At 44.0% G+C, this 57671-nt stretch carries 51 protein-coding genes and 2 riboswitches (2 of these 53 running past the window's edge); of the genes, 41 read left to right on the top strand and 10 right to left on the bottom strand.

The annotated features are described in order from the left end of the window. From AC27IJ_RS07580 to AC27IJ_RS07480, 21 genes are all read left to right on the top strand, one after another. Window positions 1-707, top strand: partial view of an NADP-dependent glyceraldehyde-3-phosphate dehydrogenase gene (locus AC27IJ_RS07580; RefSeq protein ID WP_312443074.1) — the end only. The gene continues 748 nt to the left of window position 1, outside the view; only the last 707 of its 1455 coding nucleotides appear in the window; its start codon lies beyond the left edge, outside the window; the stop codon is at window positions 705-707. 420 nt (window positions 708-1127) lie between these two features. After that, window positions 1128-1209: riboswitch (glycine riboswitch) on the top strand. After that, window positions 1210-1275: riboswitch (glycine riboswitch) on the top strand. Window positions 1276-1373: 98 nt separating this feature from the next. Further along, window positions 1374-2456 carry a glycine cleavage system aminomethyltransferase GcvT gene (gene gcvT, locus AC27IJ_RS07575; protein ID WP_487148239.1) on the top strand — a complete coding sequence of 361 codons (1083 nt, stop codon included), beginning with the start codon at window positions 1374-1376 and terminating at the stop codon, window positions 2454-2456. 78 nt (window positions 2457-2534) lie between these two features. Beyond that, on the top strand, window positions 2535-2918 hold the full coding sequence (gene gcvH / locus AC27IJ_RS07570; protein WP_312443076.1) for a glycine cleavage system protein GcvH: 384 nt from the start codon (window positions 2535-2537) through the stop codon (window positions 2916-2918). 13 nt (window positions 2919-2931) lie between these two features. Beyond that, window positions 2932-4251 (top strand): aminomethyl-transferring glycine dehydrogenase subunit GcvPA, encoded by a 1320-nt coding sequence (gene gcvPA, locus AC27IJ_RS07565; protein ID WP_312443077.1) that lies wholly within the window; start codon window positions 2932-2934, stop codon window positions 4249-4251. A gap of 4 nt (window positions 4252-4255) precedes the next feature. Next, the gene (gcvPB, locus tag AC27IJ_RS07560; RefSeq protein WP_312443078.1) at window positions 4256-5716 is read left to right on the top strand and encodes an aminomethyl-transferring glycine dehydrogenase subunit GcvPB; all 1461 of its coding nucleotides are present in this window, start codon (window positions 4256-4258) and stop codon (window positions 5714-5716) included. After that, window positions 5700-6698: a lipoate--protein ligase gene (lplA, locus tag AC27IJ_RS07555; RefSeq protein ID WP_312443079.1), complete on the top strand. Its 999-nt coding sequence runs from the start codon at window positions 5700-5702 to the stop codon at window positions 6696-6698. The genes gcvPB and lplA overlap by 17 nt, the downstream gene beginning before the upstream one ends. Window positions 6699-6716: 18 nt before the next feature. Continuing rightward, window positions 6717-8129 carry a dihydrolipoyl dehydrogenase gene (gene lpdA, locus AC27IJ_RS07550; protein WP_312443081.1) on the top strand — a complete coding sequence of 471 codons (1413 nt, stop codon included), beginning with the start codon at window positions 6717-6719 and terminating at the stop codon, window positions 8127-8129. A 530-nt stretch (window positions 8130-8659) separates the two neighbouring features. Continuing rightward, on the top strand, window positions 8660-9676 hold the full coding sequence (locus AC27IJ_RS07545; protein ID WP_312443083.1) for a LacI family DNA-binding transcriptional regulator: 1017 nt from the start codon (window positions 8660-8662) through the stop codon (window positions 9674-9676). 57 nt (window positions 9677-9733) lie between these two features. Beyond that, entirely contained in the window at window positions 9734-11317 is a 1584-nt protein-coding gene (locus AC27IJ_RS07540) for a glycoside hydrolase family 43 protein (RefSeq protein ID WP_312501293.1), read from the top strand. A gap of 18 nt (window positions 11318-11335) precedes the next feature. Then, a complete protein-coding gene (locus tag AC27IJ_RS07535; protein WP_312443085.1) occupies window positions 11336-12238 on the top strand; it encodes an ABC transporter permease in 903 nt (300 codons plus the stop codon). 31 nt (window positions 12239-12269) lie between these two features. Beyond that, window positions 12270-13160 carry a carbohydrate ABC transporter permease gene (locus tag AC27IJ_RS07530; protein ID WP_312443086.1) on the top strand — a complete coding sequence of 297 codons (891 nt, stop codon included), beginning with the start codon at window positions 12270-12272 and terminating at the stop codon, window positions 13158-13160. A 51-nt stretch (window positions 13161-13211) separates the two neighbouring features. Beyond that, a complete protein-coding gene (locus AC27IJ_RS07525) occupies window positions 13212-14822 on the top strand; it encodes an extracellular solute-binding protein (RefSeq protein ID WP_312501292.1) in 1611 nt (536 codons plus the stop codon). Between the two features lie 80 nt (window positions 14823-14902). Further along, window positions 14903-16078 carry a Gfo/Idh/MocA family protein gene (locus tag AC27IJ_RS07520; RefSeq protein ID WP_312501290.1) on the top strand — a complete coding sequence of 392 codons (1176 nt, stop codon included), beginning with the start codon at window positions 14903-14905 and terminating at the stop codon, window positions 16076-16078. Continuing rightward, the gene (locus tag AC27IJ_RS07515) at window positions 16078-17163 is read left to right on the top strand and encodes a Gfo/Idh/MocA family protein (RefSeq protein ID WP_312501287.1); all 1086 of its coding nucleotides are present in this window, start codon (window positions 16078-16080) and stop codon (window positions 17161-17163) included. Before AC27IJ_RS07520 ends, AC27IJ_RS07515 begins: the two co-directional genes overlap by 1 nt. A 15-nt stretch (window positions 17164-17178) precedes the next feature. Further along, window positions 17179-18174 (top strand): Gfo/Idh/MocA family protein, encoded by a 996-nt coding sequence (locus tag AC27IJ_RS07510; protein ID WP_487148233.1) that lies wholly within the window; start codon window positions 17179-17181, stop codon window positions 18172-18174. A gap of 10 nt (window positions 18175-18184) precedes the next feature. Continuing rightward, window positions 18185-19903 carry a dihydroxy-acid dehydratase gene (gene ilvD, locus AC27IJ_RS07505; protein ID WP_487148231.1) on the top strand — a complete coding sequence of 573 codons (1719 nt, stop codon included), beginning with the start codon at window positions 18185-18187 and terminating at the stop codon, window positions 19901-19903. Window positions 19904-19915: 12 nt separating this feature from the next. After that, window positions 19916-20833, top strand: coding sequence for a dihydrodipicolinate synthase family protein (locus tag AC27IJ_RS07500; RefSeq protein ID WP_312443095.1), 918 nt, complete (start codon window positions 19916-19918; stop codon window positions 20831-20833). Between the two features lie 64 nt (window positions 20834-20897). Then, window positions 20898-21740, top strand: a complete 843-nt coding sequence (locus AC27IJ_RS07495; RefSeq protein WP_487148229.1) for a sialate O-acetylesterase — start codon at window positions 20898-20900, stop codon at window positions 21738-21740. A 244-nt stretch (window positions 21741-21984) separates the two neighbouring features. Continuing rightward, a complete protein-coding gene (locus AC27IJ_RS07490) occupies window positions 21985-22215 on the top strand; it encodes a hypothetical protein (RefSeq protein WP_313260344.1) in 231 nt (76 codons plus the stop codon). A 337-nt stretch (window positions 22216-22552) separates the two neighbouring features. Continuing rightward, entirely contained in the window at window positions 22553-24640 is a 2088-nt protein-coding gene (locus AC27IJ_RS07485) for a sodium-translocating pyrophosphatase (RefSeq protein ID WP_312501282.1), read from the top strand. A gap of 639 nt (window positions 24641-25279) precedes the next feature. Beyond that, on the top strand, window positions 25280-26038 hold the full coding sequence (locus AC27IJ_RS07480) for a MurR/RpiR family transcriptional regulator (protein WP_312501280.1): 759 nt from the start codon (window positions 25280-25282) through the stop codon (window positions 26036-26038). A gap of 132 nt (window positions 26039-26170) precedes the next feature. On the opposite strand, the gene AC27IJ_RS07475 is transcribed toward AC27IJ_RS07480, so the two are convergent. Both AC27IJ_RS07475 and tnpA read right to left on the bottom strand, forming a co-directional pair. Further along, on the bottom strand, window positions 26171-27271 hold the full coding sequence (locus AC27IJ_RS07475; protein WP_312501279.1) for an RNA-guided endonuclease TnpB family protein: 1101 nt from the start codon (window positions 27269-27271) through the stop codon (window positions 26171-26173). Next, window positions 27268-27672, bottom strand: a complete 405-nt coding sequence (gene tnpA, locus AC27IJ_RS07470) for an IS200/IS605 family transposase (protein WP_312443104.1) — start codon at window positions 27670-27672, stop codon at window positions 27268-27270. Before tnpA ends, AC27IJ_RS07475 begins: the two co-directional genes overlap by 4 nt. A 407-nt stretch (window positions 27673-28079) precedes the next feature. Here tnpA and AC27IJ_RS07465 point away from each other — a divergent pair, with 407 nt between their 5' ends. From AC27IJ_RS07465 to AC27IJ_RS07455, 3 genes are all read left to right on the top strand, one after another. Continuing rightward, complete coding sequence (locus AC27IJ_RS07465) at window positions 28080-29441, top strand: family 4 glycosyl hydrolase (protein ID WP_312501277.1); 1362 nt, start codon at window positions 28080-28082, stop codon at window positions 29439-29441. A gap of 18 nt (window positions 29442-29459) precedes the next feature. Then, window positions 29460-31559, top strand: coding sequence for an alpha-glucoside-specific PTS transporter subunit IIBC (locus AC27IJ_RS07460; protein WP_331662588.1), 2100 nt, complete (start codon window positions 29460-29462; stop codon window positions 31557-31559). Window positions 31560-31752: 193 nt separating this feature from the next. Then, window positions 31753-32679: an AEC family transporter gene (locus AC27IJ_RS07455; RefSeq protein ID WP_487148224.1), complete on the top strand. Its 927-nt coding sequence runs from the start codon at window positions 31753-31755 to the stop codon at window positions 32677-32679. 131 nt (window positions 32680-32810) lie between these two features. Here the strand turns inward: AC27IJ_RS07455 and AC27IJ_RS07450 are convergent, their stop codons facing one another. Then, window positions 32811-33284: a pyridoxamine 5'-phosphate oxidase family protein gene (locus AC27IJ_RS07450; RefSeq protein ID WP_312443110.1), complete on the bottom strand. Its 474-nt coding sequence runs from the start codon at window positions 33282-33284 to the stop codon at window positions 32811-32813. A gap of 161 nt (window positions 33285-33445) precedes the next feature. Between AC27IJ_RS07450 and pdxR the strand changes: the two genes are divergently transcribed. From pdxR to AC27IJ_RS07410, 8 genes are all read left to right on the top strand, one after another. Beyond that, window positions 33446-34864 (top strand): MocR-like pyridoxine biosynthesis transcription factor PdxR, encoded by a 1419-nt coding sequence (gene pdxR, locus AC27IJ_RS07445; RefSeq protein ID WP_312501273.1) that lies wholly within the window; start codon window positions 33446-33448, stop codon window positions 34862-34864. Window positions 34865-34968: 104 nt separating this feature from the next. Further along, window positions 34969-35346 carry a BlaI/MecI/CopY family transcriptional regulator gene (locus AC27IJ_RS07440; RefSeq protein ID WP_312443112.1) on the top strand — a complete coding sequence of 126 codons (378 nt, stop codon included), beginning with the start codon at window positions 34969-34971 and terminating at the stop codon, window positions 35344-35346. A gap of 9 nt (window positions 35347-35355) precedes the next feature. Beyond that, the gene (locus AC27IJ_RS07435; RefSeq protein WP_487148221.1) at window positions 35356-36843 is read left to right on the top strand and encodes a M56 family metallopeptidase; all 1488 of its coding nucleotides are present in this window, start codon (window positions 35356-35358) and stop codon (window positions 36841-36843) included. A gap of 111 nt (window positions 36844-36954) precedes the next feature. Further along, entirely contained in the window at window positions 36955-37488 is a 534-nt protein-coding gene (locus AC27IJ_RS07430; RefSeq protein WP_312443116.1) for a nitroreductase family protein, read from the top strand. Window positions 37489-37890: 402 nt separating this feature from the next. After that, the gene (locus AC27IJ_RS07425; RefSeq protein WP_312501270.1) at window positions 37891-39036 is read left to right on the top strand and encodes a sodium ion-translocating decarboxylase subunit beta; all 1146 of its coding nucleotides are present in this window, start codon (window positions 37891-37893) and stop codon (window positions 39034-39036) included. A gap of 116 nt (window positions 39037-39152) precedes the next feature. Further along, a complete protein-coding gene (locus AC27IJ_RS07420; protein WP_487148218.1) occupies window positions 39153-40652 on the top strand; it encodes a sensor histidine kinase in 1500 nt (499 codons plus the stop codon). Between the two features lie 57 nt (window positions 40653-40709). Next, complete coding sequence (locus AC27IJ_RS07415; protein ID WP_312443121.1) at window positions 40710-41411, top strand: response regulator; 702 nt, start codon at window positions 40710-40712, stop codon at window positions 41409-41411. Window positions 41412-41595: 184 nt separating this feature from the next. Continuing rightward, a complete protein-coding gene (locus tag AC27IJ_RS07410) occupies window positions 41596-41811 on the top strand; it encodes a hypothetical protein (RefSeq protein ID WP_024296069.1) in 216 nt (71 codons plus the stop codon). A gap of 73 nt (window positions 41812-41884) precedes the next feature. On the opposite strand, the gene AC27IJ_RS07405 is transcribed toward AC27IJ_RS07410, so the two are convergent. From AC27IJ_RS07405 to AC27IJ_RS07395, 3 genes are all read right to left on the bottom strand, one after another. Continuing rightward, a complete protein-coding gene (locus tag AC27IJ_RS07405) occupies window positions 41885-42766 on the bottom strand; it encodes an EFR1 family ferrodoxin (RefSeq protein ID WP_313260617.1) in 882 nt (293 codons plus the stop codon). A gap of 97 nt (window positions 42767-42863) precedes the next feature. Beyond that, window positions 42864-43520, bottom strand: coding sequence for a GNAT family N-acetyltransferase (locus AC27IJ_RS07400; protein WP_313260619.1), 657 nt, complete (start codon window positions 43518-43520; stop codon window positions 42864-42866). Between the two features lie 196 nt (window positions 43521-43716). Continuing rightward, window positions 43717-45087: an APC family permease gene (locus tag AC27IJ_RS07395; RefSeq protein WP_312443124.1), complete on the bottom strand. Its 1371-nt coding sequence runs from the start codon at window positions 45085-45087 to the stop codon at window positions 43717-43719. 433 nt (window positions 45088-45520) lie between these two features. Between AC27IJ_RS07395 and AC27IJ_RS07390 the strand changes: the two genes are divergently transcribed. From AC27IJ_RS07390 to AC27IJ_RS07370, 5 genes are all read left to right on the top strand, one after another. Continuing rightward, window positions 45521-46441, top strand: a complete 921-nt coding sequence (locus AC27IJ_RS07390) for an ArsR/SmtB family transcription factor (RefSeq protein ID WP_312501263.1) — start codon at window positions 45521-45523, stop codon at window positions 46439-46441. Window positions 46442-46788: 347 nt separating this feature from the next. After that, complete coding sequence (locus tag AC27IJ_RS07385) at window positions 46789-48204, top strand: extracellular solute-binding protein (protein ID WP_312501262.1); 1416 nt, start codon at window positions 46789-46791, stop codon at window positions 48202-48204. 75 nt (window positions 48205-48279) lie between these two features. Further along, window positions 48280-49179 carry a carbohydrate ABC transporter permease gene (locus AC27IJ_RS07380; RefSeq protein WP_312443127.1) on the top strand — a complete coding sequence of 300 codons (900 nt, stop codon included), beginning with the start codon at window positions 48280-48282 and terminating at the stop codon, window positions 49177-49179. Continuing rightward, window positions 49169-49999, top strand: coding sequence for a carbohydrate ABC transporter permease (locus tag AC27IJ_RS07375; RefSeq protein WP_312443128.1), 831 nt, complete (start codon window positions 49169-49171; stop codon window positions 49997-49999). Before AC27IJ_RS07380 ends, AC27IJ_RS07375 begins: the two co-directional genes overlap by 11 nt. Before the next feature lie 75 nt (window positions 50000-50074). Further along, window positions 50075-51874, top strand: coding sequence for a glycoside hydrolase family 2 protein (locus tag AC27IJ_RS07370; RefSeq protein ID WP_487148214.1), 1800 nt, complete (start codon window positions 50075-50077; stop codon window positions 51872-51874). A 93-nt stretch (window positions 51875-51967) separates the two neighbouring features. On the opposite strand, the gene AC27IJ_RS07365 is transcribed toward AC27IJ_RS07370, so the two are convergent. The 4 genes from AC27IJ_RS07365 to AC27IJ_RS07350 all read right to left on the bottom strand — a co-directional run bounded on the left by AC27IJ_RS07365 (window position 51968) and on the right by AC27IJ_RS07350 (window position 53630). Next, window positions 51968-52156, bottom strand: coding sequence for a hypothetical protein (locus AC27IJ_RS07365; protein WP_312501260.1), 189 nt, complete (start codon window positions 52154-52156; stop codon window positions 51968-51970). A 12-nt stretch (window positions 52157-52168) separates the two neighbouring features. Further along, on the bottom strand, window positions 52169-52354 hold the full coding sequence (locus AC27IJ_RS07360) for an alpha/beta-type small acid-soluble spore protein (protein ID WP_312443131.1): 186 nt from the start codon (window positions 52352-52354) through the stop codon (window positions 52169-52171). A gap of 262 nt (window positions 52355-52616) precedes the next feature. After that, window positions 52617-53204, bottom strand: coding sequence for a DUF2238 domain-containing protein (locus AC27IJ_RS07355; RefSeq protein WP_487148211.1), 588 nt, complete (start codon window positions 53202-53204; stop codon window positions 52617-52619). 93 nt (window positions 53205-53297) lie between these two features. Continuing rightward, on the bottom strand, window positions 53298-53630 hold the full coding sequence (locus AC27IJ_RS07350; RefSeq protein ID WP_312443133.1) for a winged helix-turn-helix domain-containing protein: 333 nt from the start codon (window positions 53628-53630) through the stop codon (window positions 53298-53300). Between the two features lie 252 nt (window positions 53631-53882). Between AC27IJ_RS07350 and AC27IJ_RS07345 the strand changes: the two genes are divergently transcribed. The 4 genes in view from AC27IJ_RS07345 to AC27IJ_RS07330 are tightly spaced (at most 14 nt apart) and all read left to right on the top strand, a layout consistent with a single transcriptional unit that may run on beyond the window. Next, window positions 53883-55052 carry an ABC transporter substrate-binding protein gene (locus AC27IJ_RS07345; protein ID WP_487148209.1) on the top strand — a complete coding sequence of 390 codons (1170 nt, stop codon included), beginning with the start codon at window positions 53883-53885 and terminating at the stop codon, window positions 55050-55052. Window positions 55053-55060: 8 nt separating this feature from the next. After that, window positions 55061-56077, top strand: a complete 1017-nt coding sequence (locus AC27IJ_RS07340; protein WP_312443135.1) for an ATP-binding cassette domain-containing protein — start codon at window positions 55061-55063, stop codon at window positions 56075-56077. 14 nt (window positions 56078-56091) lie between these two features. Next, entirely contained in the window at window positions 56092-57321 is a 1230-nt protein-coding gene (locus AC27IJ_RS07335; protein ID WP_312443136.1) for an ABC transporter substrate-binding protein, read from the top strand. Next, window positions 57312-57671 carry the 5' portion of a GTP-binding protein gene (locus AC27IJ_RS07330; protein ID WP_331655676.1) on the top strand. It continues 333 nt past the right edge of the window, so only the first 360 of its 693 coding nucleotides appear in the window; it begins with the start codon at window positions 57312-57314; its stop codon lies off the right edge, out of view. Before AC27IJ_RS07335 ends, AC27IJ_RS07330 begins: the two co-directional genes overlap by 10 nt.

Below are 57671 nucleotides of genomic sequence, written 5' to 3'. Positions count from 1 at the left end.
CCTGTATGACCCCTTTATTACTGGAACTTGGCGGTAAGGATGCGGCCCTTGTACTGGAAGATGCTGATCTGGAATACGCGGCAAAAAATATTGTAGAGGGTGCATTTTCTTATTCCGGACAGCGTTGCACGGCTGTGAAGCGTATTATTACTACTGATAAAGTAGCAGACCAGCTGGTAGACAAACTGAAAACGGGAATTGAAAAATTATCTGTGGGAGATCCCCGGGATAGTGTAGTAGTCACTCCTTTGATTGATCAGAAAGCTGCTGATTTTGCCGAATTCTTAATTCAGGATGCCATTGAAAAGGGTGCAGAACTTATTGTCGGAAATAAGAGAGAAGGTAATTTAGTCTATCCTACTTTGCTGGATAAAGTAACCGTGGATATGGAGATTGCATGGAAAGAACCGTTTTCACCAATTCTTCCTATTATCCGGGTGAAAAATATGGATGAAGCGGTAGAGATAGCTAACCGCTCAGAATATGGCTTACAGTCTTCCGTATTTACCAATGATATTAACAAGGCTTTTCGAATTGCTGAAAAATTAGAAGTTGGAACCGTACAGATTAATAACAAAACGGAAAGAGGCCCGGACCATTTTCCGTTTTTGGGAGTAAAAGCCTCCGGTATGGGTACCCAGGGTGTAAAGTACTCCATAGAAGCAATGACAAGACCAAAAGCTATCACCATAAATTTGATAGAATAAAAGGAATCTCAAACAAAAACTGCCATGCAAACCCATGATTACGTATGCTTCATCCATTGATTTTAATTATTAAACGATAAAATGCCCGTGGAAATGGGAAATGCAGCCTGCTTTTCCCTTAAAACAATATTAGAATCACACATTATACATTCAATTTTAGCTTTATATATATATTTAAAAGTTAGTTTCGAAATGATACCGCTTATTTAATGCTTCATCTTGTTATTCTTATATAGAATCACCTAATTGCATTTGATTACAAAAAAAGTCATATAAATAGGAAACGGAAATGTTATGTTTGACACATCAGTCCTAATACACCTGGGGTTCTCTGCTCGTTGTCAGAATCATTTCAAAAGGTTGTGCAAAAAATCATTGACAGTGCAAAAATACTCTGATAATATCAATTATAAATAACGGATGATGAATACGAGAGAGAGCACAATCTGTGCCGCCGAAGGGGAATGCAGAAACTCTCAGGCAAAAGGATCGGATTCGGACGTAACTCTGGAGAACATTTATGTACCGAAGAAGTCAATCTTTCAGGTAAAAGGACAGAGGCAGACAGGAATATTTCATACGAATATTTCTTTCTGCCTTTTTTTGTGCATATAAACGGATGATGTTCCTATATTATCATATAAATTATCTAAGGAGGATTAAGACATGGAGCTAAAAACACCGCTTTATGAGATGCATCTGAAGTATCACGGCAAAATAGTCCCTTTTGCCGGGTATCTGCTTCCCATCCAATATGAAGAGGGGATCATAAAAGAGCATATGGCAGTAAGAACAAGGGCAGGGCTTTTTGATGTTTCCCATATGGGGGAAATAATCTGTAAGGGAAAAGACGCACTTGATAATCTGCACCGGCTGCTGACCAATGATTTCACTGATATGGAGGTCGGACAGGCAAGATACAGCCCCATGTGCAATGAGCACGGGGGAACGGTGGACGATCTGATTGTTTATAAGAAAAAAGAAGAGGAGTACTTTATCGTTGTTAATGCTTCCAATAAAGAAAAGGATTACCAATGGATGCTGGAACATAAATTAGGAGAAGTGGTGTTTGAAGACATTTCTGATAAAATCACGCAAATCGCCCTGCAGGGTCCCAGATCACAGGAAATACTTATGAAACTTACCACAGATATTCCTGAAAAATACTATCATGCAGTTTTTGATGGAAAAGTGGCCGGAATCACATGTATGGTATCCAGAACCGGTTATACAGGGGAAGATGGTTTTGAGCTTTATCTAGACAATGCACATGCTGAGACAATGTGGGAAACGCTCATGGAGGCAGGCAGGGAATATGGACTGATCCCCTGCGGGCTGGGGGCCAGAGACACTCTGAGGCTGGAGGCCGGCATGCCGCTGTACGGACATGAAATGAACGATGATATAAATCCAGTGGAAATCGGTCTTGGGTTTGCTGTTAAAATGCAGAAGGAGGATTTTATCGGTAAAAGCTATTTGCCGGATAAGGATTCCCTCATAAGAAAACGTGTAGGCTTAAGAGTAACAGGGCGGGGAATCATACGGGAACAGGAAGATGTACTTGTAAACGGGAAGAAAGCAGGCTTTACAACATCGGGAACCCATTGCCCCTATTTAGGTTACCCTGCAGCCATGGCTATTTTGGAAAAGGAATATACGAAAGCAGGTACAAAAGTATCGGTAATCGTCCGGGGAAGAGAAGTAGAAGCAGAAGTGGTAGCCCTGCCATTTTATAAAAAATCAAAATAAACCATTAAGGTAACACCCTTTGGGTGCATCTGCATGCCCGGATAACGTGGGCAATAACAAGGAAAAGGAGAAGGAAATATGAAGGTATTAGAAAATCTGGTTTACACAAAAACACATGAATGGGTGAGGTTTGAGGATGAAACAACCGCTTTGGTCGGACTTACGGATCACGCCCAGCAGTCATTGGGAGAGCTTGTTTTCGTCAATCTTCCGGAAGAAGGTGACGAGACGACAGCCGGTGAAGTTTTTGCCGATGTGGAATCCGTAAAAGCTGTTTCGGATGTATATTGCCCGGTAACCGGAGTTGTATCAGAAGTCAATGAAGAACTTCTGGACGCACCGGAAAAGATCAATGAGGCTCCTTATGAGGCCTGGTTTGTGAAGATAACTGATATTACGGATAAAGAAGAATTCTTAAGTCCTGAGGAATACGGAGAATTTGTAAAAAAAGAAATGGAATAAAGGAGATCTGCATATGGGTTCATTTGTACCGGCAACCGACCATGACAGAAAAGAAATGCTGTCAGCGATCGGAATTGAGAGCATAGAAGACCTTTTTGGGCAGCTTCCCCAGGAAGTTTTATTAAAGGAAGGATTGAATCTTCCCAGCGGAATGTCTGAAATGGAAGTAAGTATTAAGATGGAAGGCATTGCAGCAAAAAATACGGTGTTTCCGGTCATATTCAGAGGAGCAGGTGCTTACAGGCATTACATTCCATCCATTGTGAAAAGTGTGTTATCCAAGGAAACTCTGTACACTGCCTATACCCCGTATCAGGCGGAAATCAGCCAGGGAATCTTACAATCCATATATGAATACCAGACAATGATCTGTGAAATTACAGGAATGGATACGGCCAATGCCTCCGTATATGACGGTGCGGCTGCAGCGGCAGAAGCGGTAGCTATGTGCCGGGACAGAAAGAAAAACAGGGCATTTGTTTCCGCAGCGGTTCATCCTCAGGCAATGGAGACCATAAAGACTTATTGTTTTGGAAATGGGATGGAACTGACAGTTATTCCTGAGAAAGACGGTGTAACGGATTTAGATTTTCTGAAAGAACATCTGGATAGTCAGGCCGCATGTGTTTATATTCAGAATCCCAATTATTACGGAAGTCTGGAACCGGCTGATGAAATCGGATACATAGCAAAGGAAACCGGTGCACGGTATATTATGGGCGTGAATCCCATTTCCCTGGGGATCATAAAGACGCCGGCAGAATACGGCGCTGATATTGCAGTGGGAGAGGGACAGCCTCTTGGACTACCCCTGTCATTCGGCGGACCATATATCGGCTTTATGGCATGTACGAAAGAACTGATCAGAAAGCTGCCGGGAAGGATCGTCGGAGAAACCGTTGATTCCAACGGAAAAACAGGATACGTCCTGACCCTTCAGGCAAGGGAACAGCATATCCGGAGAGAAAAGGCGTTAAGCAACATCTGCTCAAACCAGGCGCTTTGTGCATTGGCAGTGTCAGTTTATTTATCGGCAATGGGGGCTGAAGGACTAAAGCAAACAGCCATACAGTGTATGTCAAAGGCCCATTATATGGCGGAGCAATTGGAAGCAATCGGGTATTCAGTTGTAAACCGCGGGGAATTCTTCCACGAATTTGTGACCATTTCAAAAATCCCGGCTGAACAGGTGATGGGGATACTGGAGGAACATGGAATTCTTGGCGGCTATCCCTTAACCGGTGAAAGAGCCGGACAGATCTTGTGGTGCTGTACGGAAATGAATGCAAAGGATGACATAGACCGTGTCATTCGCATTCTGAAGGAGGTGTAAGGTTATGCTGATATTTGAAAAGGGACAGGAAGGAAGAAAGATGAGCATTCTGCCGGAATGTGATGTGCCGGTGAGCCTGCCGGAAGAAGGCAGCTTAAGAAAAAAGAGCCTGCACCTTCCCCAAATGTCTGAAAATGATATAAGCAGGCATTATACAGAAGCAGCGAAAAAAGCATATGGTGTCAATGACGGCTTTTATCCTTTGGGTTCCTGTACCATGAAATATAATCCCAAGATCAATGAAGACATAGCGGGTCTTCCTGGCTTTAAGCAGATTCATCCGCTGCAGCCGGAGCATACGGTACAGGGCTGTATGGAGGTATTGAAAACAGCAGAGCAATACTTATGTGAGATCACTGGAATGAACCGGATGACCTTCCAGCCGGCAGCAGGAGCCCACGGTGAATTTACCGGACTTTTGCTGATAAAGGCTTATCATGAGAGCCGCGGTGACAAAAAAAGAACAAAGATCATAGTACCGGATTCCGCCCATGGTACCAATCCTGCAAGTGCGACAATGGTGGGATTTTCGGTAATCAGTATCCCGTCTGCAGAAGACGGCGGAGTGGATTTGGAGGAACTAAGAAAAGCGGTCGGGGAAGATACGGCAGGACTGATGCTGACCAATCCCAATACATTAGGACTTTTTGATAAAAACATACTGGAGATTACAAAAATCGTTCATGAAGCCGGAGGACTGAATTACTATGATGGGGCGAATTTAAACGCCGTTATGGGAATGATAAGACCGGGTGACATGGGATTTGATGTGGTCCATTTAAATCTCCATAAGACATTTTCTACTCCTCACGGAGGCGGAGGCCCGGGCAGCGGACCAGTGGGCTGCAAGGATCTCCTGGCTGAATTTTTACCGGGCAGCATGGTGGAGGAAGATAAGGGATATACGTTTCATCGTCCTGCCAGTACCATCGGACAGGTGAAAAGCTTTTATGGTAACTTTTTAATTGTGGTCAGAGCCATGACGTATTTATTTATGCTTGGAAAGGAAGGCGTTCCGGAAGCCTCAAAGCATGCCGTATTAAACGCCAATTATATGATGGCGCAATTAAAGGATGTATATGATATGGCATACCAGGGACCCTGCATGCACGAATTTGTCATGAGCCTGGCAAGGCTTAAAAAAGAAACTGGTGTATCAGCCATGGACATAGCAAAAGGACTTTTGGACCATGGAATCCATCCGCCGACCATGTATTTTCCGCTGATCGTACCAGAAGCCTTAATGGCAGAACCTACGGAAACGGAGTCAAAAGAAACTTTGGATGAAGTGATTTCTGTATTGCGCAGCCTCCATGAAACAGCAATGTCACATCCGGAAGCTCTTCATCACGCACCCATCCATACACCAGTCACAAGACTTGATGAAGTAAGGGCAGCCAGAAATCCAAAGTTAAAGTACGACTTCTTAAATAAGGAAACAGATAAAGATGATACAGGAAATTAAATATATAGACGGAAGCAGCCATGACCCGTATCTGAATCTTGCGATTGAGGAGTATTTATTGGAAACAGCAGGGCGGGATACTTCTATCCTATACCTTTGGCAGAATGAAAATACTGTTGTGATCGGTAAAAACCAGAATCCATGGAAGGAATGCAGGATCCGGGAACTGGAGCAGGATGGCGGCCACCTGGTGAGAAGGCTTTCAGGAGGCGGCGCCGTATTCCATGACCTTGGCAATTTAAATTTTACGTTTCTTGTTAACAAGAATCATTATGATCTGGATAAACAGCTTGAGGTCATTTTAAGCGGGGTCAAAAAACTGGGAATTCATGCAGAAAAATCCGGACGAAATGATATCACCGTATCGGACAGGAAGTTTTCCGGCAATGCCTTTTATAACAGAGGGGAGAAATGCTATCATCATGGGACCCTGCTGGTTCATGCAGATATGGAGAAGCTTTCTAAATACCTGCAGGTTTCAAAGGATAAACTGGCATTAAAAGGAGTGGACTCCGTTAAATCCAGGGTAACCAATCTTTCGGAATACCGGGCTGGTTTAACCATTGATATGCTAAAGGAAAAACTTCTTGAGGCATTTGAAGAAACTTATGGACGTAAGGCGGTTTTCTGCAGGCAGGAGGATTTAGACCAGGAAGCATTGTCAGAGGGAAGGAAGAAATTTTCTTCCTGGGATTGGCTGTACGGGCGTAACATGGATTTTCAGTACGAACTGTCAAAGCGCTTTGTTTGGGGAAATGTAATCTGGCAGTTTCAGGTGAACAGCGGGATCATACAGGATCTGCAATTGTATTCCGATTCCATGGAACCGGATCTTATGGACCGGATCCCCGGGCATATAAAGGGAAGCAGATATGAGAATGAAGATATCTGCAATAAGCTGGATCAGGTGCCTGCAGATACCCAGGCCCAGTCGGCCATGATAAAAGACTTAAAAGAGTTTTTTGCTGCTGCAGAATTATAGAGACCAGGGAGGGATAGGATGGAAGAACGATATGATCTGCTTGTTATTGGTGCAGGCCCCGGAGGATATGTAGCAGCGATTAAGGCTGCAAAGCTGGGAATGAAGACGGCTGTGATCGAAAACCGGGAAGCAGGAGGTACCTGCTTAAACCGTGGCTGCGTTCCTGCAAAGGCCATGCTGCATGCAGCCAAATTATATCAGGAGGTCCTGACAGGAGAGAGATTCGGAATCATCTCAAAAGAGGTGAGCTGTGATTATGGAAAAGTGATGTCCTATAAAAATGAAACATCCGAAAGTCTCAGACTGGGTGTGGAACAGCTTCTTAAGGGAAATAAAATTGATCGGATACACGGAACTGGGATGCTGACCAAGGATGGAACGGTCAGGGTCAAGACAGAGGAAGGGGAAGAACTCCTTCAGGCGAAACATATCCTGCTGGCAACAGGATCAAAGCCAGCCATTTTGCCCATAGAAGGTATCCGTCTTTCCGGAGTCATGACCAGCGATGAGTTGTTTCAGCTTGATCATATACCGGAAAGCCTGATTATTATAGGCGGAGGAGTCATTGGGGTGGAGTTTGCCACCGTATTCGCTTCCTTTGGCTCCAAGGTCACCTTACTGGAGGCGGAAGAAAGACTTTTACCCGGTCTGGATAAAGAAATCTCACAGAATTTAAAGCTGATTTTGAAAAAGAAAGGCGTTGACATTCATACCAAAGCATTTGTCCGGAAAATTGAAAAACAGGGCAGTGATTTTATCTGTACCTATGGGGAGATGGCAAAAGACAAAGAAAAGATTGAAGTCTTAAAGACGCCATACCTGCTTTCCGCCACCGGACGTATACCCAATACGGACGGATTGCTGGAGGAAGAGAAATTACTTGAAATGGACCGGGGCAGGATTGTGGTGAAGGAAAACTTTGAAACAAGTATGCCGGGCGTGTTTGCGATCGGAGATGTGATCGGAGGCATCCAGCTGGCCCATGCTGCAAGCTCTCAGGGCATCTGTGCTGTGGAACTTATGAACGGGAGAGAGCCGTCCATCGATTTATCAGTAATTCCGTCATGTGTTTATACGGATCCTGAAATTGCATGTGTCGGAATAACAGAAGAGGAAGCAAAAGGGAAAGGGATTGAGACCGTTATCGGGAAAACCTTAACCCATGCCAACTGTAAATCATTTATAACAAAGGAAGAGAGAGGCTTTGTTAAAGTTGTAACAGATAAGGAAACGGGCGCATTGCTGGGAGCGCAGATGATGTGCGCCAGAGCTACGGACATGATTGGAGAGATGGGAACAGCCATCACCAATAAACTTACTGCAGAACAGCTTTTAAAAGCCATGCGGGCTCATCCTACCTATAATGAATCTGTAGCGGAAGCGTTGGAGGATTGTATTGGCGGAGCGATTCATACCCTGCCCCGCAGATAACCGCGATATCACGCTTGAATGTTATTTAAGAGGTTAGGGGTTCAACTCCCGTTTCTCCATATCACAATAAGCTGCAGGCATAAAAGCCTGCGGCTTTAATTTTGTTGATAGGGTTGGAATACTTGATAAAATTAAGGATAGGTAATGAATGGTACATCTTCAACTAAGAGGATGTACTTTTTTTGATGATATAGTTCGGTCTCTTTTTATTAACAGGCTGGCGCTGCGGATACAAGTCTAATCGGTAATTTCTGTGACGTTAGCTTGTTCGAAAAAGGAAGGAAATTGTTCGAAACATGTTTCTTAAAAGTAAATTATTGTAAGTATTGTCAATAGCAGAAAATGAACTGGACATATTAGAATAGTTATATATTATAGAAAGCGCTTTCTTAATTAAAAATACATGAAAAAGCAGGAGGATAAGAAACGAAATATATTAAAAATAAATCAATAATATCAAAATAAAGGCATATATTTCACTGCATTTTACTGCGTAAAGAAAGCGCTGTAAATGAAGGAGTAATTGAAATATGGCTACAATATACGATGTTTCAAGAGAATCTGGGTTTTCCGTTTCTACGGTTTCCAAAGTAATAAACAATTACAGTGGCGTCAATAAGGAAACCAGTGCGCTTGTGAAACAAAAGATAAAGGAACTGGGATTTGTGCCAAATAATACGGCAAGAACACTGGCGACTCAGAAATCCTGGCTGATAGGGATCGTTTTTGCAGAGGAACAGGGGATGGGGATCATGCATCCGCATTACAGCGGCATTCTGCAGGGATTTAAAAAGGTGGCCGGAGGTTATGGCTACGACATTGTTTTTATCAACAATTTCCTGGGAGAAAAAAAGATATCCTTTCTGGAACACTGCAAATACCGGAATGTGGACGGAGTCTTGCTGGCGTTAAATAACAGTTTCCTGGAGCAGTTTAAGGATTTACTTGATGCTCCCCTGCCAAAAGTATCGGTGGAGGGAATATTTGCAGGGGTTCCGTCAGTCATTTCCGATAATGCCATGGCCGCAAATCAGAGCTTAAAGCACCTTTATATGCTAGGTCACAGGAAAATAGCGATTCTGGCTGGTCCTCAGGACACAGTTTCCGGCAGCGTAAGGTTTAAGGAATACAGGCGGTTCATAAAAGAGAATAATCTGGAATGGAATCCAAAGTACTGTGTGGAAGCATCCAAATATTCAAGAGAAGCCGGATTGGAAGCTGTGAATATTCTTTTTCAGCAATGCTGGGATGAATTTCCTACTGCCATTTATGCCACTTATGATGAATATGCCAGTGCGGCCATAGAGATCTTGAGGAAGAGAGGCTTTCGGATTCCGGAAGATGTATCTGTAATCGGAAATGATGATTTGCCTGTAGCTTCCTATGTCACACCGGGAATTACGACGATTCGCCAGGACCGGGAGCAGATCGGAGCACAGGCAGCAAAGCTGCTGGTGGAAATAATGGAAAAGAAAACAGAGAGTACGGAAACAATAAGAATTCCCACAAAGCTGATTGTAAGGGAAAGCACTTTCCGGATGCCGTAAAAGTACTGAGAAAGGCGGCTTCAAAATGAAACAGAAAAATGATAGGAACAAACGACTATGACTTTAATTCATAATCCTATTTTAAGAGGATTTAATCCCGACCCTTCGATCCTGAGAGTCGGACAGAATTATTACATTGCTACTTCGACTTTTGAGTGGTTTCCGGGAATAAGACTTTATCATTCCACTGATCTGGTGAACTGGGATCTCATCGGTTATCCGCTTGATTCAACAGATAAAATCAATATGCTGGGAGAAGATAATTCCTGCGGAGTATGGGCTCCGTGTCTGTCCTGCAGTGAAGGGATCTTTTATCTGGTATATACCGATGTGAAGTCCTTTCGGGGCAGTTTTAAGGATACTCATAATTATCTGATTACGGCAGAAAACATCTGCGGACCGTGGAGCGAACCGGTTTATTTAAACTCCAGCGGATTTGATCCGTCCCTGTTCCATGACGAAAACGGAAAAAAATACTTTTTAAACATGCAGATGGATTACCGTTCGTATCATTCCAAATTCGGCGGAATTGTTCTTCAGGAATACGATTGCCGTAAGAAAAAGCTGGTTGGAGAGCAGAAGCTGATTTTTAAGGGCTCCCACATCGGGTATACGGAAGGACCCCATCTGTACCAAAGGAACGGGTACTATTATCTGGTCACTGCAGAAGGTATGACAGGCTTTGAGCATGCCGTTACAGTGGCCAGGAGCCGGACACTTTTTGGGCCTTATGAGACGGCGCCTAATACGCCGCTTCTTACGGCACACCATCTGCCGGAATGCGGACTTCAAAAAGCAGGACATGCCAGTATTGTAAGTACGCCGGATGGGGAATGGTATCTGGCACACTTATGCAGCAGACCGGTTGGCGAAGACAGAAGGTGCATACTGGGAAGAGAAACTGGACTGCAGCGGGTTATATGGCGTAATGACTGGCTGTATATGGAGAACGGAACCATAGGGCCGGATATGGTGCTCCAGGTAGGAATGGGAGAAAAGGAGATTCCGGTTAACCCTGTGAAGCTGTTTGAGGATTTTAACGGCAGAACATGGGACAAGAATCTGCAGACACTGAGGCTCCCCCTTGGTGAAAGAGGGGATTTAAAGGCAAGAGAAGGCTGGCTGAGGCTGTATGGGGCAGAATCCTTAAATTCAAAATACAGGCAGTCTCTGCTGGCACACCGGCAGCAGGAATTTTATGTGGAAGCAGTTACGAAGATTGATTTTGAACCTCAAAGCTTCCAGCAGATGGCCGGACTGACGTATTTTTATAATACGGACTGTTACTATTACCTGTATCTTTCAAGAGACGAATATGAGGGAAAGACACTTTCCATTCTTCAATGTGATTTGGGGAAAGGGAGCCATCCCATAGGCATGGGAGTTTCCATCCCAGAGCATAGGGAGCTGTTTCTCCGGCTGAAGACGTCAAAGGAAAAAGCACAGTTTTCCTATTCCCTCGATGGGGAGACTTATTTAAATATCGGAGATGCCATGGATGCGACTAAGCTTTCCGATGATTATTTCCAAAAAACCGGTCATGTTATGTTTACAGGAGCTTTTATTGGCATATGCTGTCAGGATTTATCCGGTGTGGGAGGGTATGCGGATTTTGATTTCTTTTCCTATAAGGAAGAGTAGGTTTTGGGAGGGATATTAATGAAGGGTTTCGAGTATGTCTGGAAAAAGAAGTGGTCTTATCTGATGCTTCTTTTTCCTGTGCTGTATTATATCATTTTTAAGTACATTCCCATGGGAGGCCTGGTAATGGCTTTTCAGGACTACAATATCTTCCGTGGAGTGTTTGATAGCAAATTTGTAGGATTTTCGGTATTTGAAAAAATTTTTAGAGATAAACAGTTTTGGAATGTTGTCAGAAACACTCTTATGCTGAACCTGCTTACCCTGGTAATGAATTTTCCTCTTACTATCGGTTTGGCGCTGCTGCTCAATGAGGTTACCAATGCGCGTTTCAAAAAGCTGTCACAGTCTCTGCTGTATTTGCCTCACTTTATCTCCTGGGTGGTTGTAGCAGGAATCGCGATGAACCTTTTTTCAGTTACATCAGGAACTTTTAATCATATGATCAAAGCAGCAGGAGGAGATCCTATTCCGTTTTTAAGCAGCAACGGCTGGTGGATATTTACCTATGTGGTCTGTAATGTGTGGAAAGAGATCGGCTGGGGTACGGTGATTTATTTAGCAGCACTGACCGGAGTGGATGAAAGCCTTTATGAGGCTGCTTATCTGGACGGAGCTTCCAAGATAAAACGGATTATACATATTACCATTCCCATGATTAAGCCTGTGATCATCACCATGCTGATTCTATCAGTCAGCAAAATGATGTCCATTGGACTGGATGCGCCTCTTCTTCTCGGCAATACAAAGGTCATGGGGGTATCTGAAGTGATCAGTACTTATATCTACAGGATCGGTATTGAAAAAGCACAGTATTCCCAGTCAACAGCGGTCGGACTGTTCCAGTCAGTTGTCAATATCATCGTTTTGCTTGCGGCTGATAAGTTTGCAAAGAAGATCGGGGAAGAAGGGATCATATAGCCGAATGAAAAGAACAGGAGGATATGTAAATATGAAGGGGGATACCTACGGGAAAAAGAAAGGGATAAAAATCGGAGCAGTGGCGCTCTACGGGGTACTGACAGTTACAGTGATCGCCTGCATCTATCCTTTTTTAAATGTATTGGCTTACTCTTTAAGCGGAAATGCGCCTGTACTGTCAGGAAGAGTCACATTCTATCCCATAGATTTTACTTTAAATGCCTATAAAGAAATTCTGGTAAAGCAGACGCAGATCTGGAGTGCGATGTATATTTCCGTCATCGTAACCATCCTAGGAGCCGGACTTGGGCTGTTTCTAACCGTTGCGGCAGCCTATGCATTGTCTGATCCCACCTTAAAGGGAGGGAAATACTTAACTGGAATCATCCTTTTTACCATGTATTTTAACGGAGGAATCATACCTACCTTTTTGATCGTGAAGGGAATTGGACTTTATGACAGTATCGCCGGTCTGGTGATCCCGTCCGCCATGAATGTATTTAATTTTATTGTCATGAGAACCTTTTTCCGGGGAATGTCCAAGGAATTAAAGGAAGCGGCCTATATTGACGGCGCAAGTGAGATGCAGGTATTGTTTCGGATTGTCCTGCCTTTATCCGCCCCCATTATTGCGACCATCGGATTGTTTTATGCAGTTTCCTACTGGAATGATTATTTCAGTGCCCTGCTGTATATTCAGACACCGAATAAATATACGTTGCAGCTGCGGCTCAGACAGCTTTTGTTTGCAGGACAGTTGAGCCAGGTATCCGCTTCATCCGACAATCTTGGAACTGCCGTTATGCCGGAGTCCTTAAAAATGGCCAGTGTCATAGTTTCAACCATCCCGATCATTCTGGTATATCCATGGCTGCAGAAATATTTTGTAAAGGGTGTCATGGTAGGTTCGGTTAAGGGATAATTCGTTTCAAAATCATTAAATAAATAAACTATAAAATGGGAGGAAATGCAAATGAAAGGAAGAACAGCAATTTGCCTGGCAGCTATCATGCTGCTGAGCGGCTGCAATGGAACTGCAGGCAGCAGTAAGCCGGGACAGGCAGCAGCAGAATCCGTTGCATCAGAAAACGGTTATGTTACCACCTATGGAGAGAAAACATTTGATAATGTGACGATTACGGTGGAGCTTTTTGACCGGAGTACGGCACCAGCCGGTTCTACGATTACGGAAAACCGATGGACCAATTACATAAAAGAGGAAATGAATAAGGTCGGCATTAACGTAGAGTTTATCGCTGTTCCGAGAAATGAAGAAACGACAAAGATTCAGACCATGATGGCCAGTGGCACGGCGCCGGACGTGATCATGACCTATGACCCCACCCTGGCAGAAAGCTATTACGTTCAGGGAGGCACCTTTGATTTAAGCCCTTATATTGACGGAGACAATCAGGCGAAAAATTTAAAGGCATATGTGACGGATCAGGTGCTTGATCTGGGAAGAAATACAGAAGGCGAATTATGGGCGATTCCTGCCAGACGCTCGATTACGGCACGACAGAATGTATTTATCCGGAAAGACTGGCTGGACAAGCTGGGAATGGAGATTCCTACCACAACAGATGAACTGTACAACGTATTAAAAGCTTTCAAAAACAATAATCCGGATGGAAGGACGGATGTAGTTCCGTTTTATTCCACCTACATGAAGTCGGACTGGACGACATGGCTGTCGTCGGCGTTCATGCAGACACTGGGGGATGGGGCCAAAGCAGGCGTTTCCTATAAGATGTCGGCCTACTTAGATCCGGGATATAAGGACTATCTGCAGTATATGAACAAATTATATAACGAAGACCTTCTGGATCCTGAATTTTATACCAGTACCGACCAGGATGGGACTCTTAAGGAAAAATTCGTAAATGGACAGCTTGGAGTCGGAGAATACAGTGCAAACGGAAATGTGGATGCTTTAAGAGGAGGGCTTTTACAGAATCTAAGAGCCCTGGAGCCAGAGGCCGAAATGGTTTCCATTCCACCTTTAAAGAATGTGAAGGACGGCAAACAATATAATCCTCAGTATTCCCTGTGCGGAGCTTATAACATTGTTCCGAAAACCTGCAAAAATCCGGAAGCCGTAGTGACTTATCTGGATTGGCTGAGTACCAGGGAAGGCGGTTTTGCCATTTTCCATGGATTTGAGGGAGAGCATTACAACCTGGCAGACGGGGTTCCTGTGGTCATCAATTCGGATTTTAATGCCAAGGATAAGGACTGGATCCGTCATGACCTGTTCCTTGTGGGAAATCAGGGATATTATGCTACGGAAGAAGATTTTATGAAGGCTACTTCAAAAGAGATCCCCGGTTATGAGGAGTATGTCATGGACAATTACGAGAATGCCATTGCAGGAGAGCTTGTGTATGATCCCGCGTATACTTCCCCTACGCAATCGGAAAACAGTGCAAAGATCCTGCTTGCAGATGACGAGTATCTTGTGAAATGTATGACTTGTGCTCCTGAAGACTTTGACAAAATCTATGATGAATATATGGAAGCACTGAAGGAAGCCGGAGCGGAAGAAGTCAAAACGGAAAGAGAAGAATATTTCCGGAATAAGTGATGCGGCGCATGGGTTTGGTTTTGGGGCGGATTGTTTTCCGTCTCAAGACCATGAGCTGATGGAAAGGAAGATGATAGAATATGATTCAAGTAGCGGTCGTAGGTTTGGGAAATATATCGGGCAGCCATTTGAAAGGGCTTCTGGCCTTTCAGGAACGGTGCAGGATCGTCGCCCTTTGCGATATTTATCCGGAAAAGGCACAGGCGGCAAAAGAGCGCTTCGGCCTTACAGAGGCAAGGATTTTTGCCGATCATAAGGAGATGCTGGACTCCGGACTGGAAATTGATTTAGTCCATGTGTGTACCCCCCCGTCCAGCCATGGGGAAATTGCCATAAACTGCATGAATGCCGGAAAAAACGTATTGGTAGAAAAGCCGATGGCACCCAGCCTGAAGGAATGCGATGAAATGATCGAGGCGGAAAGGAAAAATGGAGTGGTCATGGCCTGCATTGCACAGAACCGCTTCCGGAATATCATCTGGAAGCTGAAAAAGCTGGCGGACAGCGGTTTGGCGGGAAAGATCCGCTGTGCCCATATTGATTCCCTCTGGTGGAGAGGGCATTGCTATTATGATTTGTGGTGGCGGGGAACCTGGGAAAAAGAAGGCGGCGGTCCTACCCTCAATCATGCGGTGCATCAGATCGACATGCTGAACTGGATTAAAGGGTCTCTGCCGGCAGAAGTATCTTCCTTGCTTGCCAATGTGATGCATGATAATTCAGAGGTAGAGGATCTGTCCTTTGCGGCGCTTCGATATGAAGATGGTTCTGTGGCAGAGGTGACAAGCTCCGTCGTGCATCACGGTGGTGAGCAGGGAATTACGCTTCAGTGCGAGTATGCAAAAATAGCCGCCCCCTGGTCCTGTGCGGCTGAAATTACACAGGAAAACGGATTTCCGGTACCGGAAAAGAATACGGAACTTATGGGGAAACTGGAACAGGCATATAAAGACATGGAAGATCTGGAATATGAAGGCCACACCGGAGAGATCGATGATGTTCTTTGCGCCCTCGAGTGTGGGACCAGGCCATTGATTACAGGGCTTGATGGAAGGAAGACCGTGGAACTGATTACGGCAATCTATAAGGCTGGATTTGAGAAACGGACCGTGTCCCTCCCGATTAGGCCGGATGATGAGTACTATATGGCAGATGGAATCGGCAGGCATGCCATCCGGTTCTATGAAAAGGCTGCGAGCATAGAAAATTTTGTGGCGGCGGATATATCCGTCGGAAATTATGGGGAGAAAAAGTAATGAAGGTAAATCAAAAAGACGGGATGAATTATGCCCCCAAAGGAAAACCGGATCCGGTTGTAAAGAAAGGGGAATTTATCATAGCAGCCATGGGGCTGGACCACGGGCATATTTATGGAATGACCAACGGACTGTTGGAAGCCGGAGCTACATTAAAATGGGTGTATGATCCGGACCCGGAAAAGGTAGAAAAATTTTTGTATGCCTACCGGGAAGATGGAGTTATGGCAGCAGAAAGTGAAAACCAGATACTTTCAGACCCGGAGATAAGCCTGGTAGCGTCGGCGTGCATCACCTCAGAGCGTGCGGCACTGGGGGTAAGAGTCATGGAAGCCGGTAAGGACTGCTTTGTGGATAAAGCACCCCTGACCACTCTGGAGCAGCTGGAGATGATAAAGGCCGCAGTAAAGAGGACCGGCAGAAAATATATGGTAAGCTACAGTGAAAGGCTGCATGTGGAAAGTGCAGTGTATGCAGGGGAACTGATCCGTGAAGGAGCAATCGGAAAGGTTATTCAGGTACTGGGGCTTGGCCCGCACAGATTAAATCCCACTTCCAGGCCGGATTGGTTTTTTGAAAAAGAAAAATATGGGGGCATCCTGTGCGACATCGGAAGCCATCAGATTGAACAGTTTTTGTATTATACTGGTGCGAAAGACGCAACGGTGGTAAACAGTGAGATCGGAAATTACAATCACCCGGAATACCCGGAGCTTGATGATTTCGGTGACGCCACCCTGGTAGGTGACAACGGAGCCATGGGATACTTCCGGGTGGATTGGTTTACGCCTGACGGCTTGTCTGTCTGGGGAGACGGAAGGACCTTTATCCTGGGAACGGAAGGTTATATTGAGCTTAGGAAATATGTAGATATCGACAGGGAAGGTGCGGGTGATTTTGTGCTCTGGGCGGATAAGGCCGGAGAGTATTCCGTCAATGTCCGGGGCCGTGTAGGTTTTCCGTTTTTTGGACAATTGATCCTGGACTGTATCAACCGTACCGAACATGCCATGACCCAGGAACATGCCTTAAAAGCGGCGGAGTTGTGCGTAAAGGCGCAGATGCTGGCCAGAAAAGTAAAATGAGAGGATGAAAAGCATATGCTTAGAATCGGGATTGCAGGACTTGGTGTTATATCGGAAATTCACAGGAAAGTTATTGGCTCTCTCCAGGGGGAAGCAAAAGTAACTGCAGTTTGCGACTGTGATATCCGGAAAAAAGAGAAAGCCCTGGATGCTGTATTTTATACGGACCTGGCACAGATGCTTAAAATTGAAAAGCTGGACTGCCTGCATATCTGCCTGCCCCATCATCTGCATGTGCCTGCGGCAAAGCTGGCAGCTTCTATGGGAGTTTCTGTTTTTATGGAAAAACCGGCTGGACTGAATACAGAGGACATTGACTCCCTGCTTCCGTTTGAGGAGGCCGGCCGCATTCATCTGGGTGTATGCCTCCAGCACCGTTATGATGCTTCTGTCCGGAAGATGCTTAAGATTCTGGAGGAAGGAAGCTATGGGAAACTGAAAGGCTGTAAAGCTGTGGTCACATGGAACCGAACCGGGGATTATTATAACAGAGATTCCTGGCGCGGTAAAACAGCGGAGGCCGGCGGCGGTGTGATGTTAAGCCAGGCAATTCATATCATGGATTTAATGGAGTTGTTTTGCGGAAAGCCTGTTTGGACAAAAGGAATGACAGGGAATCTTTTTTTGGAGGACATAGAGGTAGAAGATACGGCATGCAGCTTTACGATGTTTGAACATGATGTCCATGGAGTATTCTACGGTACGGTTACCCATTGCAGGAATTCCAGTACCGAACTTGAGATCACAACGGAAAAAGGAATCTTTTTTCTGAGGAACGACAAATTGACTGTTTTAGAGGATGGTCAGGAAACCGTCTTAGCAGAGGAACGTGAAGAAAGCAAGGGAAAGGATTATTACGGTTACAGCCATTCCCGCGCTATCCGGGAATTTTATCATATGCTGGCTGGCAACGGAGGATCTTTTATCAGTCTTGAGGAAGCAAGAAAAGTCAGCGTTCTGATTGATAAGATTTGGGAATCAGCGGAAACTGGAAAACGGGTATATTGGTGAGGCTTTGATTATGAGACAAAAAAGTGAAAGAGAACGCAGGCTTTGGGCTCAGTTTGATGCCCTGCAGCTGGGAAGCGGATGGGCAGAGGAAGATATCGAAAAGCCCCAGATCCTGATTGAAGATGTATATGGAGATTCCCATCCGGGAAGTGTTCATTTAGACCGGCTGTCAGATCAGGTTAAATGGGGGGTACTTTCCGCCGGCGGATATGGCGCACAGTATCATGTGACAGATATCTGTGACGGCTGTGCACAGGGACATGATGGAATGAATCTGGTATTGGCATCAAGAGAAGCCATCTGCGATATGGTGGAAGTTCATGCCGGTGCAGTGCCTTGGGATGGGATGGTTCTTTCAAGCTCCTGTGATAAATCGGTTCCGGCCCATTTAAAAGCAGCAGCGAGGATGGATATTCCAACGGTTTTTCTACCGGGAGGAAGCATGAGGCCGGGGCCTGACATGACTACTTCCCTGGTGGCAGGAGATATATCCTTAAGGGAAAAAAGGAAGAATGAAATAACAAAGGAGGAGATCCGGGAATACAAATTGACCGGCTGTCCTTCTGTGGGGGCATGTACCTTTTTGGGAACGGCCTCTACCATGCAGTGTATGGCAGAAGCTTTGGGAATGGCTCTTCCGGGCAGTGCCCTGGTGCCGGCCACCATGCGCGATCTTTTGGAGTATGCAAGGCGGGCGGGAAAGGCGGTCATGAATCTGGCCCGGAATGATTTAAAGCCTTCCGGGATCATGACTAAGGAGGCGTTTCAAAATGCAATCATCATACATAGTGCCATCGGCGGTTCTACCAATGCCACCCTGCATTTGCCATCCATTGCATCGGAACTAGGAATTGAACTGCCTATGGAATGGTTTGATGAAATCAATCATGAAATCCCTCATTTATGCAATCTTACACCCAGTGGAACCCAATTGACGGAAAGCTTCTGGTTTGCAGGCGGAATCCCTATGGTTCAGATGCTGTTAAAGAATTATTTAAACCTGGATGTTATGACTGTGACCGGAAAAACCCTGGGAGAAAATTTAGAGGATATCCGTGGAGAACGCTTTTTTGAACGGAACCTTGGATATCTGCATAATTACGGATTGAAACGGCAGGATGTCATCCGGGAGCCGGAAGATGCGGAAGAAAAAGGCTCCATTGCAATTCTGAAAGGGAATTTGGCTCCCGAAGGATCGGTCATCAAATATTCTGCCTGCGCCGAGGAAATGCGCTCCCACACTGGAACAGCAAAAGTGTTTGACTGTGAGGAGGATGCTTTTTCTGCGGTAGTCAGTCATGAGATAAAGCAGGGAGATATTCTCGTGATCCGTTACGAGGGGCCTAGAGGAAGCGGAATGCCGGAGATGCTTATGACAACGGAAGCCATTGTTTGTGATAAGGACTTAAACGATAAGGTTTCTCTTGTGACAGATGGAAGGTTTTCCGGTGCAACGAGAGGTGCGGCCATCGGTCACGTATCTCCTGAGGCCGCCAGGGGCGGACCGTTAGCTTTTATAAGGTCAGGGGACTTAATTCATTATGATGTGGAAAAAAGAAGTCTGGATATCGTAGGGATCGCCGGAGAAAAGATGACACCGGAAAAAATTGCTGAGGAAATGGAACGTAGAAAATCAGAGGAAGATCCAAAGCTGCCGGCAGGAAGAAAAGGGCTTTTTGGCAGGTATACCAGGCATGCCCTGTCTGCGATGCAGGGGGCAGGTTATTAAGGAAGGAAGAATATGAAGAAAGCAAATTTTTACACACCTGCAGTCACTGTTTTTGACGAAAAAGAAAAGCCGGACAGCAACGGAAACCGGAAAATATGGGAGCACCTGATACGAGGTGGTATTAGCGGTCTGGTCATTATGGGAAGTATAGGGGAATTTTTTGCCCTTGATTACGAGGAAAAGCGTCGTTTGATATGTGATGTAACGGACTATGCAAAAGGAAGGACCAGGCTTTTGATTGGAACCGGGGGCATGAATGCGGAGGAAACCATCTTGCTTTCCAATTATGCTCTGTCAAAGGGAGCGGATGCCGTGCTGGTTATAAGTCCGTATTATTTTTCCCTGTCTGAAAGGGAGATTCACCATTATTATGAAACGGTATGCAAAAAAATCAAGGGGAAGGTTTATCTGTATAATTTTCCGGCCAGGACTGGCTATGACATAAGCCCCCGGACTACTCTTGAGCTTCTGCACAGCCATGGGAATATCGCAGGATATAAGGATACTGTGGCAGAAATGGGACATACCCGTGCCCTGATCCAGACAGTGTCAGAAGAATTTCCTGATTTTGAGGTTTTCTCCGGTTTTGACGAATTCATGCTTCATAATATGCTATCAGGAGGAAGTGGCTGCATAGGCGGATTGTCAAATATTTATCCGGAATTGGCTTCCGCCTGGATCCATGCTGTGGATGAAAGGAACCTTGAGGCATGTGAAAACATTCAGGGAATTTTTGATCAGCTCATGGAAATTTATTCAGTGGCAGACATCTTTGTACCAGTCATAAAGGAAGGGGTCAGGAACCGGGGGATTGAGATAAGTACGGAGTGCCGGAACCCGTTGACTCCTTTGACGGAAAAACAGAAAATGCATCTGGCAAATATTATGGCTGCTTGCGAAGACCGGATGAGGGAATGCCATATTTTGTGACATGAAAACTGGAAGTTGGATTGTGTCAGGGAACGAAAGGAAGCTGAAAGGAGGAATGGCTGCAATGAAAAGAAACGTGGATCTATTTTTATTTATGGGTCAGTCTAATATGGCCGGCAGAGGAATTCCGGATGGAGAAAACGGAGAGAAAGCTCCGGTAATTTTGCCGGGTGCAGGCTATGAATACCGGGCAGTCAGTGCGCCGGACCACCTTTTTTTTATGGAAGAACCTTTTGGGAAGGAAGAAAACCGGAAAGACGGGATCGACGATGGGGACAAAAAGACCGGCTCCCTGGCTACTGCCTTTATCAATGCCTATTATCTATGTACGAGAATTCCGGTTATTGCAATTTCAGCCTCCAAGGGCGGTTCCTCCATTCTGGAGTGGCAGGCAGGAGGAAGCTTTCTTGAGGATGCGAAGAAGCGTTTGCGGTCTGGCAGGAAGTACTTGCTGGAGCAAGGCTTTTATATCCGCCATATTTTTATGCTTTGGTGTCAAGGGGAAACCGATGGAGACCGCGGAATGGAGCCTGAGGAATACCGGCTGTATTTTGAGCGGATGCTGGCGGAAATGAAGGAGACAGGCACGGAAAAATGCTTTCTGATCCGGATCGGAGAATATAACGGAGAGGAAGCGGCAAATTATGATAAGATAATAGAAGTGCAGACCCAGATTCCGAAGGAAAATCCGGATGTCGTTTTGGTTTCTACCGATTTTGCAGAAATGAAAAAGCGAGGCGGAATGAAGGACTGGTATCATTATTATCAGTGGGCATATAATGAGGCAGGGTTAAAGGCCGGAATGAATGCCGGTATTTATGTCAATACCGGCAGGGAGCCGGTCCTGTATGATCCTTACTATAAAAATTTGTATTTTAGTAGTTACGATGTGCCAGATCTGGCGTGAGGTCAGCTTTGCGGTCCGGAAATGAAAACACCGCCTCTTTCCCGCCGCATCAAACTCCCTTGCCATTTATAGCGGCTACAGTATTTTCGCGACAACGTTGACAGAGCATATAACGCACGATACTTTGCGAAGCAAGGTATCGTGCGTTATATGCTCTTACTGATGGAAAGAATGAAAATTATCACCCTAATCTTAATTGTATTTGATTTTCTAATGCTGTGATTCACAGCTGCCCTGTGTTGCAGTGGATCTGGTAAACATAAGCACCAGCCAGACACTTGGGCGTTCTATTAATACCTCCCTGGCGACAGGGCTTTGCGTACTGATTATCATGGTAGCTTCCATTTACTTCCAGATTGAATCCATCATTGAATTCTCTCTGCCGATGCTGTTTGGTGTGATTACAGGTTGCTATTCATCCATTTGTGTGGCCGGAAACTTATGGGCATATTGGGAAAAAAGAAAAGAAAAATAATTGTTAATTAAAAAACCGAAACGTACCCTTAGGGCGTTTCGGTTTTTTTATGCAGAGCTATTAATTTACGAATCATCTTTGTCTGAAGCTGCATTTTTCACCATAAAACAGGGACTTTTTCGCAATTATATGCGTATCGGGAAGGAGAGTGGTCGAAAATGTTTTAAAATTTCTACATTTTTCGACTTTTTTATTGCATATATTACAATAGAAAATCGAAGATGATAAAATATATATACAATCTTAACATGAATAAAGTTGAAATATACAGAAATAGTGCTAAAATATACAATGGAACAATTTTTTTATATTTAAGAAAGTAGGAGGTTATGGTGTTATGGGTAATTTAAGCTTATTTCTAATCATTTCCATTCTCGTTTCTGTTATTGCGTTTGCTTTTGCGGTGTGGTTGTACCGCTGGGTTTCTGCGCAGCCATCTTCAAATCAACGGGTGAAGGAGGTTGGAAGCTATATCAGACAAGGTGCAAACACATTTTTAAAAAAGGAATACCTTGTTTTATCAAAGTTTTGTGCGGGAGCAGCGCTTTTGATATTTTTGTTTCTTCCGGCTCCGATATGGAGCGGAGGCTCGGTTTTAAATAACCTTACCATTGTTTTGGCATACATATGCGGAACTGTTTTTTCTGCCATAGCAGGTAAAATAGGAATACAGGTAGCTACCATAGCCAATATCAAGACTGCAGAAGCAGCACAAAAAGGCGGTTTAAAGCCATCTTTTCTGTCAGCCTTCCGCGGCGGTGCAGTTATGGGGATGGCAGTAGTGGGAAGCTCACTTTTAGGAGTGACTCTTGTTATGATGATTACCGGAGATTCCGTTGCCCTATTGGGCTTCAGCTTTGGTGCCAGTTCCCTGGCTTTATTTGCCAAAGCAGGCGGCGGTATTTTTACAAAGACTGCGGATATCAGTGCAGACCTTGTTGGAAAAGTAGAACTTGGAATCCCTGAGGATGATCCCAGAAATCCGGCGGTAATTGCCGATAATGTGGGAGATAATGTAGGAGATGTTGCCGGAATGGGCGCAGATCTCTTTGATTCTAATGTGGCTTCCACAGTATCCGCCCTGGTTATGGCTATTGCTCTGAGCAAAAAAATAGGAGTCGACTATGCAGCCATGGTGTTCTGTTATGCTTCTCTGGGACTTTTATCTTCTATCATAGGAGTTATGGCAGCCCGTATGGGAAAGAAAGGCGATCCTACCATGGCTCTTAATATGAGTACCTATCTTACCACGGGCATATTTGCCGTACTTACTGCTGCGGCAACCGTAGTGTTTCAGTTTGACTGGCGTATCTGGGGAGCAACGGCGGTAGGCTTATTTGTTGGTGTCATTATAGGAATTACCAGTGATTACTTTACAAACGATAATAAAAAACCTGTACGTAATGTTGCAAAGGCTTCTGAGTCAGGACCTGCATTTACCATTCTTTCCGGTATTTCCTATGGTTTTTTAAGCGTACTGCCTGCCATGGTGGGAATCGGTATCTCTGCTATGATTTCCTATAATCTTTGCGCTTCCATCGCTCCTGAGGATCCTACTGCAGGAATGTTTGGAATTTCTATGGCCGCAGTTGGAATGCTTTCCATCGTCGGCATGATCATATCCAATGATGCTTACGGTCCAATTGCCGATAACGCCAGAGGACTTGTTGAGATGGGTGATCTGGGAGATGAAGCACTTGAAATCACAGACTCACTTGACAGTGCAGGAAATACAGTAAAGGCGGTAACAAAAGGATTTGCCATTGCGGCAGCAGGATTGACCATTATCTCCCTGCTTGGTGCGTTTATGAGTGAGGTAAACGATGCGGCTGGCACTATAGTACTGACCGGATTCGATATTATCAATCCCAAGGTATTTTTCGGAATGCTGGTAGGAGCTTCTGTTCCGGCTATTTTCTCCGCTATGCTGATGCTTGGGGTAGACCGCAATGCACAGAGAATGGTGTCAGAAATCCACCGTCAGTTCAGGGAAATTAAGGGACTTAAGGAGGGCAAGCCGGGAGTGGTACCGGAATATGACAAATGCATAGATATTGCTACCAATGGTGCATTAAAGGAACTGATTCCTGCTGGACTCGTCAGCATTCTCGTGACCATTGTGGTCGGGTTTGTAGGCGGCGTAGAATCCGTAGGAGGATACCTTGCAGGCAACATTATCAGCGGTCTTTTGCTTGCGCTGTTTATGAGCAATTCCGGAGGGCTGTGGGATAATGCAAAGAAATACATTGAGGCCGGAGGGAACGGAGGAAAAGGAAGTGAAGCTCATAAGGCAGCTGTAGTAGGAGATACGGTGGGCGATCCCTTCAAGGATACGGCTGGCCCGTCCATCAATACACAGATAACGGTGGTTTCTCTGGTGGCTTCTTTGATGTCTTCTTTGTTTTTGGCATTTTCCCTGTTTTGATTTATAGAGACAGGACTTAATAAGATAACGGCAGCCTGACTGGTACAGGCTATAGAAAATCGGTGTTAGGACATGGGTCCTGGCACCGATTTTCTATGCTCTTCTTCCGCCTTATTCAATATATTCACTATGCAGCATCAGTCATCCCGGGTTATTGAAACAGAATGAGTTTTTTCGGATGTCTTCCATGACAGAATTCGATCAATCCGAAATAAATGATCAGCATTTAGTTCAATGTAAAAAGCCGGCATGTACCTAAATCCATTATGGCGGTATATTACGATCGGCACGATAAAATGCAAAGAATTTCTTTATAGATAAGGCTTTGTATTTTTATATCCAGTTGTTGACATTAAAGAATTGCTATGTGAAAATATATTACAGGACATGGTATTGCTTTTTTAGCAATAGTAAATATAATGAAGGATAGACATGCTTATATTTATAGGGGAAAGAATGCAATAATTTTATTAGATGATATAATATACAGAAACACTATGTAATGTAGAGCTAAGAATTGAAGGATGAATTTAGATGAAAAACCAAGAAAAAGGTGATTTGATCGCTCAAGAAACATCCTTTAAGAAAAAATGATTTGATTAAACGGAACAATACGTCGGATTATTTATGGAGGGGAACATGCGGTTGGAGGAATTGTTCAGTGCACACTATGAAAGCCTGAATGCAAGTGACAAGCATATTTGGAATTACGTAGGTAATAACAAGGCTCTTTGTTCCGGGCTTTCCATCGAGGAAGTAGCAGAGCGGTGTAATGTTTCAAGAAGCACCATTATGCGTTTTGCCCAGAAACTGGGACTGACCGGCTACAGTGAGTTAAAGACTTACCTGCGCTGGGAGACCACGGAATTTGCCAGGGATCCTGCAGATTATCTGCAGACCATCTGTGACAAGACCATCAAGGCCATTGAACGGTTCCGGGATATGGACATGACCCAGATCTGCAGGCTGTTCCACGGGGCCAACCGGGTGTTCGTCTATGGCACGGGAAGCATTCAGCGGGCGGCGGCCGGTGAGTTTAAGCGGATGTTTCTCTCCCTGGATATTTTGGTAGAGAATATCACGGGGGAAGGGGAATTTCAGCGGGAACTGTCCTTTATGGGACGGAATGATGTGGTGTTAATTATCTCCAAGAAAGGCAACTCCAATTTTATTAAGGACATTGTGATCCAGCTAAAAAGCAAGGGTGTCAGGGTGATTTCCCTCACCTTTTCCGGGGACAACACCCTGGCAAATATGAGTGATTACCAGTTGTTTTTGTCGCCGGAGACTGTTTCCATCAAGGACGATATGTTGTTTGAGTCTTTGAGCCTAATCTTTTCGGTCATCGAAATTTTGTGTATTAAATGTATTCAGTATATGGGCGATATTTACCTGTGACATACTCCCACCACTTAGTCAAAAACATTCACTGGATGTTTTTGACTTGAAGTGGGGGCTTCTCGCTCAAGCCAAGTATTCTTGGCAGTATCAACGAGCTAACCCCGTGTGTCCCACGGTTCATCGTTATTTTTACGCCATTCCCAGAATTCTCATTCCTTCCTTGCGTATGTTTATAGCGGCATTTACATCCCTGTCCAAGATGTTTCCACACTCACAGACGTATACCCTTTCAGAAAGTTCCAGGTCATCCTTTTTTCTGCCGCATACAGAGCAGGTCTTGCTGGACGGGAACCATTTGTCCACCTTTACGAGCTTTTTCCCTGCTTCTTCCAGCTTGTAGCCAAGGAATGCCACGAACATCCCCCAGCCGTTGTCTGCCACGGTTTTCCCGAAATTTAGTGCCTGTGACATCGCTTTCATATTTAAGTCTTCTATGCACACCGCATCATAGGCATTGGTTATCTGCCTGCTCTGCTTATGCAGAAAGTCCTTTCTCTGATTTGCCACTTTCCTGTGGATTTTTGCCACTTTCACTCTCTGCTTGTAGTAATTATTGCTTTTCCTCTTGCACTTTGATAGCTTCCGTTGTTCCCTGGCTAGCTTCTCTTGTGCCTTCCTGTATGGTTTTGGATATTCCGGCGAATTCCCAAGGCTATCTATGTATAGTTCTTTCATGGAAAAATCCAGGCCTGTGGCGCTTTCTGCCTTATGCTCTGGGATTTGATCTTCATATTCATAAAGGACTGAAACGTAATACTTCCTATCTGGGGTTCTTGCTACCGTACATGATTTCAGCCTGTAGCCGTCCGGGATCTCCCTGTGCTGCTTTATTTTCACCCTGCCTACTTTGGGCAGCCTTATCCACCCGTCAGCGACCGCTATATTGCCATTCACACAGTTTGTCGTGTAAGAATCCTTGTCCCTGTGCTTGCTTTTGAACTTCGGGAATCCTATTTTGCCCTTGCCGCGGTAGAAATTTCCGTATGCTGTCTCCAGGTTCATCTGCCCGTTCGCCAGCGCAAGGCTATCCACTTCCTTTAGGAATGGGAACTCTTCCTTGTACTTTGCCGGAGTGGTCTTTCGGTTTTTACCTGTTTTCTGGTAATGATCGATCCTGTCCTCTAACATCTTATTATATACGAATCTCACGCACCCAAATGTTTTTGCAAACATGGTTTTCTGCTCGTCATCTGGATACATCCTGAACTGGAATGCCTTGTTTCCCTTCATCTATGTTTTTCCCCCTGGCTTTCGATATACTGCTTCAGCACCGATAGCGGTGTACCTCCTGCCGTTATAAGGCAGAAACTCTGTGACCAGAAATATTCTTTCCACAGCTTTTTCCTTATCTCTGGGTATTCTTTTTTTAGAAGCCGACTGCTTGCACTTTTATACGCATTGATGAATTTGCTTATTTCCGTTTTTGGATGTGCCCGAAACAGGATGTGGACATGATCCATGTCATGATTCCATTCCATCAACGTGATTTTGTAGCTTGGCGATATGTACTCAAATATCTCCTTCGCCCTGTCAGACATGGCATCGTCAAAAACCTTCCTTCGGTATTTCACCACTAGCACAAGATGATAATGTAACAAAAATACTGAATGAGCATTGTTATCTAATTCCATTGTAATCAACCACCTTTTGCAATTCGACTGATTATAGTATATAGCTGTTTTTATCCCTATGCAACCTTTATCTTTTAGTAGTTACAAGGTGATTTTGCTTTGCATAACCACCTCTCACATCCAATGCAAATTCATCCCCCGCCTAAGAGGACGGGGGAATTCCTGGCAAAAATCTGTTAAAAAGAGCAGAAGCTGCTCTTTTTTCTTTTTGAAGAATTTTCCGGATTATATTGTGTAAAACATGTGGAATCAGGCTGTGAAATTTCACATTCCCTGTGACAGTTCACAACTTCTGGTATTGGTAGCAATTGCACAAAAATGTATTGTATTTAAAAATAAATATAGTTATTATGTATTTCGTAAGGCGGTGCACACGCAAAACATGAAAGATAAGGAGTATAAGAATTATGAAGGCTCATAATGTTGTAATCGTTGGCGGAGGCAGCATTCGTAATCCGGAATTAATGGCAATGCTGGCTTCCCAGAAAGAGAAATTTCCAATTAAACGCCTTGTGTTATATGATATTGAAGCAGACCGTCAGGAGATTGTCGGAAAGTACGGTGAGATTCTGATGCGGGAATATTATCCGGAACTTGAAACCTTTTTGTATACCACAGACCCGGCGGTGGCATTTGAGGGTGTGGATTTTGCGCTGGTGCAGATTCGTGCAGGAAAGATCGCCATGCGGGAGAAGGATGAGAAGATTCCGTTAAAACACGGCTGTGTGGGACAGGAGACCTGTGGTGCCGGCGGTTTTGCATACGGACTGCGGAGCGTTCCGGCCATTATTGATCTGGTAAAGACCATCCGCAAATACTCCCCGGAAGCGTGGATTTTGAATTACTCCAACCCGGCGGCAATTGTTGCCGAGGCGACCAAGCGGGTATTCCCGGCCGATCACCGGATTCTCAATATCTGTGATATGCCGATTGCGATCATGGATCGGTATGGAGAGTTAATGGGATGTACTCGTCTGGATTTTGAACCGAGATACTTTGGCCTTAACCACTTTGGCTGGTTTACCCATGTGTATGACAAGAAGACGGGCGTGGACTTAGCACCGGCGATTAAGGAAAAACTTCTTTCCGGCCATATGTTCGGCAAGGGCAATGAGGAGCATGTGATGGAGCAGTCCTGGCTGGAGACCTACAATTTTATGGCCCAGATGTTAAGGGATTACCCGGAATATCTTCCAAATACGTACTTAAAATATTATCTCTATCCGGACCATGTGGTGGAAACTTCGGATCCCAACTATACCCGCGCCAACGAGATTATGGACGGCAAGGAGAAGAAGGTATATTCCATGCTGAATGAGGTCATTAAGCTGGGTAAGATCAAGGGAACGCCATATGAACTGGGAAGCGAGAGAAATGTTCATGCCAGCTATATTGTGGAACTGGCAATCAGCATTTTAAACAATGAGAACAACATCTTCCTGATCATTGTGAAGAACAACGGAATTATTCCGAATATTGATCCTGATATGATGGTAGAGGTTGCCTGCCGGGTGGGTAGCAACGGTGCGGAAGCCCTGGCCATGGAGCCGGTTGGTACATTCTACAAGGGGATGATGGAGAACCAGTATGCTTATGAGAAACTGACAGTGGATGGCTTATTGGAAAAGGATAAGACGAAACTGCTCCAGGCATTGGCCCTAAACCGGACTGTCGTGGATACGGATACGGCAAAAAAGATTTTAGATGATTTAATTGAAGCAAATGTTGATTTTTGGGGGTCTGAATTTACTACTGGAAAAAATAACTAACGAATAGGAGGGGGTCCTATGTTTCAAAAAGCAATGGAAAAAGTCCAGCGGTTTGGCGGGGCAATGTATACGCCGGTGCTTTTACTAACGTTTGCTGGTATTATGGTAGGCTTTTCAACAGTTTTTCAAAATCCAATGATTATGGGGAGTTTGGCGGAGCCTGGCACTAACTGGCTCAAGTTCTGGGTTACCATCCGGGCCGGTGCGGATGCGGTGATGAAGCAGTTGCCGTTTCTGTTTCTGATTGGATTGCCTATTGGACTGGCTAAGAAGGAGAATGCCAGGTGCTGTCTGGAAGCATTCGTGCTGTATATGACTTTTAATCTGTTTATCGGAAGCATCCTCACCAACTGGGGAGATGTGTTTGGTGTGGATTTTTCCGCCCAGGTTGGCGGTGTCAGCGGTCTGGCTATGATTGGCGGGATTAAGACTCTGGATACCGGCATGGTAGGAGCCTTAATTGTATCGGGAATCGTGGTGTGGCTGCACAATCGTTATTTTGATACAAGCCTGCCGGAATGGCTGGGAGTGTTCCGGGGATCCAGCTTTATCTGTGCCATTGGATTCTTTATGATGCTTGTAGTGTCCTTTGTGTTCTGTATGATTTGGCCGCAGATTCAGCATGTGATTGCGACCTTCCAGTATTTTATGAAGGAAACCGGAAGTCTTGGGGTCGGTGTGTATGCCTTCTGTGAGCGTATTTTGATTCCCACCGGCCTGCATCACTTTATTTACTCGCCGTTTTTGTATGATGCGGCGGCAGTGGAAGGCGGAATCCGGGCATACTGGGCTGACCATTTGATTGAATTTTCTCAAGTAACGGTTCCATTGAAGGATGTCTTTCCGGGAGGCGGATTCTCGCTGTTTGGTATGACTAAGGTGTTTGCTCCCATCGGAATTGCGCTGGCATTTTATACCACGGCCAAACCTGAAAAGAAAAAAGATGTTATGGCACTGATGATCCCGGCGGTGCTGACCGGTATGTTTGCCGGTATTACGGAGCCGCTGGAGTTTACCTTCCTGTTTATTGCACCGCCTTTGTTTTTGGTACATGCCCTGTTGGCGGCGGTTATGAATGCGGTGACTTACTCGGTTGGTGTTGTTGGGGAGTTTAGTTCCGGGCTGTTAAACTGGCTGCCGCTGAACTGGCTGCCGCTGGGAGCCCACCAGTGGCCAATGTATGTGAAGCAGGTAATTGTTGGTCTGATCTTCTCCGGTTTGTGGTTTATCACTTTCCGGACCTTGATTCTGAAGTTTGATTTTAAGACGCCGGGGCGCGAGGATGAGGATAAAGTAAAGCTGATCAGTAAGAGAGAGTATAAGGCTTTGAAAGGGCAGAAGAACGCTTTTTCAGTGGATCAGCAGAAAGCGGCCGCTTTTCTTAAAGGTCTGGGGGGAGCGGACAATGTACTGGAAGTCAATAACTGTGCGACCAGGCTAAGGGTATCGGTGAAGAATGCCAGGCTTGTCGCTGACGATGGTTATTTTTCCGGTGCCGGAGCACATGGTGTGGTGCGCCGTGGGACGGCTCTTCAGGTGGTTGTAGGACTTTCGGTTCCCCAGGTGCGGAGCGCATTTGAGGAGTATATCAGGGATGGGCTTCCTGCGGGGATCCTGGGACAGGAGATGGAAAAGAATGCTGGCGGAGAAGCCGTGACAGGTGAGAAGGGGAGGATTTTCAGTCCTCAGACCGGCCGGGTGGTTTCCATTGAAGAGGTGCCGGATGAAGTGTTTTCTAAGAAGCATCTTGGGGATGGGATTGCCGTTATTCCCGATGGGGATTTGGTAGTGTCCCCGGTGGATGGGGAAGTGATGTTTGTCGCTGAGACCTGTCATGCCTATGCCATTCGTACGGATGGCGGGGCGGAATTAATTGTTCATATTGGACTGGATACGGTTCATTTGAAGGGGAGCGGATTCCGGCCAATGGTGCAGCAGGGAGAACGGGTGAAGGTTGGGACCCCGTTGTGCCAGGTGGATCGTCAGGTGGTGAATCCGGATGGCGGGACGTTTTATACCCCGGTGGTGATTACAAATTCTAAGGCGCTGCGGTTTATGAAGGTGTATACCGGGGATGCAGTGGCGGGAGAGACTTGTGTTGTGGAGTATGAGATCTAAGGGGCAGCAGAAGGGGATACAGGATCGGACGCATCTGGCATAGGAGTATATCTCCTGGTCACCGGCACTGCTGTTTCCAAGATTTCCGAAAGGGGATTGTGTAGGATGAATCCGGCCTTGTGGGCAAGATTTTATCCCGCGCAATCCCCTTTCGCCAGCCTAAGAGAGAAAAGGAAAATGTATGGAGGCCGATATGGATTTTGTATTAAAAATTGCAGCCCTGATCCTTATTTTACTGGGCGGAGTTTTTTTGAGGAGGAAAGGTTTTTTTGAGGAAGGGGATTATCGGGTGATTAGCCGGATTGTAGTTAATATGACACTTCCGGCGGCGGTGGTTCATGCGTTTTCTGATTTTGAGAAGAGTGGGGAGATGCTGTTTGTGGTTCTGGCAGGGATAGTTTTTAGCTCTCTTCCAGGGATGATTAGTTTACTGTTTAAAAAACGGAAGGATAAGGGGGTGCGGGCATTTTTTGCGCTGGGAGCCTCGGGGTATAGTATTGGGAGCTTTGCCATGCCGTTAATACAGACGTTTTATGAATCCTCGAGTGCGATTGTCTGTATGTTTGATATTGGAAATGCGGTTGTGGTGACGGGAGGGGCCTATGCGCTTACCTCCGCAGTGCTTCAGACCGGAACAGAGGGGCGGGAGACGCCGGGGAGTATTTTAAAGAAGCTGTGTTCCTCTGTTCCATTTGATACTTATGTTCTGATGTTTCTTTTGGTCTGTTTAAATGTCCGGGTGTCAGATGTAGTTTTGAAGCTGACGGCCCCGGTTGCCGCGGCAAATAAATTTCTTGCTATGCTGATGATTGGGATGATGATCAAGCCGGTTTCATTTCGATCTGGACTGAAAGAGGTGATTTGGTTGGTGATTTATCGCGCTTTGCTGGGAATCTTGTTTGCTGTGGTGATTTTTTTTGCTGCACCCTTTTCCCTTGAGATTCGGAAGATCTTGACGGTCCTTGTGTTTGCTCCTATAAGTATCTTTGCTCCTGTTTATACGGAAAAGGCCGGCGGAGACGGAGGTTTAGCTGGGGTGGCCAGTTCGGTTTCAGTATTTACCGGATTGGTTTTTATGCTTGTTGTTATGTTCCTTGAGACGTTGCTGGCCGGACAGTAAGGCACCGTTATAATAATCGTAAATAGGATGTATGCTGAGTGATCTGCCTGGTGGTGTAAGAGGCGGTAGGAGAACGAAACATCTACCGCCTGTTTGATTGCGTAATTCAAGATGTCATAGGCTGGTAGTTCCTATTTATGATATTTTCCAGTACATTCTATGATATCAATCTCAATTAAAGCAGTCCCCTTAATCATGTTATCAGGAAGCTCTTTTCCGGCAAATTGCGGCGTATATTTCTCAACCAGTTTATTTAGCACTTCACGTTTATAAGCCAAGTCCGTAATCAACGAAGCATTTCCGGTAATCACAACACTGTTGTACTCAGCCTCAGTGTCACAGGCATTCTCTATATTGTCAGTCAAGAGACCAAACAACTCATCAACCTCAAAGCATACTTTGGAATTTCGATTTATATTATCGATTTTCTGCCCCTTTGGAAGACCATGCATATAAATTTTGTCATTGTAGTAAACGAAATGCATGGCAATGACATATGGATAACCATTCTCATTGACGGTAGCGAATCGCCCAGTATCTGCACGATGAAGCAACTCGTTAATCTGTTCCAGTGTTAATTGAAATTTCTTCATTCTGTATTGCATAATTTCCTCAACCTCCTAATTGTGTAAATATGATTTTTATTCAAGATATATAATCTTGATGGACAATCAAACGTATTATATCACACAAGTGTACCTGTAAAAAGATACACTTGTGTGATATAATATAGGATACACTTTACTATAAGGATGGTTAAAATTCGATGATTTATATTCAGGAAAATTCAGATGAGCCAATGTATCTTCAGATCTACCGTCAGATCAAAGAAGATATTATACAAGGAAACATTGCAAATGGAGAACGTCTTCCAGGTATTCGAACACTTGCCGGAACATTGGGGATTGCGCTTAATACTGTCAGCCGGGCTTATGCCCAGCTGGCTGTGGAGGGATATATTCACGCGAAACATGGTTCGGGATTTTTCGTTATAGATACCTCAAATAAGGTTACGGAGAGGAATTATATACTACAGGATACAAACGCTTTATCTGTCGAAAGATCAGAACTGAAGCAGCCTGTTTGTCTATATGATTTTCAGTACGGCGGGCTTCCTTATGAACAATTTCCTTTTAAGCTATGGCGAAAATATACTTCCCAAATTCTCTTATCACCACAAAAAGATGTAGTTAATCAATATCCGGATAAGCAGGGGGATCTCTTATTAAGACAAGAAATCAAAAAATATCTGCACAGGTCAAGAGGGATCGTATGTTGTGAGGAACAGATTATCGTAGGCTCTGGACTGCACTATTCACTGGATATTTTGTGCAAAATTTTGCGTAAACAAAACAATGTGATTGCCATGGAAAACCCTGGTTATAATGGGGCACGTGATGTATTTATTAACAACAATTATAATCTTTATCCGATTCCGGCTGGTAAAGATGGACTTAACCTCTCATCCATTCACCATTCAGGCGCATGTGCAGCCTATGTAACACCTTCACATCAATTCCCTTACGGAACCGTGATGCCAATATTTCAGCGTAAGGAACTCCTCAATTGGGCAATTGCTAACGATGCGTATGTCATTGAGGATGATTATGACAGTGAACTAAGATATGATGCCAATCCGGTGCCGGCGCTCCATTCACTGGACATTGACGACCGTACCATCTATATCGGAACTTTTTCAAAATCCCTTTCTCCTTCTATGCGGGTGAATTATATGGTGCTGCCAGTACGATTGCTTTCAAGATATTATAGTCTGTTCCGTTCCTACAATTCTCCTGTATCTTGGTTGACGCAACGTGTATTAGCCGCATATATGAGGGATGGAAACTATGAGCGTCATGTACGAAAGATGTGCCTCACTTATAAAAGACGGCATGATGTGTTAGTGCAGGAGGCAACGAAAATGTTTGGCAGCAAAGTAATCTTATATGGCCGTGGGGCAGGGTTGCATTTTATTTTAGAGTTCCCGGATGGTGAAGAACAGGAATGGCTTATTAAACAGGCAGAAAAAGCCGGAGTTAAAGTATACCCCATGATTCCATTCTGGAATGAGAGGAAGGACTGTCCCCAAAACCTTATATTTATAGGATACAGCTTACTGGGTGAACAACAGATACGAAAAGGCATTGCGTTGCTGCAATCCGCATGGTTCAGCACTGGTCCGTGACAAAGCTCACTGAATTACAATAAAAAATTCATATTTTACTTGACAACAGCGTCCTGCAAGTATAATCTTATTAAAGACTACATTTGTAGGAAGGTGGTAATGAATTGAAAAACAGCAATTGTAAAATATCCAATGCAGAATGGCTGGTTATGAAGGTACTGTGGAATGAATCTCCCCAAACAACCACACGTATTATAGAAGCCTTAAGCGAGGAAGCAGACTGGAAGTCCAAAACAATCCACACGCTGATTGCCAGGCTGGTAAAAAAAGGTGCCCTGGGTGTTGATAAGAATTCCGGCCAGCATACCTTTTATCCTCTTATTACCAGAGAAGAATGCATTCAGGAAGAAACCGGCTCTTTCGTTCAAAAAATATATGAAGGTTCCATCTATAATTTGGTGGCAAATTTTATTCATGATGAAAAGATGTCCGTAAAAGAGATGGAAGATTTAAAAAAGCTTTTGGATGATAAATTGAATTAAGGAAAGCAGGTGGCCAAGATCAATCTCAATACCATATTTAAGGGTGTCGTTTTACTGTCAATGATGGGAACTCTTCCGGCAATCGGAATCCTTCTTTTTAAGGGGATATTAAAAGACAGACTCAGCGCCAGACTGCAATATTATATCTGGTTCCTTCTGATACTGCGGCTCATCATTCCCTTTACCATTGAGAGCCCATTCCATTTCTTTACAAATGAACCAGTACCTGAACATGCAATCATTAGCGCTCAACTGCCGGAGTCCTCAAACGATAAGACTAATGTGAAAAAGAATCCCGGTAACGATACTGCTCATACTTTTTCAGTCCCGTTACCAGATTTTAATAAAGTCAGCTCTGTTTTTACACCAGAACACTTTGCATCTATTTGGCTGATCGTTATGATAGGTATTTATATTTACATAATGCTTGTGAATGCCGTGTTTGCCCTCAGGCTGCGCCAATGTATTCCCTGCACGCAACCTGAAATTCATGCCATTGTAAACCGCTGTAAAAACAAGCTGCACATAACAGGTAAAGTAACGATTCTTTCCGGCAGCCGCATAAAATCTCCTATGGTTTGGGGCATCTTTCACCCCAGAATCATTATTCCCGGGAACATGATTCCGGGCCTTACGCAGGAAGAGCTCAGCTATATCCTGTTACATGAGCTTGCCCATGTCAAACGAAAGGATTTGTGCATTCATATCATAACAATGGTTATACAGGGAATTTACTGGTTTAACCCGGTAATATGGTATTCCATGTATAGAATGAAAGAGGATTGCGAGCTGTCCTGCGATGCTTCCGTCCTTAGCATACTTGCGGAAGAAGAATACAAAAAATACGGCTTAACCATATTGAGTGTTATGAAAAAAGCAAATGATCCACAACCGGTTCCGGGAACCGCAGGATTTGCAGTCAGAAAGAATAAAAGGAGAATTATTATGATTACACAATACAAAAAAACATCTGCTAAATGGGCTGTAATAACTTTGCTTTGCCTTATCTTGTTAACAGGCTGTTCAAGTTTGTCCGGTTCTGCCCCCGGCACGAATCCGCAAAATACAACCGAAACGGAAAATGATTCAAAGGACGGTCCGGATTCTGCCACGCCTTCTTCGGATACCGAAGCCATCTCTTTTGAAACATATTTTGATTTATTGGGTTCAAGTAAACAGGATCTGACAAATGGTATAAGTGAGAAGCCGGAATCAGTCGATGAAGGTGGTTTGGAATTTAAAGAGACTGGAATTCGAGTGTGGTTTAATACGGATACCGGTATTGTCAACCAGATATTTACCCAGCGGGATGATTTGGATTTCAAAGGTGCTAAAATCGGTGATAAAACAGAAAGCTTTCATAATGCTTTTGGGAAGCCGGTCAGTGATAAAAACGGTGACATGCATTTTAAATATGAAAACGGGTACATATCGGTTATTTATGATACACAGACCGGCATCACCTATGCCGTATATCTGTTGAGTGAAGATTTTTAGGATAATGCCATTATTACATAACGTCAGGCATGACATTAAGCGGAAAGAAATAACAAGATTAAATTGTTTATTCAGCCTTATAAAAGGCTTTAATAGAAAGGAGAAATTAAAATGAATGATTTTATGGATTTATGCCTTCGCAGGCAAAGCTGCAGAAATTTTAAAGATCAATCGGTAGATCATGAAAAGCTGGTCAAATGTGTTGAGGCGGCCCACCTGGCACCTTCCGGCTGTAATGGTCAGCCCTGGAGTTTTGTGGTAGTCGAGAATCCAGAACTTATGGAAAAGGTAGCAGAATCTGCACAGCAGCTTGGATCAAATGGGTTTGCTTCCAAAGCACGGGCATTTTTTGTTGTAGTTGAAGAACACGCAAATTTAATGCCCCATGTTAAAAGCCTTGTAGACAGCCAGTATTTTGCTCCCGGCGATATTGGAGCGGCAATTGCCTATCTTTGCCTGGAAGCCGAATCACAGGGAATCGGTACTTGCATATTGGGAATGTTTGATAGAGAAAAGGTTGCTGCGCTTTTGAATATCCCGAAGGAAAAGCATATATGCGGGTTAATTGCAGCCGGATATCCAGCAGATCAGACGGTACGGAAGAAATCCCGTAAATCAATGGAGGAAATTGTCCGGTTTGTTTAAACAACCAGTGCCTTAGCAGAACAGGAGAATTCCTCTGCACCAATATAACTTCATATAAAGGATCATAAAAGTCGGTATTTTGCCAGTGGCACTGTACTGGCTTTTTTTTTTACAAAGGAATCAGAGAGACCTTTCTTAGGGAAGTTTTTCAGATCCTCTTATTTTCTTAACATCTTCTTTATGCGTATTTCTTTTATAATTAATACAAATGTATAAATTAATGATAAAAAAGGAGAAATATATGTTAGAAAATTGTGCTTTTACAATCAATTCCCAAAGAAAAATGTCCATTTCTTATGAATCAAAACTATTGAATATAAAATATGTAGAGAAAACCCAATACCAGATATAATTGTTAATTCAAATGGCTGCATAATAGAGTAACAATACAAATTTTAGGAGATGATCGTTATTAATTACATAACTAACATAATAAGCAACATAACAATATCGGAAATAGTAATGATAATTTTAGCACTTGCCCTTGCTTATATGGCTGTGGAAAAAAGGTATGAGCCCTTGCTTCTTCTTCCATTGGCATTTGGAATGCTTATTGCTAATATATCAAATGCGGGTCTATCCTCTTATGATGAAGGTGGACTGATTTATTATTTATATAAGGGCATTGAGCTTGGGATCTATCCTCCCATGATTTTTATCTGTATTGGTGCAATGACAGATTTCAGTCCCTTAATATCATCACCTAAGACAGCATTAATTGGTCTTGGAGGTCAGGTTGGTATTTTTGCGGCGATGTTTGGGGCATTAGGTTTAGGACATGTAATTTCCTGTTTTATTCCCGATTTTGTAAACTTCACCATGCAGGAAGCGGCAGCAATCGGAGTAATAGGAAGTTCAGACGGTCCTACTTCCATTTATATCACAAAGCAGCTGGCAAGTCATCTGCTTCCGACGATTACGATCGCAGCGTATTCCTATATGGCTTTGGTTCCTCTCATTCAGCCGCCGATCATGAGAGCACTTACTACCCATAATGAAAGAATGGTAATTATGCCTATTCCGAAAGAGGTGTCCAGGAGAAAGAAACTTCTTTTTCCTATTGTAACTACTTTGTTAGTTCTTATCTTCGTACCTTCAGCTGCAACGCTGATAGCAATGCTGATGCTTGGTAATCTTATCAGAGAGAGCGGCGTGGCAGAAAGGTTAGTCAGAATGCTTGAGGGGGATTTGCTGAATCTGCTTACCTTATTAATTGGTTTATCCATTGGAGGAAGCGCAACGGCTGAGAGGGTATTAAATATTAAAACACTTTTTATTATTATCTTAGGCCTATTTGCATTTATAATGGGAACGGCCGGAGGGGTATTGGTAGCAAAAATTTTATGCAAATTGACAGGAGGAAAGGTGAACCCCCTCATTGGAAATGCAGGAGTATCTGCGATGCCAATGGCTGCCAGAATATCTCAAAGATTAGGTCATGAATACAATCCGTCAAACCATCTTTTAATGCATGCAATGGGACCTATTGTTGCTAGTACCATAGGTTCAGCAATTATAGCAGGAATTTTTATTTCCATGTTTGGATAATGAAATATTTATAGCAGGTACAGCTAAAATAATGATATAATAATAATTGCATGAAGATGAAAGATGATTCTGCGCATTGAATAAATAATATACGAAGAAGTGTAGGGTGAGTTGAGTTGAATAAGAAAAGGGTTAAAAATATTATTTTCTCTTTCTGTATTCTTTGCGGTACATTGCTTATCTGCGAAGTTCTTTACCGTAATAATTTTGGATATCAAAATATAAATATTGTGATGGCAATGGCAATATTTATTATTACAGCTGTTACAGAAGGATATATTTATGGGGTTTCTTCAGCAATAATAGGAGTATTTACTTATGATTTTCTGATAACTTCACCAAGATTTGGTTTTAGTTTTACTGTAAACTTTCCAGTGACTCTTATTGTACTGCTGCTTGTTGTTTTCACCAGCAGTATTATTACTACCAGCATTAAGGCACAGGCAGAACAAGCCAGGCAGAAGTGTCAGCATGCGGAATTGCTATACAGTATTAACAGGAAGCTTCTTTCTACAAGGGATCTGCACACGATTATAAGATACTCTATGGACTACTTAAAGGATGGGCTAATGCATTCTGTAGCCTTTTTTGAGGACATCAAGCCAGATGGAAAGTTGAATCCTTATTTCGTATATGTAAAAGATGATGTAGGGATTGAATATTTTATAAAAGAGGAAATTTTTTACTTCGTAAGGCTTGCTGCGGATAAACAGAAAGCTTTGGGTGATAAAGATTATGGCTACTTTTTGCCCATAATGACTCAGAACGTAACATATGGAGTATTTGCTTTTTCTTTTAAAGAAAAGGATTTGAGCAAGAAGCAAAGAATGTTTTTGGAATTAATAGCGGAGCAAACGGCTCAGGCATTTAGAATGTACCGTCTTGTGGCAGAACAGCAAGAGACTAAAGTGATGATGGAAACGGAAAAAGTGAAGAACAGCTTTTTAAGAAGTATATCTCACGATTTGAGAACACCGCTTACAAGTATTATAGGTGCCAGTTCTACCTTATTGGAAGAAGGAAATAAGATTCCTTATGAGGTACAGGCAAAACTGGCAGAGGGTATTCAAAATGATTCCCAATGGCTTTTAAATATGATTGAAAACATATTGTCCATTACAAAGGTTCAGAATAATGGTATGGTGATTGATAAATCAGAAGAAATCGTTGAAGAGGTTATAGAAGGGGTCATCTTAACTTTCCGCAAGCGCTTTCCTAATACCAAAATCACGGTAAATCAGCCTGATAATGTAATTTTACTTCCCATAGATATTATGCTGATCTCTCAAGTCCTTACGAATATTCTGGAAAATACTCAAAGACATGCTGGGGGCCAAAGGTCGGATGTGACAATAGAAGTAAAAGAAGAGGATGATTTTGTGAGATTTTTAATAGCAGATACAGGCCCGGGAATAGATCCAAAGATTCTTCCTATGCTATTTAAGTTTACGGTTACGCCGGAGAACCCCTATAAAGATTCAACGCGGAATTTGGGAATCGGACTCTCCATTTGTAAAACCATAATCAGAGCTCATGGAGGAGAGATATATGCAAATAACAGGCCGGAAGGCGGAGCACAATTTATGTTTACAATACCGCTTTGCAGTGAGAAATGATTTTTAAGATTGTTTGCGCCTGCGGCTCAGAGGATAGCTTACTAGAAAGGTGTTGCTATGGAAAATAAGCACGTTATAATGATAGTAGAGGATGAAGACGCAATCATCGAATTCGTTTCTGTTAAATTGGAATTACAAGGTTATAGGACATTGAAAGCCGTCAATGGGCAAGAAGCTATTTCCTTTGCCTCATCCCATTGTCCGGATTTAATTTTGTTGGATTTGGGGCTGCCGGATATGGATGGCATGGAAGTACTTAAGTCTATCAGAAGCTGGAGTATGGTTCCTGTGATTATTATATCGGCAAGGAATGAAGAGAAGTTCATTGTATCGGCTCTCGACAGCGGTGCAGATGACTATATTACAAAACCTTTTAACAATGCGATTCTAGTGGCAAGAATCGGAACGGCCTTGCGAAGAGGACATATATCGAAAATAAAGAGCAGCAAGGTGAACCAGCCCTTCCGTCTGGCAGATTTATATATTGATTATGATAAGAGAATCGTAACGGTAGACGGGAATACAGTGCATTTAACCCCAATTGAATACCGGATCATCGTCCTGCTCTCTCTGAATGCAGGGACTGTATTGACCCATGAATTTCTTTGCCGTGAACTTTGGGGGCCTTATGTGAACAAAAGCAAAGCCCTTCGGGTTAATGTTGCAAACCTGAGGAGGAAAATTGAAAAAGATACGGCTGATCCTCAATACATTTTAACAGAAATAGGAGTGGGGTACAGGCTGTTAGAAGACATATGACAGGCTGCAATTATCATATTCATTTGGGTACGACTTTGGTGTGAAGAAACGATAAAAGATATCTGAGGATGCAGGATCATAAAGCAACTAAAAAGTTAAAAAAGTAATTGCCGGTCATTTCAAGATTTTTTCTGCATAGTTTCCGGGGAAATACAAAAACTATCGACAGATAGGAGGTATCATTATGGCAAAAGCAGGTATGAGAAGACCGAGTCCTTATGATTCAAACAATCATGGAACGGAGAATCATGAGAAAATGCATCGTCCAAAGAATGAGCAGGCCCAGGTGCCGGAAATCCAGGGCGCTGCAAAAAATGGAAATGACAAAGCCGGTCCGATCAATGCTCCAAACTGGGCTAGAGATGATTACAAAACTGGAAATAAGCATGACGGTGTTTAATAAAAAGGGTGCCGCTTCGCAGCTATGGATTAGCTGTGAAGCGGCACCCCGCTTATTATGGAGTTTTAAACAGCTATTTTCTTAAGTAATCGATAACTCCCTGCCAGAGCATGCTTCCTGAGGGGTGATATTCTGCGTCGCACTGGGTTTTCGCTTTCTCACTCATTTCTGTTATGTTATAGCCGTCTTTTAAAACGGAAAACTTTAAAACTCCCGGAGAAAGGGCATTATGCGGACAATCATAGATGCATTTCAAACACCACATACAATTGGATCCAAACTTTGGGACGCCGTTTTGGAGTCTAATGTTTTTAGCTGGACATTTTCTTTCGCATAGACCACATTGGGTACATGCTTTTGAGGCGCGGATAGATAAGCCGAAGATCTTTGCGCCAAAGTGCTCTGCTTTGCCAATAAATGCAAAAAATCGATCAGGAACCCGTGGCCTTGTAAGGTATATCTTTCCTGATAAAATCTCTGTGACGGTCTGGGTTACTTTCTGCGGAATGGCATTAAGCAACTGGAGATTTAATTGGTATTCCGCTTGAGAGGCAAAATTAGACGGCATCACAAACATTTTTTCATAGATCAGTTGATACCCTTTTTTTACCAGCAAACGCTTACAGTGAACGCGGCAGGCAGTGTTGGGTGAAGTTTCGCCTCCGCCGGAAACTGAGATAACTGCGGCAGGTGTATTCTGGGTCTTGGGCAGATTCTTTGTCCAGTGTTCCATGATAGAAGCCAGCCTGAAGGCGTATACAGGAGAGAAGATGATCAACAGATCCGGTGCTTTTTCCTCATGATATGTATTGCAGCAGGATATATCAATCACATTTACATGGATTCCTGATTTTACAAACTGTGTTTCAAAGCAGGATACAATGGCTTTTGTGCCTCCAGTTCCGGAGAAATATGCTAATGTAACGGTTTTAACGGTGAGCTTTCTATCATTCATAAAAGTCTCCTGTGAAATGAAATCATGTACATGCGTCATTGTTGATTTTTAATTTGCTAGATTTACATTGTACCGGGAAAGCGTATTTCTTAAATGCTCATAATCTTGGGGTCCGCATTTTGACCAGTTGAAGAAATCTTTCCTGTGATGGGTAAGAATTTTGCAGCTCTTTGTATGGAAAACTTTTGTCAAATTCTTTTGCTTTAGCTTCGTCAATATCAAATATTGGGTCTTCAAAGAAACGGCCGGAACAATCAGACAATGCCCCCTCAGTCAGTTCAAGAGCCTGTAATGGAGCGGCATACATATTGTCCGGTGTACCAATTTTGTATGTCTCTGCCGCAGTAAAACCAAATCTACTGTAATAGGAGGGGTCACCATAAATTAGAATTGCCTTGTAGCCCAAATCCTTTGCAAGCTTTTTGGTATGTTCGATGAGCAAGGTTCCGATCCCTTGCCCTTGAAACCCAGGCAAAACTGAAATTGGACCAAAGCTGATAACCGGACATTTCTCCCCGTTATCACACCGTATATTTGCCTTTGTATACATGATGTTTCCGACAAGTGTTTCATTTTCAGTGGCAACGATGTCCAGTTCTTTTATAAATGACTCTGATTCCCGCATCATGTGCACCAGATAGTGCTCATTACAGCCGGGTACATAATGATTCCAGAACGCTTCACGTGTCAATTCTTCAACGATCCGGTAATCGGATGCTCTTTCCGGGCGTAACTGAATATTCTCCCTATGCAAGATTTTTCCCTCCAAACACTCATATCATATTTCGATATATTGTATATCTGCAAAGTAAATTTGTAAAGGAATATTTGATCCCTTTGGGACCAATTCGTGTAAACAAGCATTCGTTCTTCATGACATTCTCCTGTTTATAAACAGCAAGCCGCTTTTCGTTAGAAAAAGCGGCAGCCAGAATCTCTGTATTAATTCTCTATTTATGTGGGATCTCATTCAGCGGCAGTTTTGTTTTTTGCAAAAGCACAGCGCCAAATGCCATGATAACAAAAAATACAATCAGATAAGCAACCGCAGCAATCCCATGAGCAAACCAGGCGGCAGTGATCATAAATATACAGCCTGCAAGGGATATGCAGGGCATAAGTATCCGGTTGAAAAAATTAAGCTCTTTCCCTTTTACCATGAACATAATAAAAATGGGGATGTACAGGGCATAAATTGTGATGATGGGCAATTCCGAAGAATCAAAGCTGAAGAACCCAAACCAATTGTCGGTTAAGTTTGCCCCGTAAAAATAAAATAACCAGACGCCGCAAAGAAACAACCCCATAATTGCGGAGTTAACAGGCATATTAGTCGCTGGATCCACCTGGCTGAAAATCCGGGGCTTAGGGCCAAGACCTCTTGCGGCAATGGAATAGATTCCCCGTGTACAGCCAAGCATCAGCCCGTTTAAGGTACCCAGGCATGAAATGATGACAAACACAAACAAGAGGGAACCGCCTGCCGATGTGAAAACTGTTTGGAATGCCAGCTTGGCGCCGGTTTCTCCGCCAGCCATCATCACTTCATTTTTAATCGTTCCGGCCAAACCAATGTAATACAGGATATAAACGGACATGGTAATAAATGTACCGGCAATCAAAGCCAGGGGGAGATTTCTCTTAGCATTTTTTAATTCTGCATTAATGCAGGTTGCAATGATCCAGCCTTCGTAGGCAAAGCTGGCGGCGACAACTGCCGTGAATAATCCGTTGGAAGTGCGTTGGGACACGTAATGGGTGAAATTATACATGGTCATACCACTTCGAAGCCCTACAAACGATCCGATAACTGCCATTAAAAATAGGGGGATCAGTTTAATGACTGTGGTGCTTACCTGGAATTTCCCTGCCAAAACAGGAGATAAAGCATTCATTGTAAAGCTTGAAATAAGGTAAAGGCAGGCAATGGTCATACATTCTCCGCCTGTAATGGAGAAGCCAAAAATGACGCAGGTGTACCGGGCGGAGACCCATGCAAGAACCGAGGTGATTGTAGGATAATAAATTACCGCCATAAACCAGCCGACATAATAGGCATATTTTTTACCCATTGTAGCTTCCGCGTAATCCACCACCCCATTGATGTACTGGTATTTGGTAGCCATGACAGAAAAAGTGTAAGCACAGGAAATCATGATGATGCCGCCGATCACCCATGCCAGGATGCCCTCCTTTAAATTGCCTCCTGTTGCCGTAAGGATCTTTTCCGCCTTAAAAAACACGCCGCTTCCGATGACGATTCCTACAACCATTGCAATGGCTGTAAAAAGACCGTATTTCTTTTCTAATTTCGGTTCCATAATCTGACCAGTCCTATTCTTCTATAGGATTCCTTTTTCGTTATTCTTTCATCATCAAAGAAAATAGTTGCCATAAAGCCGGATTTGGTATTGTTATGGCAACTATTTCTCGATGAAGAAACTTTTTTCATTCTATCATAAAGTTAGATATAATTCAGCAAGATTTTTCTTTTTTGGAAATTAATTTTGGTATATATAAATATTTGCAAACAGCTTCAATATGGCGGCCAGTGGAATATTCTAAGTTGGAAATTTCAAGCAATAATTAACCGTATTACAGACAGCAGCGGGGATTGACAGCAATGCCGGAGATAATGTATGATAAGTATCAAACATGGGGTCCGGGAAGCGATGGATCCCAATCCCCCAAGGCTGAACCAGCAAAGCCTTTGAGTGCCAGGGGAGCAAAAAAGGGTGAAAGGAGAGGAGCGTCATGGCTAAAATAAAAGAGTTTACTCTGGAAAATATTAAGGAAATCTGTGAATTTGGCAAGGCGATCTCGTCGCCTGTCCGGCTGGAGATCATAAAGCTGTTATACCAGGATAATTTTTCCATAAGCCAGATTGCGGAAACCCTCGATCTTCCCCAGTCCAGCGCCGCTTTTCATTTAAAGCTTCTTGAGGCAGCGGATTTGATCCGTATGGAAGAACAGCCGGGAAGCCATGGGACCATGAAGGTATGCAGCCGGAAACAGGATTATGCCAATCTCTGTTTTTTGCCAAGAAGCAGCCAGATTAATGAGGTATTAAGCGTTGAAATGCCTGTGGGCGCATTTGTAGACTGCAGCATTTTTCCCACCTGCGGCCTATACACGCCTTTTGGTGTGGTAGGAATGGAGGACAAGGTATACAGCTTTTATCTGCCGGAGCGGATGGATGCGGGTCTTTTATGGACATCCAAAGGGCATGTGGAATACCGGTTTCCCAATCAGCTTCCTTCAGGGAAACGGCCGGTGCGGGTATCTTTCTGCATGGAGCTGTGTTCAGAAGCGCCCGGGTACGCGGAGGATTGGAAGTCCGACATCACTATGTGGGTAAACGGCGTAGAATGCGCGACCTGGTGCTGTCCCGGGGACTTCGGGTCCAGAAGAGGAAGATTAACGCCTTCCTTATGGCCCAATGGATCTACCCAATACGGTCTTTTGGTAAAATGGGAGATCAAGGGAGACGGAAGCTATATAAACGGAGAGAGGACTTCCAAGGTCTCGATCAATGACATCGGGCTATCGGAGAACCCCTTTATAAGCATGACCATTGGGAATAAAAAGAATGCGAAATATGAGGGCGGCTTTAATCTTTTTGGAAAGACCTTCGGGGATTATGCCCAGGATATTATTATGGAAATCGAATATTGATGATATATGACGAAAGGGTAAACAACTGTTTGGAGAATATGCATATTTTCCGGACAGTTGTTTTTTCGTTGCCTTGCGCCTTAAAGGGGAAGGGCTTGTATTATAACAGGGATTCTATTTTTCTAAATGAAAGAAAGAAATAATAAAACAGTAATACTGTTGTAAATAGAAAAAATATACAAATTATTATATAAATTGGAGAATAATATATTGACTTACACAACGAAAAGGTGTATTGTTGTTGTATTGAAACAGTATTACTGTTATTAGACGAGCCTTTATCAGGCAAAATACGACAGGCTGTTTTATGGTTTGCTCGGTAAATCAAACAAAACAAGGAGGTAATTATGAGAAAGGGCAAAAAATGGATGGCTGCATTAGGTGCAGCAGCACTGGTTATGGCGGCAATGTCAGGTTGTGGAAGCAGCACATCAACGCAGACAACTGCGGGCACCCAGGCAACGCAGGGAGCCCAGGAGAGCAAGGAGACTTCCGCTGGAGAAACGTCAGCAGCAGCGACGGAAGAAACAAAGAATGTCAATGACGACGGAACGGTCAATAATCCGGAGCAGGTGGCGGTAGACGCCAACAAGCTGGTTATGTGGTCTCTGTTCAGCGGCGGTGACGGCGGTTTTATGAATAAAATGATTGAGAATTATAACGGCACAAGCCCGACCAAGCAGGTTCAGTCCATCATGCTGGTATGGGCGGATTATTATACAAAGCTCCAGACAGCCGTTGCTGCCGGAAAAGGGCCGGATATCGGTATTTCCCATGCATCCTCTCTGCCGCAGTTGGTGGAAGACGGTGTGGTGCAGCCGATCACTTCTTATCTTGACGAGCTGGGAATCGATTTAAGCCAGATTTATTCACAGGCCTCCATTGATGCCGTAACTTTTGACGGAGAGGTCTATGCAGTGCCCCTGGACACTCATGCGGAGATCATGTATTTCAACAAAGAGATTTTAGAGAAGGCCGGCGTGACCTTAAATGCGGCGGGATCGGTTGATATTAAGAGCGTGGATGATTTTTATGCAGTTTGTGATAAGATCAAGGCTGTAATCCCGGAAGACGGCTCCACCATTGCCATTACCAACAATGGAGATGATCCTTACCGTCTGTGGTGGGCAACCTATTTCCAGATGGGAGGAACTCCTATCGTCAGCGATGACGGCAAGAAGGTCACTCTTGATAAGGAAAAGGCAGTAAAAGCAGCGGAATTTGTAAAGGGACTGTATGACAAAGGCTACGTTGCAGAAGGTATTGATGACCACCAGAAGTTCTTCCAGAGCGGAAAAGCAGGGATCTGCATCGGCGGGACCTGGGCAGTAGGCGCTTTCGAGCAGACAGATAACTTAAGCTTTGTACCCATGGCATTCCCCAAGCTTTTTGATACAGATAACTGCTGGGCTGATTCCCATACCTTCATTCTTCCTACAAAGAATTCCAGGAACGAAGCTGACAGCAAGGCAGCGGTGGAATTTATGCTTGCGGCATCCATGAAAGGCGGCGTAACCTGGGCCAGCTCCGGCCAGATTCCGGCATGCAAGGAGGTTCTTGCAAGCGACGAATATAAGGCTCTTCCATATAGAAGCAGCTACATGTCTGAGGTGGAAAAAGCAGTCCTTCCGGCAAAGGTATCTACTTTTAACGGAATGAAGAAAGGGATGATCGACAGCCTGGATACCATCTGGACAGGAAAGGGAGATGCTGCGTCCGGTATTGATGCCCTTTATGATGAGCTTGAGTCAAACCTTCCGTAACTTTTAATGAAACAGAGGGGGGAATATTTCTCCCCTCTTTATAAAAAGGATTGCATGGCTAGGGAGGACAGTAATTTGAGCAGAAGCAGAAAAATAAGAGATATGGCTACGGGCCTGGGATTGTGCCTTCCTTTTTTGGCCTTATACACGGTTTTTACGATATGGCCGGTCATTCAGGGGCTGTATGTGAGCCTGCATAAGTGGTCCTTAATGGGCAAGGTAAAATTTGTAGGACTGGATAATTATATTAAATTTTTATCGGATCAGAAGTTTGTTGACGCACTGGAACATACGATCATCTTTGTCTTCCTTTCCGTACCCTTTCTGGTGATCATGGCCTTGATACTGGCTCTGTTTGCCAACAGGCCGGTGAAGATCAAGCGGGGATTAAGGATTGCATATTATCTTCCCAGCATCATATCCGTTTCTGTTGCGTCCTTTATTGCAAAATATATGTTTGCGCCCTATATGGGCTTTGTAAACGGAATGCTGCATCTGACCGGGATTTTAAGTCCCGGGTCGGAAATCCAATGGCTTATTGACACAAATCATGCATGGGCGGTGGTTACCATGATGACCGTATGGTGGACCGTAGGATTTTCCATGCTTTTATATTTATCGGCTCTGCAGGATATTTCCCCGGAGATTTATGAGGCGGCGGAGATCGACGGAGCGGCGCAATGGCAGCAGTTGTTTTCCATTGTCCTGCCCCTGTTAAAGCCCACCACCTATTTAATCGTCATGCTGCAGGTCATCGCCAGCTTTAAGGTGTTCGGCCAGATCCAGTTAATAACGGCAGGAGGACCGGCAGGTAGTACAAAGCCTTTGATCCAGTACATTTATGAGACGGGATTTACGAAGAACAATATGGGTTATGCCGCAGCCATGTCCTATGTGCTGTTTGCCATTCTGGTAGTATGTACGCTCATCCAGAAGGCGGTTCAGAGGAAGGGGGAAAAGCTAGATGAAGCGTAAGAAAGTAAAGGCAGGGAGCGTTGCTTTGACTGTTTTATCCGCGGGGCTGGCCGTTATTTTTCTGGCACCTGTGATCTGGGCCTTTTTCGTTTCCCTGCAGTATGAGGGGAAGCAGATCAAAAGCGTGGTCAGCTGGTTTTCTCCTCCCTACACATTTCGGAATTATCTGGACTTAATTATCGGTTCCGATGTTGCCAAATGGCTGCTGAATTCTGTGATCGTTGCGGTAATCGTTACCGTTTTAACTATCCTCTTTTCCGCCATGGCAGCCTATGCTCTGGCAAAAATGAAATTTATGGGAAGAAATAAGCTTTTTATTTACTTCTTGCTGGGACTTATGGTACCGGGAGAAGCAACAATTGTGCCGTTGTTTATCACCGCCAACGGATTAAAGCTGATTGATACTTATGCGGGATTGCTTTTACCCTCCGTGGCAGTGTCCATGAATCTGATCATCATGGTGACGTTTTTTAAAGGGATTCCGGATTCCCTCATAGAAGCAGCCAGGATCGACGGAGCCGGAGAGCTTACGATTTTCGCCAGGATCATCATGCCCTTATCAAAGGCAGTTGTTTCCACCATCAGCATTTTTGCATTTATCGGAAGCTGGAATAATTATCTGTGGCCTCTGCTTTGCGCCATGGACAGCAGTAAATTTACATTGCCTGTAGGCATTCCCATTTTTGCCGGAACCTATACCGTGGATTATGTGAAGCCGATGACTGCCAATATGATCGCTTCCATTCCCGCTATTATCATTTATCTCATATTTGAAAAGCAGATCGTGCAGGGAATCACCATGTCCGGCGTTAAGGGCTGATTTAAGTAAAAACAACACTTTACAGGTATACCTTAATGCCAAAGAGCAGGCGGGAGAGGAAAGGAGAATTATTACATGCTGTGCTATCAAAAGGACTATCCAAGGCCCCAGTTTGTCCGTAGGGACTGGATCAATTTGAACGGTATTTGGGACTTCGATTTTGACGATGAAAATAAAGGAGAAGTTCAGTGTTGGTACGAAGGCCTGCATACGGAAAAAGAGATATGCGTGCCCTTTACCTATGAAACGAAAAAAAGCAATATCCATGACGAAGGGGTACATCATTTTGTTTGGTATGGCCGCAAATTCCAGGCGGAGAAGGAGAAATTATCGGGAAATAAGCTGTTTCTGCATTTTGAGGGAAGTGACTTCCTGACAAAGGTGTGGATCAACGGGCAATTTGCCGGTATGCATGAAGGGGGCTATTCCCGCTTTTCCTTTGATATCACAAACCTTATAAAGGAAGGGGAAAACCTTGTGGTCGTGAAAGCGGAGGATTTTATGGATCCTCAGCAGCCAAGGGGAAAACAGCGTTGGGTTTCTGAAAATTTTGGCTGCTGGTATGTGCAGACGACGGGGATCTGGAAGACCGTATGGATGGAGTATGTACCGGAAGTCAGCTTAAAATCGGTGAAAATGACTCCCAATTTACCAAAAGGAAGGCTTGAACTGGATTATACCGTGGACTGCCCCGATTCCCCGGATGGGAGAAGGCTGGAGGTAGAGGCGGTTGTAAGCTTTGGAGGCAGATTCGTGGCAAGGACTCTGACCGGCATAGGGAAAAACCCCACAAAGGCTTTCCTTGATCTGGAGGCAGCCGAGGCAGACAATCCTTGGGGGATACGTACATGGACCCCGGCGGAACCCCTGCTTTATGATATCAGCTTCCGTACCCGGTACGATGGAGAGGTGTGTGATGAGATTGGTTCATACTTTGGTATGCGCGAGATCCGGATCGATGGTCCAAACATACTTATGAATGGGGCACCGCTGTATCAGAGGCTGATCCTTGACCAGGGATATTGGGAAGAAACCCATTTGACGCCGCCGGATGAGGACGCGCTGATCGAAGATATTGATAAAATTCATGCTCTTGGGTATAACGGTTTGAGAAAACATCAGAAGGTAGAGGATGAAAGATTCCTTTACTGGTGTGACGTTAAGGGGATGCTGGTATGGAGTGAGGCGCCTGCCGCTTATGTTTATTCCGACCGGGCGGTGGAGCTGTTTACAAGGGAATGGCTGGATATTGTAAAGCAGAATTATAATCATCCTTCCATTATTACATGGACGCCGATCAATGAATCCTGGGGGGTTCCTCAGGTTGAGACCAACAGGAGCCAGCAGCATTTTACGGAGGGGATTTATCACCTGACGAAAAGCATTGACAAGTACCGGCCTGTGATCGTAAATGACGGCTGGGAGCATACGGTTTCAGATATTATCACCCTTCACGACTATGAAGAGAAGGGGGAAGTGCTTAAGAAACGTTATACAGAATACAAGAATGAGATACTGGCGGGAGAGGTTTACCATTCCACCTCTAAATCAGCCATTGCCAATGGATTTTCATACAAGGGCCAGCCGGTGATGATCAGTGAGTTTGGCGGAATTGCATTTGACAGTGACAAAGAAGGCTGGGGGTATGGAAACAAGGTCAATACAAAAGAGGACTTTTTAAAGAGGTTTGAGAGCATTACCACAGCCATTAAGGAAATTCCCTATGTATGCGGCTATTGCTATACCCAGGTTACGGATGTGCAGCAGGAAGTCAATGGATTAATGGATATCAGGAGAAACTTCAAGGTGGATCCGGAGAAAATAAAAGAAATAAATGAGAAGAGAGTGGCATTCTGGAGGGATGAACTCCGGTAGCACACGGCTCTAAAAAACAGTCACTCTTGTAAAGGGCATATGCCCTTTTAACGGAGTGACTGTTTATTAATTGGAGAATCCATCAGGCTTCTTTTATTTTGGCGCCACGAAAGACTGAACATAGGCAAGCATTTCTTCTTTTGACTGTACCGATTGAGTATGATCGATAATTTGCTGCTGTGCCTGCGTTGGTAAGGAGAAAAAATAATCCATTGCTTTATATTCTTCAAGGGCCAAACCAAGTCCTACCGGCAATTCCGCACCGCTTGTATATTTTCCCATCTGTAAACCTCTTTATGATCTTTCCATTATCTGTTTTTCCTGTTCTTCAATCATCTTTTTAACCATATAACCATATTGATAAGATGTCATTTTACTATAATCATTGCTTTTTATAGGGAAGCCGGTTTCTTCAGCGATTTCTAACTTAAAACGGTCAAGAGCTTCCTTTGCTTCCGGAATTACATTGCTTTTTGGCATATAGAATCACCTCAATTCGTTTTATAAGTATTATTAAGTTTTTCAGGAAAAATATTCAGAAGCCTAAGTAAATATAAATGATTTATCCGGCAGTTAATGACTGTTATGCCAGCTGACAATTATAATATGGGAAAGAGCGTATGAAAAGTGGAATTATAATAAGAAGTAATCTGGATTAAATAAGATCCCAGGAAGAGGGTACAGCAGAGGTATTATACGTTCTTCCCGGCAGTCGGTGCCAGGAAGAACGTCAGAGAAAAAGCTATATAATAAACCACCAGACAAGAACTGAAAGACCAGCGCCGACTATGCAGCAGATTGCATCATTCATCGTATCCACAAGACCGGCAGGCTGAAGTGCTTTTTCAGATACATGGTTATGAGAAGCGTGTACCTTTTGCCACCGCTGTGCATTTCCGTGAGATATGCAATCGCTTATATATTCAAGCACTTCCCAAAACACGTGAAGTGTTAAGGAAAAGGTAAAGCCAAAGAACAGGATCACCAATTTTATCGTGCCGGAGCCTGCACTCGCAAATGCAATTCCAAAGCCCGTAAATCCAACGCCGGACAGGAAATGTATCGCCCGGTCCCACCATTTATATTTATCATAAAAGCGGTGGGAGCCGCCTAAGTATAATGCCATGAATATGATGATAAAATATACGATGATGCTGAAGGCATCAATTCTTATCTGAAATATGGCATTTAATATTTGCGGCAAAAATGACAATGCAAATACTAAGATAACGGATTTCATTAACTTAAATTCCCGTTTGTAAACATGATAAACTGCCAACGCAAATAAAGCACACCGAAAAATAATCTCGCAGAGACTCAAAAGCTTCATATTATCACCTCAAGAGTTGAGTATGCACAGCGGCTGAAATTATTATGCGTTGTGATTCCTTAAAGATTTAATCGTTCCCAGTTCCTTCAAATATTAAAAATTGAATTCCTGCCCAACCAGTTTTTCCGCATATTCTTCCACGGCTTTCTCAATTCTCCGATAAGTCTCAAGGACTTCTTTGCCTTTTTCAGTTAAACGGGTCCCTCCGCGTTCGTTTCCGCCTTTTTCAGAAATAACAACAGGAAATCCCAATTCTTCTTCCAGGGTCCGGACCATCCGGATGGCCTTTGGATAAGAAATTCCCGTATATTCCGTTGCTTTCTTTATAGACTTATGAAGTTCAATGGCATCCAGCATTTCTTTTACGCCTTTACCAATGAAAATCCTATCTTTACCGATCCTTACTCTTGTAATTACGCGCATCATTCATCACCTCAAATTTACTATACAAAGATTTTTGATTTGTGGCAAGGGGAATATAAATAAAAAATCAAAATTTTTGTTAGCTTGATTTTTTAAAACCGATATATTAATATATTTATATCGAAAATAAAGAGAAAATCATTCCTGTTCTTTAGGCGGTTTGTACAAATTGGCCGATGGTTGTTAAAATTTTACCTAAAAAAATTTGTTAATCATAATAAAATCAGGATGAAAAAAAGAAAGGAATCACTTACCATGCGGAGAATATTCAAAAAGAAAGGTATTTATCTATCAGGATTGCTCTTATGCATCACACTTGCATTAGGTGCCTGCAAAGGAACTGGAGCAACTGCCGGTTCATCAGCACAAGAAACACAGACGGCAGCAGAAAGCAGTACAGTTAAGACAGAGGAGGCGGCACAGAACGATTCCTCAGTCCAGGAGGTTACAGACCATGCCGGGCGCAAGCTGGAGCTGCCTGCAACTATCAGCAGTGTATATTCCACCAGTCCCGTAGGAACCATGCTCATGTATACCTTTGATGACAAAATGGTAGCCGGTGTAAATGTGAACATATCCGATGCAGAAAAAACCTATTTGACGGAGTATTATACAGCTCTTCCTAATCTGGGCGGCTGGTATGGCAAAGGAAATCAGGGAAATATCGAAGAAATCATCAAAGCGGCACCGGATGTGGTACTTTCCAGCGGAACGGATCAGGGAAGCATCGATCAGGCGGAACAGCTGCAGAAACAGCTGGGCATACCGGTAGTATTGGTGAAAAGTGATTTGACGGATCTGCCGGAAACCTACCGCTTTTTAGGCAAGCTTTTCGGCAGGGAAGAACGGGGAGAAGAATTGGCTTCCTATACCCAGAAAACATTGGATCTTGCAAAAGAGATCACGGACAAAATTCCTGAGGATAAAAAGATCCGTGTTTACTATGCAGAAGAGCAGGACGGTCTTCATACCGACCCATCAGGTTCCTCTCATTCCCAGTTAATTGACCTGTGCGGCGGAATCAATGTAGCAGATTGTGATATTACGCCGGGATACGGCCGCACTGCTGTTTCCATTGAACAGGTCATGAAATGGAATCCGGAACTGATTATCTGCAGCGTGGACAACGGATTTGCAGATTCCAGCAGCTATAACACCATTATGAACGATGGAAAATGGTCAGTCATCCCAGCGGTTAAAAACGGTCTGGTGTTTGAGACCCCCATGCAGCCTCAGAATTGGTTTGACAGGCCGCCTTCTGTAAATACGATAATCGGGATCAAATGGGTCCATTCCATTTTGTATCCGGAATACGTGGATTATGATATGAAGGAAGAAACAAAAGAATTCTATAAGCTGTTTTATCACGTGGAACTAAGCGATAAAGATGTGGAAAACATCACAAAGAACGCTTTGCGGAAGTGAATCAAATCATGATAACAAAGGAATTATTGACAGATAACATTGCTATGGTCTTAGAAACCTATCCCTATGCCGGCGACTTTTTTGCAGCCTCCGGCATAGAAGGCTTTTCTGAGCAGTCTCATTTAAGCGTCCGGCAGTATATTGATGGGATTCCTGAATACTTATTGGAGGATACCGGTGCTTCCCCTTCCCAGTTGGCAGATCATTTTATCCTGTTTTTAAACCGTATGGAGTCTTTGAAGCAGAAAAAGAAATCCATAGAAAAGATCACCATTATAGGAGGACAGAACAAATTGGGAGAAGGAGAGAATCTTTCTTTTTCCATAGGAAAGGGCGAAATCATCACGGTCATGGGACCCACGGGATCCGGAAAAAGCTGCTTATTGGCAGACATTGAGTGCCTGGCCCAGGGGGATACCCAGACAAAACGGAACATTTTAATTGATGACCGCATCCCCAATGACAGGGAGCGATTTCAGATCGAAAACAAACTGATCGCCCAGCTTTCCCAGAACATGAATTTTGTCATGGATCTTCCTGTTATGGATTTTCTGCGCCTACATGGTGAGAGTCGGATGATCGAATCCCTTGACAGCGTTATTGAGAAAATATTTGATGTTGCCAATGATCTGGCAGGTGAACGGTTTTCCAGGGAAACGCCATTAACAGAGCTGAGCGGAGGCCAGTCCCGCGCCCTGATGATAGCAGACACCGCTTTTTTAAGCACTTCCCCCATTGTGTTGATCGATGAAATCGAGAATGCGGGAGTGGACCGGAAAAAAGCGCTGCGTCTGCTGGCTCAGGAGCAAAAAATCGTGCTCATGTCAACCCATGACCCCATCCTTGCTTTGATGGGGGATAAGCGCATCATTATTGAAAATGGAGGCATAAAGTCGGTTCTGGATACCAGTGATATGGAAAAGAGAAATTTAAAGGAACTGGAAGATATGGACAGAAAAACAACAAGGCTGTTACAGATGCTCCGCGGGGGAGAACGGGTGGAGATATCAGTTTCAATGCTTTAGTCAGGAGGTTTATTGTGATAACAGGAACGATGAGGCTCAAAGAGATCCTGGAACAGTATCCGGAAAGTTTTGAAGTGTTCCGGTCCAATGGCTTTGATTATGATAAGCCGGAGTATTTTTTAGAAGAGGCAGGCCCGGATACCATGCTAAAGACCCTGCTTCATGTAAGGGGTCTGAATCAGGAGCTTTTTTTATACTATCTGGACAATGCTGTCTTAAAGGCAGAAGCAGAGCGCCAGTATCTGCTTGAGGACTTTTCCCCGGGGGAAAAGCTGGATTTTTACGGCAATACCATTTGTCCTTTAAAATTCACCTTCCGGGATGCCCTGGAAGATTTAGAGAGGAAACATATAAAACACCATGGGGTTTCAAGGAAGTGCTATCTGGAGTTCGGGAAAATGACAAACGATACCTGCGAGGAATCCTGGGCAGACCCGGATCCAAAGCGTTTTCCCGGATTGCTGTTTTCGAAAGAGTTTAATGAATACCTGGGACTGGATTTCCAGAAGAAAATGGCTGGTATGTTTGCCGGCGGCTTCTACCAGGACGTGAATCCCGCATTAAAGGCAGCAGGCTTATGGGATCCGGAGGATATTTATACCGTTTATGGTGTAATGGCAGAAATGTTTATGATCGATAAAAAACGGCTGGGCAGTCTTCCGGTTCCCAGGACCCTTGAGGATCTCCTTGATCCAGTCTATGAGAATAACATCATTATCTTTGGAAAAGACCGTGATACTATATCCAATGCCATGTTTTTATACTTATATAAACTGTATGGCGAAGAAGGGATCCGGAAATTTGCCAAAAACGTAAAGCACGCTCTTCATGGCAGCGTGATGTCAAAAACAGCCGGAAGCAACCGGCCGGAAGGCGGGGCCATATATCTGGTCTCCTGGTTTTTCGCCCAGACCTGTGTGCGGGATGAGGTTGAGATTATATGGCCTGATGACGGAGCCATTACCCTGCCCATGTATATGCTTGTGAGAAAGGATGAGGCAGAGAAGGTAAAAGATATTACGGATTATATCATTGGAGATGACTTCGCCCAGGCTTGTATGAAGGCATATACACCGCCTATGAACGGGGAGGTGGATACAAAGCTTCCCCCTGGCGCTGCTTTTCAGTGGCTGGGCTGGGATTTCATCCGCGAGCATGATATTCCCTCTCTGGCGGAACACTGCCTTGATGTCTTTTTTCAGGAATGGCAGAGGCTTCATCCCGGAGGTGTATTATGCCCATGAAATTGATTACGGTTTCCGGGCCGCCTTCTGCGGGTAAAACCTCTGTTCTGATCCGGATCATTGAGCAGTTGGGAAAGGACAAGGCAGGAGTGGCAAAATTTGACTGCCTGTCCACCTCGGACGCAGATCGGTTCGGAGAACATCAGATCCATTCTGTTGTAGGGCTTTCAGGAAACCTGTGTCCGGATCATTTTTTTGTCAGTAACATAGAAGAGTGTGTGGCCTGGGGATTAAAAAATAGTTTTGAATATCTTGTAATCGAAAGTGCAGGGCTGTGCAATCGATGCTCTCCTCATTTGCGTGAATTTTTAGCGGTGTGCGTGATCGATAATTTATCAGGCATCAATACC

The organism is Lacrimispora sp. YZC11, from assembly GCF_057543815.1.
The sequence above is the reverse complement of the archived record's forward strand: the minus strand, read 5'-3'. Positions and strand labels throughout refer to the sequence as shown.

Coding starts and splice junctions, on each gene's coding strand:
- AC27IJ_RS07460 (WP_331662588.1), top strand. CDS start 29,460: ATGTTTCAAAAAGCAATGGAAAAAGTCCAGCGGTTTGGCGGGGCAATG.
- AC27IJ_RS07450 (WP_312443110.1), bottom strand. CDS start 33,284: ATGCAATACAGAATGAAGAAATTTCAATTAACACTGGAACAGATTAAC.
- AC27IJ_RS07410 (WP_024296069.1), top strand. CDS start 41,596: ATGGCAAAAGCAGGTATGAGAAGACCGAGTCCTTATGATTCAAACAAT.
- AC27IJ_RS07385 (WP_312501262.1), top strand. CDS start 46,789: ATGAGAAAGGGCAAAAAATGGATGGCTGCATTAGGTGCAGCAGCACTG.
- AC27IJ_RS07520 (WP_312501290.1), top strand. CDS start 14,903: ATGATTCAAGTAGCGGTCGTAGGTTTGGGAAATATATCGGGCAGCCAT.
- AC27IJ_RS07475 (WP_312501279.1), bottom strand. CDS start 27,271: ATGAAGGGAAACAAGGCATTCCAGTTCAGGATGTATCCAGATGACGAG.
- AC27IJ_RS07430 (WP_312443116.1), top strand. CDS start 36,955: ATGAATGATTTTATGGATTTATGCCTTCGCAGGCAAAGCTGCAGAAAT.
- AC27IJ_RS07495 (WP_487148229.1), top strand. CDS start 20,898: ATGAAAAGAAACGTGGATCTATTTTTATTTATGGGTCAGTCTAATATG.
- lpdA (WP_312443081.1), top strand. CDS start 6,717: ATGGAAGAACGATATGATCTGCTTGTTATTGGTGCAGGCCCCGGAGGA.
- AC27IJ_RS07500 (WP_312443095.1), top strand. CDS start 19,916: ATGAAGAAAGCAAATTTTTACACACCTGCAGTCACTGTTTTTGACGAA.
- AC27IJ_RS07525 (WP_312501292.1), top strand. CDS start 13,212: ATGAAAGGAAGAACAGCAATTTGCCTGGCAGCTATCATGCTGCTGAGC.
- AC27IJ_RS07485 (WP_312501282.1), top strand. CDS start 22,553: ATGGGTAATTTAAGCTTATTTCTAATCATTTCCATTCTCGTTTCTGTT.
- AC27IJ_RS07545 (WP_312443083.1), top strand. CDS start 8,660: ATGGCTACAATATACGATGTTTCAAGAGAATCTGGGTTTTCCGTTTCT.
- AC27IJ_RS07455 (WP_487148224.1), top strand. CDS start 31,753: ATGGATTTTGTATTAAAAATTGCAGCCCTGATCCTTATTTTACTGGGC.
- AC27IJ_RS07395 (WP_312443124.1), bottom strand. CDS start 45,087: ATGGAACCGAAATTAGAAAAGAAATACGGTCTTTTTACAGCCATTGCA.
- AC27IJ_RS07515 (WP_312501287.1), top strand. CDS start 16,078: ATGAAGGTAAATCAAAAAGACGGGATGAATTATGCCCCCAAAGGAAAA.
- gcvT (WP_487148239.1), top strand. CDS start 1,374: ATGGAGCTAAAAACACCGCTTTATGAGATGCATCTGAAGTATCACGGC.
- AC27IJ_RS07465 (WP_312501277.1), top strand. CDS start 28,080: ATGAAGGCTCATAATGTTGTAATCGTTGGCGGAGGCAGCATTCGTAAT.
- tnpA (WP_312443104.1), bottom strand. CDS start 27,672: ATGGAATTAGATAACAATGCTCATTCAGTATTTTTGTTACATTATCAT.
- gcvPB (WP_312443078.1), top strand. CDS start 4,256: ATGCTGATATTTGAAAAGGGACAGGAAGGAAGAAAGATGAGCATTCTG.
- AC27IJ_RS07350 (WP_312443133.1), bottom strand. CDS start 53,630: ATGATGCGCGTAATTACAAGAGTAAGGATCGGTAAAGATAGGATTTTC.
- AC27IJ_RS07370 (WP_487148214.1), top strand. CDS start 50,075: ATGCTGTGCTATCAAAAGGACTATCCAAGGCCCCAGTTTGTCCGTAGG.
- AC27IJ_RS07480 (WP_312501280.1), top strand. CDS start 25,280: ATGCGGTTGGAGGAATTGTTCAGTGCACACTATGAAAGCCTGAATGCA.
- pdxR (WP_312501273.1), top strand. CDS start 33,446: ATGATTTATATTCAGGAAAATTCAGATGAGCCAATGTATCTTCAGATC.
- AC27IJ_RS07540 (WP_312501293.1), top strand. CDS start 9,734: ATGACTTTAATTCATAATCCTATTTTAAGAGGATTTAATCCCGACCCT.
- AC27IJ_RS07530 (WP_312443086.1), top strand. CDS start 12,270: ATGAAGGGGGATACCTACGGGAAAAAGAAAGGGATAAAAATCGGAGCA.
- AC27IJ_RS07390 (WP_312501263.1), top strand. CDS start 45,521: ATGGCTAAAATAAAAGAGTTTACTCTGGAAAATATTAAGGAAATCTGT.
- AC27IJ_RS07535 (WP_312443085.1), top strand. CDS start 11,336: ATGAAGGGTTTCGAGTATGTCTGGAAAAAGAAGTGGTCTTATCTGATG.
- AC27IJ_RS07345 (WP_487148209.1), top strand. CDS start 53,883: ATGCGGAGAATATTCAAAAAGAAAGGTATTTATCTATCAGGATTGCTC.
- AC27IJ_RS07375 (WP_312443128.1), top strand. CDS start 49,169: ATGAAGCGTAAGAAAGTAAAGGCAGGGAGCGTTGCTTTGACTGTTTTA.
- AC27IJ_RS07365 (WP_312501260.1), bottom strand. CDS start 52,156: ATGGGAAAATATACAAGCGGTGCGGAATTGCCGGTAGGACTTGGTTTG.
- AC27IJ_RS07405 (WP_313260617.1), bottom strand. CDS start 42,766: ATGAATGATAGAAAGCTCACCGTTAAAACCGTTACATTAGCATATTTC.
- AC27IJ_RS07415 (WP_312443121.1), top strand. CDS start 40,710: ATGGAAAATAAGCACGTTATAATGATAGTAGAGGATGAAGACGCAATC.
- AC27IJ_RS07425 (WP_312501270.1), top strand. CDS start 37,891: ATGATCGTTATTAATTACATAACTAACATAATAAGCAACATAACAATA.
- gcvPA (WP_312443077.1), top strand. CDS start 2,932: ATGGGTTCATTTGTACCGGCAACCGACCATGACAGAAAAGAAATGCTG.
- gcvH (WP_312443076.1), top strand. CDS start 2,535: ATGAAGGTATTAGAAAATCTGGTTTACACAAAAACACATGAATGGGTG.
- lplA (WP_312443079.1), top strand. CDS start 5,700: ATGATACAGGAAATTAAATATATAGACGGAAGCAGCCATGACCCGTAT.
- AC27IJ_RS07510 (WP_487148233.1), top strand. CDS start 17,179: ATGCTTAGAATCGGGATTGCAGGACTTGGTGTTATATCGGAAATTCAC.
- AC27IJ_RS07360 (WP_312443131.1), bottom strand. CDS start 52,354: ATGCCAAAAAGCAATGTAATTCCGGAAGCAAAGGAAGCTCTTGACCGT.
- AC27IJ_RS07355 (WP_487148211.1), bottom strand. CDS start 53,204: ATGAAGCTTTTGAGTCTCTGCGAGATTATTTTTCGGTGTGCTTTATTT.
- ilvD (WP_487148231.1), top strand. CDS start 18,185: ATGAGACAAAAAAGTGAAAGAGAACGCAGGCTTTGGGCTCAGTTTGAT.
- AC27IJ_RS07340 (WP_312443135.1), top strand. CDS start 55,061: ATGATAACAAAGGAATTATTGACAGATAACATTGCTATGGTCTTAGAA.